This window comes from Rhizobium viscosum, assembly GCF_014873945.1.
Taxonomy (GTDB): domain Bacteria; phylum Pseudomonadota; class Alphaproteobacteria; order Rhizobiales; family Rhizobiaceae; genus Rhizobium; species Rhizobium viscosum.
In genome coordinates this window covers 2,509,930-2,567,600 of record NZ_JADBEC010000001.1, presented here as the reverse complement: position 1 = coordinate 2,567,600, position 57,671 = coordinate 2,509,930, and the positions used below count along the sequence as shown (strand labels likewise).

General features: G+C 60.2%; 48 protein-coding genes and 1 tRNA gene (1 of these 49 running past the window's edge). 31 read left to right on the top strand and 18 right to left on the bottom strand.

Translation table 11 applies throughout. The annotated features are described in order from the left end of the window. Nucleotides 1-6 precede the first annotated feature (6 nt). The 9 genes from H4W29_RS12585 (at nt 7) to H4W29_RS12545 (ending at nt 8,589) form a co-directional block, all read left to right on the top strand. A complete protein-coding gene (locus H4W29_RS12585; protein WP_192729204.1) occupies nt 7-879 on the top strand; it encodes a heme-dependent oxidative N-demethylase family protein in 873 nt (290 codons plus the stop codon). Between the two features lie 131 nt (nt 880-1,010). Beyond that, on the top strand, nt 1,011-2,456 hold the full coding sequence (locus H4W29_RS12580) for a homospermidine synthase (RefSeq protein ID WP_192729203.1): 1,446 nt from the start codon (nt 1,011-1,013) through the stop codon (nt 2,454-2,456). 172 nt (nt 2,457-2,628) lie between these two features. Next, the gene (gene omp10, locus H4W29_RS12575; protein WP_192729202.1) at nt 2,629-2,997 is read left to right on the top strand and encodes an outer membrane lipoprotein Omp10; all 369 of its coding nucleotides are present in this window, start codon (nt 2,629-2,631) and stop codon (nt 2,995-2,997) included. A gap of 30 nt (nt 2,998-3,027) precedes the next feature. Next, nucleotides 3,028-3,348 (top strand): hypothetical protein, encoded by a 321-nt coding sequence (locus H4W29_RS12570; protein WP_192729201.1) that lies wholly within the window; start codon nt 3,028-3,030, stop codon nt 3,346-3,348. 177 nt (nt 3,349-3,525) lie between these two features. Beyond that, nucleotides 3,526-5,445: a bifunctional metallophosphatase/5'-nucleotidase gene (locus tag H4W29_RS12565; protein ID WP_192729200.1), complete on the top strand. Its 1,920-nt coding sequence runs from the start codon at nt 3,526-3,528 to the stop codon at nt 5,443-5,445. A gap of 126 nt (nt 5,446-5,571) precedes the next feature. After that, nucleotides 5,572-6,603, top strand: a complete 1,032-nt coding sequence (gene hemH / locus H4W29_RS12560) for a ferrochelatase (protein WP_192729199.1) — start codon at nt 5,572-5,574, stop codon at nt 6,601-6,603. 67 nt (nt 6,604-6,670) lie between these two features. Then, nucleotides 6,671-7,012 carry a hypothetical protein gene (locus H4W29_RS12555; protein WP_192729198.1) on the top strand — a complete coding sequence of 114 codons (342 nt, stop codon included), beginning with the start codon at nt 6,671-6,673 and terminating at the stop codon, nt 7,010-7,012. 83 nt (nt 7,013-7,095) lie between these two features. Then, on the top strand, nt 7,096-8,130 hold the full coding sequence (locus H4W29_RS12550; RefSeq protein ID WP_192729197.1) for an SPFH domain-containing protein: 1,035 nt from the start codon (nt 7,096-7,098) through the stop codon (nt 8,128-8,130). Nucleotides 8,131-8,133: 3 nt separating this feature from the next. Next, entirely contained in the window at nt 8,134-8,589 is a 456-nt protein-coding gene (locus tag H4W29_RS12545; protein WP_192729196.1) for an NfeD family protein, read from the top strand. Here H4W29_RS12545 and H4W29_RS12540 read toward each other — a convergent pair whose 3' ends face one another. Further along, entirely contained in the window at nt 8,590-9,585 is a 996-nt protein-coding gene (locus H4W29_RS12540) for a KpsF/GutQ family sugar-phosphate isomerase (RefSeq protein ID WP_192729195.1), read from the bottom strand. It lies immediately after the preceding gene. 143 nt (nt 9,586-9,728) lie between these two features. Between H4W29_RS12540 and H4W29_RS12535 the strand changes: the two genes are divergently transcribed. Further along, complete coding sequence (locus H4W29_RS12535; RefSeq protein ID WP_192729194.1) at nt 9,729-11,261, top strand: outer membrane beta-barrel protein; 1,533 nt, start codon at nt 9,729-9,731, stop codon at nt 11,259-11,261. Between the two features lie 6 nt (nt 11,262-11,267). On the opposite strand, the gene galU is transcribed toward H4W29_RS12535, so the two are convergent. Continuing rightward, nucleotides 11,268-12,155, bottom strand: a complete 888-nt coding sequence (gene galU, locus H4W29_RS12530) for a UTP--glucose-1-phosphate uridylyltransferase GalU (protein ID WP_192729193.1) — start codon at nt 12,153-12,155, stop codon at nt 11,268-11,270. Nucleotides 12,156-12,359: 204 nt separating this feature from the next. Between galU and H4W29_RS12525 the strand changes: the two genes are divergently transcribed. Both H4W29_RS12525 and H4W29_RS12520 read left to right on the top strand, forming a co-directional pair. After that, nucleotides 12,360-13,583 (top strand): lytic murein transglycosylase, encoded by a 1,224-nt coding sequence (locus H4W29_RS12525; RefSeq protein ID WP_192729192.1) that lies wholly within the window; start codon nt 12,360-12,362, stop codon nt 13,581-13,583. 193 nt (nt 13,584-13,776) lie between these two features. After that, a complete protein-coding gene (locus H4W29_RS12520; RefSeq protein ID WP_192729191.1) occupies nt 13,777-14,988 on the top strand; it encodes an SGNH/GDSL hydrolase family protein in 1,212 nt (403 codons plus the stop codon). A 280-nt stretch (nt 14,989-15,268) separates the two neighbouring features. Here the strand turns inward: H4W29_RS12520 and H4W29_RS12515 are convergent, their stop codons facing one another. The 3 genes from H4W29_RS12515 to H4W29_RS12505 all read right to left on the bottom strand — a co-directional run bounded on the left by H4W29_RS12515 (nt 15,269) and on the right by H4W29_RS12505 (nt 22,218). After that, nucleotides 15,269-16,723: a glutamate synthase subunit beta gene (locus H4W29_RS12515; RefSeq protein ID WP_192730725.1), complete on the bottom strand. Its 1,455-nt coding sequence runs from the start codon at nt 16,721-16,723 to the stop codon at nt 15,269-15,271. Between the two features lie 222 nt (nt 16,724-16,945). Continuing rightward, entirely contained in the window at nt 16,946-21,670 is a 4,725-nt protein-coding gene (gene gltB, locus H4W29_RS12510; RefSeq protein WP_192729190.1) for a glutamate synthase large subunit, read from the bottom strand. A gap of 353 nt (nt 21,671-22,023) precedes the next feature. After that, the gene (locus tag H4W29_RS12505) at nt 22,024-22,218 is read right to left on the bottom strand and encodes a hypothetical protein (RefSeq protein WP_192729189.1); all 195 of its coding nucleotides are present in this window, start codon (nt 22,216-22,218) and stop codon (nt 22,024-22,026) included. Here H4W29_RS12505 and H4W29_RS12500 point away from each other — a divergent pair. Beyond that, nucleotides 22,217-23,269 carry a threonine aldolase family protein gene (locus tag H4W29_RS12500; RefSeq protein ID WP_192729188.1) on the top strand — a complete coding sequence of 351 codons (1,053 nt, stop codon included), beginning with the start codon at nt 22,217-22,219 and terminating at the stop codon, nt 23,267-23,269. The two genes, H4W29_RS12505 and H4W29_RS12500, sit on opposite strands and share 2 nt — an antisense overlap. 134 nt (nt 23,270-23,403) lie before the next feature. Beyond that, nucleotides 23,404-23,832: a BA14K family protein gene (locus H4W29_RS12495; protein ID WP_192729187.1), complete on the top strand. Its 429-nt coding sequence runs from the start codon at nt 23,404-23,406 to the stop codon at nt 23,830-23,832. Nucleotides 23,833-23,892: 60 nt separating this feature from the next. Here H4W29_RS12495 and H4W29_RS12490 read toward each other — a convergent pair whose 3' ends face one another. Beyond that, nucleotides 23,893-24,747: a LysR family transcriptional regulator gene (locus tag H4W29_RS12490; protein WP_192729186.1), complete on the bottom strand. Its 855-nt coding sequence runs from the start codon at nt 24,745-24,747 to the stop codon at nt 23,893-23,895. Nucleotides 24,748-24,842: 95 nt separating this feature from the next. On the opposite strand from H4W29_RS12490, the gene H4W29_RS12485 reads away from it, so the two are divergent. After that, nucleotides 24,843-25,847 carry a bile acid:sodium symporter family protein gene (locus H4W29_RS12485; RefSeq protein ID WP_192729185.1) on the top strand — a complete coding sequence of 335 codons (1,005 nt, stop codon included), beginning with the start codon at nt 24,843-24,845 and terminating at the stop codon, nt 25,845-25,847. Between the two features lie 71 nt (nt 25,848-25,918). On the opposite strand, the gene H4W29_RS12480 is transcribed toward H4W29_RS12485, so the two are convergent. Next, nucleotides 25,919-26,389, bottom strand: a complete 471-nt coding sequence (locus H4W29_RS12480; RefSeq protein WP_192729184.1) for an Hsp20 family protein — start codon at nt 26,387-26,389, stop codon at nt 25,919-25,921. Nucleotides 26,390-26,900: 511 nt separating this feature from the next. Here H4W29_RS12480 and H4W29_RS12475 point away from each other — a divergent pair. Continuing rightward, nucleotides 26,901-27,872: an alpha/beta fold hydrolase gene (locus H4W29_RS12475; RefSeq protein WP_192729183.1), complete on the top strand. Its 972-nt coding sequence runs from the start codon at nt 26,901-26,903 to the stop codon at nt 27,870-27,872. A gap of 3 nt (nt 27,873-27,875) precedes the next feature. Here the strand turns inward: H4W29_RS12475 and hisN are convergent, their stop codons facing one another. Beyond that, entirely contained in the window at nt 27,876-28,649 is a 774-nt protein-coding gene (gene hisN / locus H4W29_RS12470; protein WP_192729182.1) for a histidinol-phosphatase, read from the bottom strand. Nucleotides 28,650-28,899: 250 nt separating this feature from the next. Next, nucleotides 28,900-29,781 (bottom strand): N-formylglutamate amidohydrolase, encoded by an 882-nt coding sequence (locus H4W29_RS12465; RefSeq protein WP_007822810.1) that lies wholly within the window; start codon nt 29,779-29,781, stop codon nt 28,900-28,902. Between the two features lie 190 nt (nt 29,782-29,971). Between H4W29_RS12465 and cpdR1 the strand changes: the two genes are divergently transcribed. The 3 genes from cpdR1 to H4W29_RS12450 all read left to right on the top strand — a co-directional run bounded on the left by cpdR1 (nt 29,972) and on the right by H4W29_RS12450 (nt 31,217). Then, complete coding sequence (cpdR1, locus tag H4W29_RS12460) at nt 29,972-30,334, top strand: response regulator CpdR1 (protein WP_003542883.1); 363 nt, start codon at nt 29,972-29,974, stop codon at nt 30,332-30,334. Nucleotides 30,335-30,418: 84 nt separating this feature from the next. Next, a tRNA-Val gene (locus tag H4W29_RS12455) sits at nt 30,419-30,493 on the top strand. 226 nt (nt 30,494-30,719) lie between these two features. Further along, nucleotides 30,720-31,217, top strand: coding sequence for a hypothetical protein (locus H4W29_RS12450; RefSeq protein ID WP_192729181.1), 498 nt, complete (start codon nt 30,720-30,722; stop codon nt 31,215-31,217). 14 nt (nt 31,218-31,231) lie between these two features. Here the strand turns inward: H4W29_RS12450 and H4W29_RS12445 are convergent, their stop codons facing one another. The 3 genes from H4W29_RS12445 to H4W29_RS12435 all read right to left on the bottom strand — a co-directional run bounded on the left by H4W29_RS12445 (nt 31,232) and on the right by H4W29_RS12435 (nt 32,560). Beyond that, on the bottom strand, nt 31,232-31,948 hold the full coding sequence (locus H4W29_RS12445) for a hypothetical protein (protein ID WP_192729180.1): 717 nt from the start codon (nt 31,946-31,948) through the stop codon (nt 31,232-31,234). 157 nt (nt 31,949-32,105) lie between these two features. Beyond that, entirely contained in the window at nt 32,106-32,282 is a 177-nt protein-coding gene (locus H4W29_RS12440) for a hypothetical protein (protein WP_192729179.1), read from the bottom strand. A 38-nt stretch (nt 32,283-32,320) separates the two neighbouring features. Continuing rightward, entirely contained in the window at nt 32,321-32,560 is a 240-nt protein-coding gene (locus H4W29_RS12435) for a hypothetical protein (protein WP_192729178.1), read from the bottom strand. A 372-nt stretch (nt 32,561-32,932) separates the two neighbouring features. Here H4W29_RS12435 and H4W29_RS12430 point away from each other — a divergent pair, with 372 nt between their 5' ends. Continuing rightward, nucleotides 32,933-34,027 (top strand): DUF475 domain-containing protein, encoded by a 1,095-nt coding sequence (locus H4W29_RS12430; protein ID WP_192729177.1) that lies wholly within the window; start codon nt 32,933-32,935, stop codon nt 34,025-34,027. Between the two features lie 108 nt (nt 34,028-34,135). Here the strand turns inward: H4W29_RS12430 and H4W29_RS12425 are convergent, their stop codons facing one another. From H4W29_RS12425 to H4W29_RS12410, 4 genes are all read right to left on the bottom strand, one after another. Further along, the gene (locus H4W29_RS12425) at nt 34,136-34,306 is read right to left on the bottom strand and encodes a hypothetical protein (RefSeq protein WP_183829544.1); all 171 of its coding nucleotides are present in this window, start codon (nt 34,304-34,306) and stop codon (nt 34,136-34,138) included. Nucleotides 34,307-34,592: 286 nt separating this feature from the next. After that, nucleotides 34,593-36,110: a tripartite tricarboxylate transporter permease gene (locus tag H4W29_RS12420; protein WP_192729176.1), complete on the bottom strand. Its 1,518-nt coding sequence runs from the start codon at nt 36,108-36,110 to the stop codon at nt 34,593-34,595. A gap of 92 nt (nt 36,111-36,202) precedes the next feature. After that, nucleotides 36,203-36,694: a tripartite tricarboxylate transporter TctB family protein gene (locus tag H4W29_RS12415; protein ID WP_192729175.1), complete on the bottom strand. Its 492-nt coding sequence runs from the start codon at nt 36,692-36,694 to the stop codon at nt 36,203-36,205. Next, nucleotides 36,691-37,635: a Bug family tripartite tricarboxylate transporter substrate binding protein gene (locus H4W29_RS12410; RefSeq protein ID WP_192729174.1), complete on the bottom strand. Its 945-nt coding sequence runs from the start codon at nt 37,633-37,635 to the stop codon at nt 36,691-36,693. The genes H4W29_RS12415 and H4W29_RS12410 overlap by 4 nt, the downstream gene beginning before the upstream one ends. A gap of 529 nt (nt 37,636-38,164) precedes the next feature. Here H4W29_RS12410 and H4W29_RS12405 point away from each other — a divergent pair. Then, nucleotides 38,165-38,998: a class I SAM-dependent methyltransferase gene (locus tag H4W29_RS12405; protein WP_192729173.1), complete on the top strand. Its 834-nt coding sequence runs from the start codon at nt 38,165-38,167 to the stop codon at nt 38,996-38,998. A gap of 119 nt (nt 38,999-39,117) precedes the next feature. Here H4W29_RS12405 and H4W29_RS12400 read toward each other — a convergent pair whose 3' ends face one another. Together H4W29_RS12400 and H4W29_RS12395 are read right to left on the bottom strand one after the other, a co-directional pair. Continuing rightward, nucleotides 39,118-40,182 (bottom strand): ABC transporter substrate-binding protein, encoded by a 1,065-nt coding sequence (locus H4W29_RS12400; RefSeq protein ID WP_192729172.1) that lies wholly within the window; start codon nt 40,180-40,182, stop codon nt 39,118-39,120. 68 nt (nt 40,183-40,250) lie between these two features. Continuing rightward, nucleotides 40,251-40,778: a GNAT family N-acetyltransferase gene (locus tag H4W29_RS12395; RefSeq protein ID WP_246517168.1), complete on the bottom strand. Its 528-nt coding sequence runs from the start codon at nt 40,776-40,778 to the stop codon at nt 40,251-40,253. A 249-nt stretch (nt 40,779-41,027) separates the two neighbouring features. Here H4W29_RS12395 and H4W29_RS12390 point away from each other — a divergent pair, with 249 nt between their 5' ends. The 10 genes from H4W29_RS12390 to glgA all read left to right on the top strand — a co-directional run. Continuing rightward, complete coding sequence (locus H4W29_RS12390) at nt 41,028-41,705, top strand: response regulator (RefSeq protein ID WP_192729171.1); 678 nt, start codon at nt 41,028-41,030, stop codon at nt 41,703-41,705. Next, complete coding sequence (locus H4W29_RS12385) at nt 41,702-43,084, top strand: sensor histidine kinase (protein WP_192729170.1); 1,383 nt, start codon at nt 41,702-41,704, stop codon at nt 43,082-43,084. Before H4W29_RS12390 ends, H4W29_RS12385 begins: the two co-directional genes overlap by 4 nt. A 108-nt stretch (nt 43,085-43,192) precedes the next feature. Beyond that, a complete protein-coding gene (locus H4W29_RS12380) occupies nt 43,193-46,519 on the top strand; it encodes a transglutaminase family protein (RefSeq protein ID WP_192729169.1) in 3,327 nt (1,108 codons plus the stop codon). A 14-nt stretch (nt 46,520-46,533) separates the two neighbouring features. Continuing rightward, nucleotides 46,534-48,951 carry a circularly permuted type 2 ATP-grasp protein gene (locus H4W29_RS12375; protein ID WP_192729168.1) on the top strand — a complete coding sequence of 806 codons (2,418 nt, stop codon included), beginning with the start codon at nt 46,534-46,536 and terminating at the stop codon, nt 48,949-48,951. Then, nucleotides 48,948-49,835: a transglutaminase family protein gene (locus H4W29_RS12370; protein ID WP_192729167.1), complete on the top strand. Its 888-nt coding sequence runs from the start codon at nt 48,948-48,950 to the stop codon at nt 49,833-49,835. The genes H4W29_RS12375 and H4W29_RS12370 overlap by 4 nt, the downstream gene beginning before the upstream one ends. A 117-nt stretch (nt 49,836-49,952) precedes the next feature. Beyond that, nucleotides 49,953-51,158 carry a pilus assembly protein gene (locus tag H4W29_RS12365; RefSeq protein ID WP_192730723.1) on the top strand — a complete coding sequence of 402 codons (1,206 nt, stop codon included), beginning with the start codon at nt 49,953-49,955 and terminating at the stop codon, nt 51,156-51,158. A 276-nt stretch (nt 51,159-51,434) separates the two neighbouring features. Continuing rightward, nucleotides 51,435-53,894: a glycogen/starch/alpha-glucan phosphorylase gene (locus H4W29_RS12360; protein WP_192729166.1), complete on the top strand. Its 2,460-nt coding sequence runs from the start codon at nt 51,435-51,437 to the stop codon at nt 53,892-53,894. After that, complete coding sequence (gene glgB / locus H4W29_RS12355) at nt 53,894-56,101, top strand: 1,4-alpha-glucan branching protein GlgB (protein WP_192729165.1); 2,208 nt, start codon at nt 53,894-53,896, stop codon at nt 56,099-56,101. Before H4W29_RS12360 ends, glgB begins: the two co-directional genes overlap by 1 nt. Nucleotides 56,102-56,120: 19 nt before the next feature. Continuing rightward, the gene (glgC, locus tag H4W29_RS12350) at nt 56,121-57,383 is read left to right on the top strand and encodes a glucose-1-phosphate adenylyltransferase (RefSeq protein WP_192729164.1); all 1,263 of its coding nucleotides are present in this window, start codon (nt 56,121-56,123) and stop codon (nt 57,381-57,383) included. Nucleotides 57,384-57,386: 3 nt separating this feature from the next. Next, nucleotides 57,387-57,671, top strand: partial view of a glycogen synthase GlgA gene (glgA, locus tag H4W29_RS12345; protein ID WP_192729163.1) — the 5' portion only. Its footprint extends 1,158 nt past the window's final position; the window shows 285 of its 1,443 coding nt (coding positions 1-285); its start codon is at nt 57,387-57,389; its stop codon lies off the right edge, out of view.

Genomic DNA, 57,671 nt, shown 5'->3' with positions numbered 1-57,671 from the left:
GCGGCGATGAAACATCCGACCTACACGCCCCCCACCTATACACCCTATGACGGCTCGGCTCGGCCCTTCACGATCGGTCTGATGCCGTTCGATCCCGCTCGCTGGATCGAACCCGACGACGATCTCAACCGCTACCTCGAGGAAAAGGCGCGGCTGGCGGTCGAGCGCCTCGATGACATCTTCGTTGCAGAGGATGGGACGGAAGCAGCCCAGCAGGAGGCACTGGATGTTCTCCTCGCTCACCTTGCCGATCGGCATCCGGCGATGCTCCGGCGGGATACTTCCGATCTGCCGCCTCTCTTCAAGGCCGGTTCACTCATCCAGGATGATCTCGTTCTGATGCGCCGCAAGGCCGATGGCTGGCATCTCGTTGCCGCCCATGTCGCCTTTCCCTCCTCGTGGTCGCTACATGAGAAATTCGGTCGGCCGATGCACGAGATCCATGCGGATGTGCCGGGCTTCGGCGAAGGCACGCGCAATGCCACACTGATTGCCCGCATCTTCGACGGCCTGCAGAGCGCCCAGCCGGTCGAGCGGCTGAACTGGTCGGTCAACACCACTGATGATCTCTTCCTTCCCATCTCGAAACATCGCCGGCCGCCTTACGCCGAGGCCTTCACGCTTGATGAGCGTTTCGTCCGCGTCGAGCGCCAGACCCTTCGCAAGCTGCCTGTCTCGGGCGACATTCTCTTCACCATCCGCATCTATACCGATCCGGTCGCCGCCATTGCCCGGCATCCGCAGGCGCGGAAACTCGCAGCCAGCTTTGCCGATCAACTGGAAGCGCTCGACGACCAGCAGACCGCCTACAAAGGGCTGACCCTGCAGCGGACGGAACTCGTGCGGAAATTGCGGGCACTTTGCAGCCCCGATATTTAACCTTTGCAGGGGAACACTCTTTATTGTGACGCCATTTTGTGATTAGAGCCGGTCACTTCGCGAGCTTCGCGGCATTTTCACATGAATTCTTTAGGCTGAAGGCCTTCCTTCCCTTCCAACAGGAGAAAAGAATGACGGAACAGAACTATCCGGTATATGGCGAAATTACCGGTCCGATCGTCATGATCGGCTTTGGCTCCATCGGCCGCGGCACGCTGCCCCTGATCGAGCGCCACTTCAAGTTCGACAAGAGCCGGATGGTTGTCATCGACCCGCGCACGGACGATGCCCACATTCTGGAAAAGCACGGCGTCAAGCACATCCAGGCGCATGTGACGAAGGACAACTACAAGGAGCTGCTGAAGCCGCTCCTGACCGAAGGCGAAGGCCAGGGCTTCTGCGTCAACCTCTCCGTCGACACCTCGTCGCTCGACATCATCAAGCTCTGCCGCAAGCTTGACGTGCTCTATATCGATACCGTCGTCGAGCCCTGGCTCGGCTTCTATTTCGACAAGGACATGAAGAACGAGGAACGCACCAACTACGCTCTGCGTGAAACCGTTCGCAAGGAAAAGGCCAAAAACCCCGGCGGCACCACTGCCGTTTCCACCTGCGGCGCAAATCCGGGCATGGTCTCCTGGTTCGTCAAGCAGGGGCTCCTGAACCTTGCCCGCGATATGGGCCTCAAGTTCGATGAGCCGGGCCAGGACGACCGCGAAGAATGGGCAAAGCTCATGAAGAAGGTCGGCGTCAAGGGCATCCACATCGCCGAGCGTGACACGCAGCGCACCATCCACCCGAAGCCGCTCAACGTCTTTTGGAACACTTGGTCCGTTGAAGGCTTCATCTCCGAAGGCCTGCAGCCGGCAGAACTCGGCTGGGGCACCCACGAAAACTGGATGCCGAAGAACGCCAAGAAGCACAAGAAAGGCTCCAAGGCCGCCATCTTCCTGGAACAGCCCGGCGCCAACACCCGCGTGCGCACCTGGTGCCCGACGCCCGGCCCGCAATACGGCTTCCTCGTCACCCACAACGAGTCGATCTCGATCGCCGACTTCTTCACGGTGAAGGACAAGGACGGCGACGTCACCTATCGCCCGACCTGCCACTATGCCTACCATCCTGCCAACGACGCAGTTCTCTCGCTGCATGAGATGTTCGGCAACGGCGGCAAGGCGCAGCCGGTCCTGCACGTTCTCGACGAAAACGAACTTGTCGACGGTATCGACGAGCTCGGCGTACTGCTCTACGGCCACGACAAGAATGCCTACTGGTACGGTTCGCGCCTGTCGCTGGAAGAAACCCGCCGCATCGCCCCCTACCAGAACGCAACCGGCCTGCAGGTAACCTCTGCCGTTCTCGCCGGCATGGTCTGGGCTCTTGAAAACCCGAAGGCCGGCATCGTCGAAGCCGACGAGATGGATTACAAGCGCTGCCTCGAAGTGCAGTTGCCCTATCTCGGCCCGGTCGAAGGCCACTACACCGACTGGACCCCGCTCGATGGCCGTCCGGGCCTGTTCCCGGAAGACATCGACACCAAGGATCCGTGGCAGTTCAAGAACATCCTCGTTCGCTGAGCCCTGCCTTAATGCTCTCGAAGATGCCCGCTGTCAGGCGGGCATTTTTGTAACGCCTGCTGTCTAAATGCTGGCCGACGTCCGTCGAAGGCTTGCCTTCGTGGAAGGCCCGCGCCATGTTTTGCGCGAACTTCGCGAATAGTTTCCGCCTAGATTCGCCGGGAGAAGCCTTATGAAAATCAGAACTGGTCTCGTTCTTGCGGTTGCATCGGCAGCTCTTGCCGCCTGCGTTTCCTCCGGCCCGCGCCCCCTTCCCACTGCATCGGCACCCGCTCGTGCCGGTGTCGAAGGAACCTGGGCCGATCCGAACGGCATCGTCTCCACCTTCCAGTCCGGCACTTTCACGACGCGCACGACCGACAGCAACCAGCTTCTGGCCTCCGGCACCTATACCAATACCTCGCCGACGCTGGTGGAAATCAACATGACCTCGCTGGTTCGCAACACCCAGTCGAAGGTCAACTGCGCACTCGTTTCGACAAGCCAGCTGAACTGCACCTCGGATGCCGGCGCACAGTTCGTCCTGACTCGCCGTAGCTGAAAAGAACAGATGGGGTGAAGGCTAAGCACCATGCGGGTTTTCGCTGGTTACCTCGCCCTGTTGCTCGCAACACCCCTTGCCGCACTTGCGGTCATTTTACCGGCTAATGTCTATCGTGCCCAAGGTATCGCCGCCCCCGATTGCGACGGGCCGCTGCAGGTGCTGATCTTCGCCGTGCCGGCAGTCCTGATCTACGGCGCAGGCGCAGTCCTTGCCTATCGGGCCGGCCGGCGCTTTCACCGCATCGTTTCCCTGCTTTGCTTGATCATTGCGCTCGCCACAGTTCCGAATATTGCGGAGGCCATGCACGAACTCCACCAAAACGCCGCCGCCGGAGAATGTGTGGGATAACCCGTCGGCTTTTTTGCCCGGTTCCCCCTTGGAAAGCGGCCCTCCTGGCCCAGCTTTCCCTTGCGGCGGTGCATCGTCTGATGGAACATCCGCATGCCGGGAAACCGCACCGGCTGACCATGGAAGGGACTGGCGAGGATCAGGGGGATCTTCGCCCTTTTAATCAGGAGAACAGGGATGACGAAGTCTTTCAGCTTCGGTCTTTTGACCGCGTCCATGCTGGCGCTAAGCACAGGCGCTGCTTTCGCGGATTACGAACTCAATATTCTTCATATCAACGATTTCCATTCACGCATTGAATCGATCAACAAGTTCGACTCCACCTGCTCGGCCGAGGAGGAAGGCAAGAATGAATGCTTCGGCGGCGCCGCCCGCCTGAAGACCGCCATCGACCAGCGCCGTGAGGCTCTAACGGGCAAGAACGTGCTGCTGCTCAACGCCGGCGACAACTTCCAGGGCTCGCTGTTCTACACGACCTACAAGGGCGCGGCTGAAGCCGAAATGCTGAACCTCATGAAGTTCGATGCCATGACGGTCGGCAATCACGAATTCGACGACAGCGAGGATGGGCTCGCAACCTTCCTCGACAAGGTGCAATTCCCCGTCGTCACCGCCAACGTCAAGGCAAGTGCTGCCTCCAAGCTTGGCGATCGCGTCAAGCCTTCTCTCGTGCTTGATGTCAGCGGCCAGAAGATCGGTATCGTCGGTGCCGTCACCAATGACACGCCCGAACTCTCCTCGCCCGGCCCGAACGTGACGATCGCCGATGACGTCAAGAGCATCACGGCAGAGGTCGAGAAACTGAAGGGCGAAGGCGTCAACAAGATCATTGCGCTCACCCATGTCGGCTATCCGCGCGACCTCGCCATGATCGCCAAGATCCCTGATGTCGACGTGGTCGTCGGCGGCCACTCGCACAGCCTGCTGTCGAACACCGATCCGAAAGCCGAAGGTCCCTACCCGACAATGGTCGACAATCCCGGCGGCTATAAAGTGCCGGTGGTGCAGGCAGCCTCCTACAGCAAGTACCTCGGCGATCTCGTCGTGAATTTCGACGATAACGGTGTCGTCAAGGAGGCCAAGGGCGATCCCATCCTGATCGATTCCTCTTTCACACCCGATTCTGCAGTCGCAGCGCGTATTGCCGAATTGGCAAAGCCGATAGAGGATCTCCGCAAGAAGGTGATCGGCTCCTCCGAAGGCCCGATCGAAGGCGACCGCAAGGTCTGCCGCGTCAAGGAATGCTCGATGGGCAATCTGGTAGCTGATGCCATACTTGACCGTAGCAAGAACCAGGGCGTCACCATTGCCATCCAGAACGGCGGCGGCCTGCGTGCCTCCATCGATGGCGGCGACGTCACCCAGGGCGAAGTCATCACCGTACTGCCCTTCCAGAATACGCTCGCAACCTTCCAGCTGACCGGTGCCGATATCGTCAAGGCGCTCGAAAACGGCGTCAGCCAGATCGACCAGGGGGCCGGCCGTTTCCCGCAGGTCGCCGGTCTGAAATTCACATTCGACCAGTCGAAGCCGGTCGGCAGCCGCGTCAGCGATGTGCAGGTCAAGGACGGCGACAATTTCGTGCCGATCGACAACGCCAAGACCTATAGCGTCGCCACCAACAACTTCATGCGCGCCGGCGGCGATGGCTATGTCGCCTTCAAGGACGGCCAGAATGCCTATGACTACGGTCCGGACCTGGCCGACGTGACAGCCGAATATATTGCCGCACACTCGCCCTATAAGCCTTATACGGACGGCCGCATCACTGAAATTGCGCAGGCGGCACCTGCTCCCTCCGCAGAGCAGGCTCCTGCAGCCCCTGCCCCCGCGGCCCCGGCTCCATCTGCCGAACCGACCCCGGCGCCTGCAGCACCGACCCCCGCCGCTCCCGCTCCGGCAGTTGAACCTGCCCCGGCAGCCTCTACACCGGCCACGCCCTCGACCCACGTCATCGTTGCCGGCGATACCTTCTGGGATCTCGCCAAGACCTTCTACGGCGAGGGTGCCGAGTGGCGCAAACTGTCGGAAGCCAATGGCAACCCCAACCCCCACCATCTGCGGATCGGCGAGGAAATCCAGGTTCCAGCCAAGTAAGACGATTTGTCCCGATCATCAGAGCCGGTCCGGGGTTCCCCGGGCCGGCTTTTCTTCTTATAGGGTGAACCGTGATCGGCAGGCTGCGTATGAGCCGGCGAGACACGAAAGCGCGTTGGGGCCAGAATGACAGATACTACACTCCGCCCGGCGGACCATCCCGCCGTCAAATTCGGCAAGGTCGGCGTCCTGCTGGTCAATCTCGGCACGCCTGACGGCACCGATTACACGTCCATGCGACGCTATCTGCGCGAATTCCTGACCGATAAGCGCGTCATCGAATGGTCGCCCTGGAAGTGGTATCCGATCCTGTTCGGCATCGTCCTCAACACGCGCCCGCAGAAGGTGGGCAAGGCCTATGAGACGATCTGGAACAAGGATCTGAACGAGAGCTGGCTGCGCACCTATACCCGCAACCAATCGGATTTCATGGCCGAACGGCTGAAGGATCTGCCAAACGTCAAGGTCGACTGGGCAATGCGCTATGGTACGCCGTCGATTCCCTCGCGCATCGAAGCGCTGAAGGATGAAGGCTGCGACCGCATTCTGCTCTTCCCGCTCTATCCGCAATATGCGGCAGCTACCACTGCGACCGTCAACGACAAGGCCTTCCAGAAACTGCTCACCATGCGCTGGCAGCCGGCATTGCGCACGGTGCCGGACTATCACGACGACGAGACCTATATCGAAGCGCTCGCCAAATCCGTCGAGCAGCACCTTGCCACCCTCGACTGGAAGCCCGAGATACTGCTCGCCTCCTTCCACGGCATTCCGCTCTCCTATTTCCAACAGGGCGATCCCTATTACTGCCAGTGTCAGAAGACCGGACGCCTGCTGCGCGAGCGCCTGGGGCTCACGAAGGAAAACTTCATGGTTACCTTCCAGTCCCGCTTCGGGCCGGAAGAATGGTTGCAGCCCTATACCGACAAGACCGTCGAGAAGTTGGCGCAGGACGGCGTCAAGCGCATTGCCGTCATGAATCCCGGCTTCGTTTCCGACTGTCTGGAGACGCTCGAAGAGATTGCCGAACAGGCTGCCCATTCTTTCAAGCACAATGGCGGCGAGCAGTTCGCGCATATTCCCTGCCTGAACGATGGTGAAGACGGCATGCAGGTGCTGGAAAAAGTCGTGCGCCGCGAGCTGCTCGGCTGGGCATGATCGACGCGGCGCCAGATTTTCTGGCGCCCGCAATAGCTAAAAGCGCCCTGTGCCCCAGATCTAGAGAATGATCGCAATCGCGCCAGAGGCGCGGCTGCGGCCCGCAGGTTCGCGGCCTGCTGCTTTATTGATCTGGACGTATTTTATGACTTCGGGTTTCAGAAAATTGCTTGTCCTTGCCTGCTTGGTCGTTATCGCAGTTGGCGGTTATCTCGCGTGGGAGCGCTATCAGCGCGTCTATGCCAACGCCCCTCCCAAAGGCATCGTCGGTCAGGTCGCATGTCAGCTTCGCCTCCGCGATGTCAAAACCAGCAATCTGAAGCCGGACGATCAGCCGTTCCTCACCAAATGCCTGATGGGCGGCTACATCACAAAGAGCGACCTCGATGATGCAGGCCTATCACCCTGATTTGACAGGCGCGGCCGTCATTCCTTCCTTGCAAAGAACGTGCTAACTCACCACGTCAGATAGGTGGGCTTAGGGAGGAATACATGCTGCTGAGCGGCTTCGATATCGTCGTGATCGTATTGGTGGTTTTTGTCATCCTGGTGCTCTTTGCGGGCATCAAGACGGTTCCTCAGGGCTACCGTTATACGATCGAGCGTTTCGGCCGCTATACGCGCACGCTGGAACCTGGCCTCAACCTGATCACCCCTTTCATCGAACGCGTCGGCGCCAGGATGAACGTGATGGAGCAGGTGCTGAACGTGCCGACCCAAGAGGTGATTACCAAGGACAATGCCTCGGTCTCGGCCGATGCCGTATCCTTCTACCAGGTGCTGAATGCCGCTCAGGCCGCCTATCAGGTCTCCAACTTGGAAAATGCTATCCTGAACCTCACCATGACCAACATTCGCTCCGTCATGGGCTCTATGGATCTCGATGAGTTGCTCTCCAATCGCGATGCGATCAACGACCGGCTGCTGCGCGTCGTGGACGAGGCCGTGCAGCCTTGGGGCATCAAGGTCACCCGCGTCGAGATCAAGGATATCCAGCCGCCGCGCGACCTCGTCGACGCGATGGCCCGCCAGATGAAGGCCGAGCGCGAGAAGCGTGCCCAGGTGCTGGAAGCAGAAGGTTCGCGCAACGCGCAGATCCTGAGAGCCGAAGGCGCCAAGCAGTCCGCCATCCTTCAGGCCGAAGGCCAGCGCGAAGCCGCCTTCCGCAACGCCGAAGCCCGCGAACGCTTGGCCGAAGCCGAAGCCAAGGCGACGAAGATGGTCTCGGAAGCGATCGCCGCCGGCGACATCCACGCAATCAACTATTTCGTTGCCCAGAAATACACCGATGCCCTTGCTTCGATCGGCTCGGCGCCCAATTCCAAGATCGTTATGATGCCGATGGAAGCGTCTTCCATTCTCGGCTCGCTTGGCGGCATCGGCGCGATTGCCCGGGAAGTCTTTGGGGAAGGCAACAATCCGCCGTCTCCGCCACCTCCGCCGCGTCCGCGGGCAGATCCGGCACGCTCCACGCCGTTGGTCGGCCGGGCTCCGGCCAATCCATTCAATCCCAATCCGGAGCGATAAGCCATGCTGGCGAAGATCGTCGGCGAACTTGGGCCATGGAGCTGGTGGGTGGCAGGCCTCGTGCTGCTTGCCGCCGAGATGATCGTGCCCGGCTTCTTCCTGGTTTGGATCGGGCTTGCCGCGCTTGCCGTCGGTGTTCTGTCACTGCTCTTCTGGGACGCCGCCTTCTGGGTCTGGGAACTTCAAGCGATCCTCTTCGCCATTCTCGCGGTCGTCGCCACGCTTATCGGCCGGCGACTGACACTGCGCAACGCCACAACGGATGAGCCGTTCCTCAATCAGCGAGGCGCGAGCCTCGTTGGCCGTACTGCGACACTGCGCGAGCCGATCCGCGAAGGCCGCGGCCGTATTCGTCTCGATGACACGACGTGGCAGGTCATGGGGCCGGATCTTCCGGCGGGAACGCAGGTCAAAGTGGTTTCGAGCAACGGCCGCGACCTGACCGTCGAACCGACCTGATCAGGCCACACCAATCCGCAAGAGATCGTGAAAGTGAACGAGCCCGACTGGGCGCTGCTCGTCATCGATAACGATAAGCGCGCCGATCTTGTATTGCTCGAGCAGCGCCAGCGCTGCAGTTGCCAGTACCGTCGGCCTGACCGTCTTCGGCGCGCGCGTCATGATGTCGTCGACTGTCAATTCCGCGAGATTGAGGCTGAGGTTACGGGACATGTCACCATCGGTGACGATGCCGCAAAGCCGACCCTCCGCATCCAGCACGCCGACGCAGCCGAAATGCTTGTGTGACAGTACCTTGATCGCGTCAGGCACGGACGTGCCCTTCGCGACCAGCGGCAGGCGGTCGCCAGTATGCATGATGTCGGCAACATGCATCAGGCTCGCACCCAGCTTGCCACCAGGATGGAAAACATGGAAATCCGTCGCCGTGAAGCCACGCGCATCCAGAAGTGAGATCGCCAGCGCATCACCGAGCGCAAGCTGCATCATCGTCGACGTGGTTGGTGCCAGCCCGTTGGGACAGGCCTCTTCCTCATTGGGGATCAGCAGCGCGATATCCGCAGCCGTCGCCAGTGAGGACTGCGGGCTGCAGGTCATGGCAATCAGCGGAATGGAAAAACGCCGTGTGTAGGAAATGATGCTCTTCAGTTCCGCGCTCTCGCCACCCTTGGAGATCGCAAGCACGACATCGTCGCCGGCGATCATGCCGAGATCGCCGTGATTGGCTTCCGCCGCATGCACGAAAAAGGCTGGCGTGCCGGTCGAAGCGAAGGTGGCGGCGATCTTCGTGCCGATATGGCCGCTCTTGCCGACGCCGGTCACGATCACGCGGCCGGTATTCTCTCCGATCATCTCGATCGCACGGGTAAAGGGCCCGGCAAGCCCGTCATCGAAAGCGCGTTCCAGCGCCTCGAGGGCGCGTCTTTCGATGCTGACGGTGCGCTTGCCCGACTCCAGCACACTGTTTTCGACGAGTTTTACCGCTCTCCTGATCATGGCAATGCGTTAGACCTTTTCACTTTACCTGTCCACCCGACAATGTTTCCCATGTGTGAACGCGCGGCCTGCGCGGCAACGAATGGTTAACCACAAGGCTTTACGCTTGGGTAAGACTTCGAAGCATTTCAGGCGCGGATTGAATGGGCCAGGGACAACAGACGAGCAGTGTGACGCCGCTCCGCGCCATGAGCCGTGCCGTCTCCATCACGGCTATCGGCCTGTTGGTCGCGCCCAATGCTTTCGCGCAGCAGACGACGTCTCAACAGGCATCGGCGAGCCCGGTAAATTCCCGCACGACAGCCACACAGGGCGCAGCCACGAACAATTCGGCGCCGGATTTCGGCGACACGGGCGATACCGCGACTACTCCTGCCAATAATGTGCGGGATCGGGATTCGGACACAGCTACTGCTCCCACCCCGACACCGCGGCCCGACGACGAGATTACCGGCTCGATCCTCGACGAGGATATGCGCAGGCTGAACACCCGCGAACCGCGCCTGGACGAGACACCGGCACGCAAGGTGCCGGAAAGTATCTCGACCGAGCAGACGCCCGGCATCCCCCTCGGCAGCTTTGTACTGCGCCCGAGCGTCACTCAAACGATCAACACCGAGACCACGAAGGACGGTGGCACGAAAAAGAGCCGCGGCTTCCTCGAAACCGATATGGGCGCGACGCTGACTTCCGACTGGAGCCGGCATCAATTAACCGTCACCTCCGAGGGCGCCTGGCAGAAGAACATCAGCGGCGAGGGTGAAGAACAGCCATCCTTCAAGATCAATGGCGATCTGCGGTTGGACCTGATGCATGACACCGTCGCTCACATCACCGGCGGCTATAATTTCTACCGCGAGGATACGGACGATCCGGATGCGATCACCAACGCCGATCAGCAATCCGATGTGCAGGAATTTACGGGCGGCGCGTCTATCGAGCACGACTTCGGCATCTTGCGTGGAACCGCCGCCGTTGCGCTTTCCCGCTCGATCTATTCCGATGCCGAGCTCTCGAACGGCACGACAGTCTCCATGAGTGACCGCAACCAGACGACAGGAACGGTGCGAGGCCGCATCGGCTATGAACTCTCGCCGGCACTCATTCCCTTCATCGAAGCGTCAGTTGGCAAGACCAATTATGATGAACGCACCGATTCCTCAGGTTATCAGCGTTCGGGGGACAGCTACGGCGCCAAGGGCGGCGTTCAGGTCGACATGGGCGAAAAGCTCAAAGGCGAGGTCGCGGTCGGTTATGCGACGGCGGATTTCGATGATGACAGGCTGAAATCGATCGATACGGCAACACTCGATGCCAGCCTGCTCTGGTCGCCGATCCGCGGGACGAATGTCAATATCAACCTTCAAACCAGCATCCAGCCTTCGACCGCAGCGGGCGAAAGCGGCTATGTCTCGCATCAGTTGACAACAACGGTCGATCATCAGTTGCGCGATAATCTGGTAACGACTGTTATCGGCGGCGTGACGCTGCGCGATTATCCGAGCGGCAGTACGATAAGCGACGAGACGGTTTACACCGCCTCGACAGGTCTTGTCTGGAACATCAACCGCTACCTCGACTTCACCAGCACGCTTGGCTACGAGCTGACGACACGCAAGGAAGGCGACGACTCGCAGAAATGGCGAGCCGGCGTAGGTCTCAAGGTGAAGCGCTGATGAACTTTATTTCAGGCGGGCGAGCAAGCTCTTGAAGCCGTCTTCGACTGTCGGGCGAATGTCCGCACGCTCGAGAGCGAAGGCAACATTGGCGAGGATGAAACCATCCTTGGCACCGCAGTCGTAAGTCTCACCCTTGAAGTGGTAGCCTGCGAAATCCTGTTCCTTCAGCAGCTTCAGCATGCCGTCGGTGAGCTGGATTTCGTTGCCGGCGCCACGTTCCTGGGTTTCCAGGATCTTGAAGATTTCCGGCTGCAGGATGTAGCGGCCGTTGATGAAGAAATTGGACGGCGCCGTGCCCTTGGCCGGCTTTTCGACCATGCCGGTGATGCGGAAACCTTCGCCGATGGCGTCGCCAACGCCGACGATACCGTACTTGTGAGCCTGGTCGGGAGCGCACTCTTCAACGGCAATGATGTTGCCGCCGCTGTGCTCATAAAGTTCGATCATGCCCTTCATGCAACCCTTTTGATCCTTCATGATCATGTCGGGAAGAAGAAGTGCGAAAGGTTCGTCGCCGACGATCTCGCGGGCACACCAGACGGCGTGGCCGAGGCCGAGCGGCTCCTGCTGACGGGTAAAGCTCACCGTGCCTGCCTTGGGAAGCTGCTGCTGCAGCAGGGTGATCTCCGCCTTCTTGGCGCGCTCCTTGAGCGTCTGCTCAAGTTCGAAATGAATATCGAAGTAATCTTCGATGACATGCTTGTTACGGCCAGTAACAAAAACCAGATGTTCAATGCCTGCTTCAAGTGCTTCGTCGACAACATACTGAATGATTGGTTTATCGACGACAGTCAGCATTTCCTTTGGAACCGCTTTAGTGGCTGGAAGGAACCGCGTTCCCAGACCTGCGACTGGAAATACTGCCTTACGAACTTTCTTATTCAGAGCCACACCGGCCTCCTGTTTTGACTATACCGCTTTTAACGAAACGCTACATCGATTTGAACTAGTATAGAATTGCTACCGTTTTGCAAATGGTGACTGGACCGGCCGGGCATGGTAAAGAATTTGTTGACTCCGTTCCTGTAATTTCGGCGTAGGACGGACATGACGTACCGCCCAGGCTAAAACTGAAGATGACGGATACGACTGCCGATGACCCAGAAATATATAAACTCCCTTCGTGGTCTTGCTCTCGCCCTCGTTGTCGCCACCGCGACCGGACTGGCCCCCAATAACGCAAAAGCGGATGCCCGGTTCCAGAAATGGATCGCGGACTTCTACCAAACTGCCGCCCAGAGTGGCATCAGTAAGGCAACCTATCAGAAAGCCTTTTCTGGGGTAAGCGAACCTGATCCCACCGTGCTGGAAAAGGCAACCTATCAGCCTGAATTCACATCTAAAATCTGGGATTACATCGATTCCCGCGTCAATCCCTACACTGTGGAAATCGGTCGCAAGATGGCCGCCAAGCATGCCAAGACGCTGGATGTAATCCAGCGCCACTTCGGCGTCGACAAATCGATTCTGCTCGCCATCTGGTCGATGGAATCAAATTACGGAGCAGTTCTCGCTAAGGATGAGCGCCTTCATTATGTGCCGCGCGCATTGGCGACGCTTGCCTATGCCGATCCCAAGCGTGCGAAGTTTGCCAAGAAGCAGTTGATCGCAGCGCTGAAGATCCTGCAGAACGGTGACGTGCCCGCCAAGGAAATGACCGGCTCCTGGGCCGGCGCCATGGGCCACACCCAATTCATTCCGACAAGCTATCTTCTCTATGCAGTGGACGCTGACGGCAATGGCCATCGCGACATCTGGAATTCCGTGCCCGACGCGCTGGCGACCTCGGCCAATCTCCTCATGAAGAATGGCTGGGACGCTGGCAGAACCTGGGGCTACGAGGTCGCAGTACCCGCATCTGTCGCCCAGCAGGTCGGCAAGACGCGCACGCTCGCCCAGTGGGCTGCCCTCGGTCTGAAACGTCCGAACGGCAAGCCTTTCAAGGATGGCAATACCCGCGCCATGCTGAAGATGCCGGCAGGTAGCGATGGTCCGGGCTTCCTGATGACGGCGAACTTCTTCACCATCAAGAACTACAATGCCTCCGACAGCTATGCGCTAGCCGTCGGCCTGCTTGCAGATCAGATTGCCGGCTTTGGCGGCATGCAGCAGCGCTGGCCGCGTCCGGAAGGTGCGCTCGACATCACCGAGAAGTTCGAATTGCAGACACGCCTGAAGACGCTCGGCTATTATAGCGGCGATGTCGACGGCAATTTCGGCTCCGGCTCCAAGGCAGCCATCGCCGCCGTTCAGGAACGCTTCGGCATGCAGCCGGATGGTGAGCCTTCACTTTCGCTTCTCGACGCGCTGCGCCGTTAGCGCGCCGCGCAATCATTCAGACGCACAAAGGACGCCCTAACTCCTTGAATCTATGCATCGTGCTTTCTGAAAATCGATTCCGATTTTCGAGCCGATACTGTAGAAGCGGGGAAAGCCTGACCTAAATAATATCGATGGTGTGGACGGAAAGCAGCTGCCTATGCAAGATGCCCGGCAGATGCGGAACTGCCCGATGACGAGACAAATTGACCGGACCCGATGGATTCGTGGGCTTGCGCTTGCCGCAGCCACGCTTTCCCTTTGCCTTGGTTCGATGCTGCCGGCCGACTATGCCGAGGCGCAGGAGCTTCGCTATCAACGCCGCTCCATCCTCGATTTCTTTCTCGGCCGCCGTTACATAGACGAGAATCCGCAGCCCGAAATGCGCGGCCAACCGCGGCGACAACAGCAGCAACGCAGGCGCCCTACCGCGCAGAAGGCCGTGACGCCAATGCGCACGGCGCCCGTCGCACCCACTGAACCCGTGGTTCAGAAGCTGGACAACGCCCAGAAAATCCTTGTTGTCGGCGACTTTCTCGCCGGCGGCCTGGGCGACGGCCTCACTGCCGCCTTTGAAACCTCGCCCGGTGTCGTGGTCGAGGCCCGCAGCAATGTCTCATCCGGCCTCGTGCGCGACGACTATTACAATTGGCCCGGCGAACTGCCAAAGATGATCGACGAGCTGAAGCCGGCAATGGTCGTCGTCATGATCGGCGCCAATGATCGCCAGCAGATGGTGACCGACGCAGGTAAGGAAAAATTCCGGACCGATGGCTGGTTTACCGAGTATCAGCGCCGCGTGATGGCCTTCGGCAAAGAGATTACGAGCCGTAAGATTCCGTTGCTCTGGGTCGGACTTCCCGCCTTCGAATCCGATTCGATGACGGCCGATGCCGTTCAGATGAACCAGCTCTACCGCAACCAGATGGAAAGCATCGGTGGCGAATTCGTCGACATCTGGGACGGCTTCGTGGACGAGAATGGCAAGTTCATCGTCACCGGCTCCGATGTCAACGGCCAGCAGGTGCGCCTACGCACCACTGACGGCATCAACCTGACCCAGGCCGGCCGCCGTAAACTTGCCTTCTATGTGGAAAAGCCGGCGCGCCGCCTTCTCGGCACTCAGGCAAGCCCCGATCTGGTGCGCCTCGATCCCGGAAACCTGCCGGCGCTGACGCTGCCCACCAATCCTGTGGAGCATACACAGCCGATCAGCTTGTCCGACCCGAACCTCGATGGTGGAGCAGAACTGCTCGGCGCCGGCAAGACGCCGCCGGTGACGCTCACGAAATCGCCGCGCGATCTCTTGGTCGAACAGGGCGAAATGGCACCTGCGCCCGCGGGTCGTATAGACGACTACCGCATGCCGACGCTGAAGACGACGGCGGAAGTCTCCGTAAAATAGGAAAGGGCCGTTGAACGGCCCCTATTGATATTCGGGACTTACTTGGCTGCCGCCTGTGTCCCTTGCGCCGTAGTCAACAGTGAAACGCCTCACGACTGGGCGGGCGGGAACATGTCCAGCCAGTCGCCGCAGGCCGGATCGGCCTGCATACGCAGGAAAACTGAAGCTCGGGAATTGCATGAAGCTTGCCGGAAGCCGCGGCGCGTCAACCGGTCGCATCACGAAAAACTCCACCGGAATACGGCGGAGTTTTATTGCTCGACGAATTATTCGAAGAGGATCAGCGCGGCAGGACGGTGGAGCCCATCAGCGCCTCGTCGATCGCGCGTGCAGCCTGACGACCTTCGCGGATCGCCCAGACCACCAGCGACTGGCCGCGGCGCACGTCGCCCGCCGTCCAGAGCTTGTCGATCGAAGTCTTGTAGTCACGGTCGTCGGCAACGACGTTGGTCGATCCGCGCTTGTCGACATTGAGCGTCAGCCTGCCGTCGAGTTCCTTCAGCACGCTGTCGTTGAACGGGCCGCTGAAACCGATGGCGATGAAGGCAAGATCGGCCTTGATGACGAATTCCGTTCCCGGAACAGGGCGACGGCGTTCATCGACTTCGCAGCACTTCACGCCCGTCAGCACACCATCTTCGCCAACGAATTCGAGCGTGGCGACCTGGAATTCGCGGATCGCGCCTTCGGCCTGCGAAGAGGAGGTACGCATCTTCGTGGCCCAGAATGGCCAGACGGCGAGCTTGTCTTCCTTCTCCGGCGGCTGCGGACGAATGTCGAGCTGGGTCACCTTGACCGCGCCCTGACGGAAGGCTGTGCCGACGCAGTCCGACGCCGTGTCACCGCCGCCAACGACGACGACATGCTTGGCGCCGGCCAGGATCGGATCGGACGGCCAACCGGTGCTATCGATATTCTCACGGCCGACACGCTTGTTCTGCTGAACCAGATACGGCATCGCATCATGAACACCGGCAAGATCGGTGCCTGGAATGCCGGCTGCACGTGGCGTCTCGGAGCCGCCGCAGTAAAGCACGGCATCGTAATCCGCGAGCAACTGCTCGACCTTGACGTCGACGCCAACATTGACGCCGCAATGGAACGTCACGCCCTCGCCCTTCATCTGCTCGACGCGGCGATCGATGAAGTTCTTTTCCATCTTGAAGTCCGGAATGCCATAACGCAGCAGACCGCCCGGCTTCGTCTCACGCTCATAGAGATGAACGTCATGACCGGCGCGGCCGAGCTGCTGGGCCGCTGCCATGCCGGCAGGGCCGGAGCCGATGATCGCAACCTTCTTGCCGGTATGGATCGTCGCCGGCTGCGGACGGATGAAGCCGAGCTCGTAAGCCTTGTCGGCAATCGCCTGCTCGACCGTCTTGATGGCAACCGGTGCATCTTCGAGGTTCAGCGTGCAGGCTTCCTCGCAAGGCGCCGGGCAGACGCGGCCGGTGAATTCCGGGAAGTTGTTGGTCGAATGCAGGTTCTGGATCGCCGCTTCCCAGTTGTTGTTGTAGACGAGGTCGTTCCAATCCGGAATCTGGTTATGAACAGGGCAGCCGGTCGGGCCGTGGCAATAGGGGATGCCACAGTCCATGCAGCGCGCTGCCTGTTTCTGCACTTCCGGGTCCGACATCGGGATCGTGAATTCGCGGAAATGACGGATGCGATCCGACGCCGGCTGATACTTCGCTACCTGCCGGTCGATTTCCAGAAAACCTGTAACCTTACCCATATTTTCGTCCCTTACCCTCATGACCGCCTCGCCCGCGGCCAGTTGTCTGTTCAGCCTCAACCGCGGAGGCAGGTTGTTTCTTTTGACCGTCATCAGAACATATCCCCTGTCGCCATCTACGCGGTTGCGCAAGCTTCAGGCTTGCGGCTGATCCTCGTTGAGTCATTGAGATATTTCAGTCATCCGCCACACGCTTCCGGCCTGGCGGATTGTTCGGTTCAATTATTCGGCAGCGATGCCCATCCGGCTGCGCTCCATTTCCTCAAGTGCACGACGGTATTCGACCGGCATGACCTTGCGGAATTTCGGGCGGTATTCGGCCCAGTGCTCAAGGATTTCCTTGGCGCGGGTGGAGCCCGTGTAGTGCAGATGGTTGGAGATCAGCTGGTAGAGGCGCTCCTCGTCGTGGCGGGTCATGTCACCGGAGACGTCGACCCGCCCCTTGTGCATGAGGTCGCCGCCGTGATGGTGCAGCTTCTCCAGCATGTCGTCCTCTTCCGGAACCGGCTCAAGCTCGACCATGGCCATATTGCAGCGGCTGGCGAAATCGCCGGCCTCGTCGAGAACATAGGCCACGCCGCCGGACATGCCGGCCGCGAAGTTGCGGCCCGTTCCGCCGAGCACGACGACCACGCCGCCCGTCATATATTCGCAGCCGTGGTCGCCCACGCCTTCGACAATGGCGATCGCACCGGAGTTGCGAACTGCGAAACGCTCGCCCGCGACACCGCGGAAGTAGCATTCGCCCTCGGTCGCACCGTAAAGAACGGTGTTGCCGACGATGATCGAATTCTCCGCGACGATCCTCGAGTTTTCCGGCGGACGGATAATGATCTTGCCGCCCGAGAGCCCCTTGCCGACATAGTCGTTACCGTCACCGATCAGGTTGAAGGTGACGCCGCGTGCCAGGAACGCACCGAAACTCTGGCCGGCCGTGCCCTTCAGGGTGACGTTGATCGTATCTTCCTTCAGGCCGCGATGGTTATAACGCTTGGCCACCTCGCCCGAGAGCATCGCACCGGCCGAACGGTCGACGTTCTTGATGTCGACCTCGAAGGCGACCGGCGTCTTCGATGCCAGCGCCGGCTCGGCCGCCGCGATCATCTTGCGATCGAGAATGTCGTCGATCGGGTGCTTCTGACGCGTCGTCCAGTAGGTCTCCTCCTTCGGTGCATCGACCTTGTGGAAGATCTTAGCGAAGTCGAGCCCCTTGGCCTTCCAGTGCGCCAGCATCTCGTCCTTCTCGAGCAGCTCCGAAGCGCCGATGATCTCATCGAGCGTGGTGAAGCCGAGGGAGGCCAGAATTTCGCGCACTTCGTTGGCGACGAAGAAGAAGTAGTTGATGACGTGCTCGGGCGTGCCCTTGAAGCGCTTGCGCAGGACGGGATCCTGCGTCGCCACGCCGACCGGACAGGTGTTCAGGTGGCACTTGCGCATCATGATACAGCCGGCCGCAATCAGCGGAGCCGTCGCAAAACCGAACTCGTCGGCACCGAGCAGCGCGCCGATGACGACGTCGCGACCGGTCTTCAGACCACCGTCGACCTGCAGGGCGACACGCGAGCGCAGCCCATTCAGCACCAGCGTCTGCTGGGTTTCGGCAAGGCCGATTTCCCAAGGGCTGCCGGCATGCTTCAGTGAGGTGAGTGGCGATGCGCCCGTACCACCGTCGAAACCGGCAACCGTGATATGGTCGGCGCGCGCCTTGGCGACACCGGCGGCAACCGTGCCGACGCCGACTTCCGAGACGAGCTTGACCGAGACATCCGAGGTCGGGTTGACATTCTTCAGGTCGTAGATCAGCTGCGCCAGATCTTCGATCGAATAGATGTCATGGTGCGGCGGCGGCGAAATCAGGCCGACGCCCGGCGTCGAATGACGGGTCTTGGCAACCACCGCATCGACCTTGTGGCCGGGCAGCTGGCCGCCTTCACCGGGCTTGGCGCCCTGCGCGACTTTGATCTGCAGCACGTCGGCATTGACCAGATATTCCGTCGTCACGCCGAAACGGCCGGACGCGATCTGCTTGATCGCCGAGCGCTCGGGGTTCGACGAACCATTCGGCAGCGGCATGTAACGGTCGCTTTCTTCACCGCCCTCGCCGGTGTTCGACTTGCCGCCGATCCGGTTCATGGCGATTGCCAGCGTCGTATGCGCCTCGCGGCTGATCGAGCCGAAGGACATGGCGCCCGTGGAGAAGCGCTTGACGATATCGACCGCCGGTTCGACGCTGTCGACCGGCACCGGCTTGCGGCCGAGTGCCTCGGCACTCTTGATCTTGAAGAGGCCGCGGATCGTGTTCATGCGCAGTGCCGAGGTGTTCACCATCTCGGAGAATTCGCGGTAGCGATCCTCGGCATTGCCGCGCACCGCATGCTGCAGGGCAGCCACGGCATCCGGCGTCCAGGCATGGCTTTCGCCGCGCATGCGATAGGCATATTCGCCGCCAATATCGAGATTGCTTGCCAGCAGCGGATCGCGGCCGAAAGCAGACTTGTGGCGAACGACCGTCTCGCTAGCGATTTCCTCCAGACCAACGCCTTCGATGGTCGTCGCAGTGCCGAAGAAATACTTGTCGACGAATTCCGACTGGAGGCCGATCGCATCGAAGATCTGCGCGCCGCAATAGGACTGATAGGTCGAGATGCCCATCTTGGACATGACCTTCAGGATGCCCTTACCGACAGCCTTGATATAGCGATACACGACTTCGCTGGCGTCGACTTCCTTCGGGAATTCACCCTTGGCATGCATGTCGAGCAAGGTGTCGAAGGCGAGATAGGGGTTGATCGCTTCGGCGCCATAGCCGGCGAGCAGGCAGAAATGGTGCACTTCGCGCGGCTCGCCGGTTTCGACGACGAGACCGACCGAGGTGCGCAGCCCCTTGCGGATCAGGTGATGATGCACGGCAGCGGTCGCCAGCAGCGCCGGGATCGCGATGCGATCAGGGCCGATCTGGCGGTCGGAGAGCACGATGATGTTGTAGCCGCCCTTGACTGCCGCTTCCGCGCGCTCGCAGAGACGGTCGAGCATCTCAGGCATGCCTTCGGCGCCGCGCTCGACGTCATAGGTGAAGTCGAGCGTCTTGGTGTCGAAACGGTCTTCCGTGTGACCGATCGAGCGGATCTTCTCGAGATCGCCATTGGTCAGGATCGGCTGGCGTACTTCGAGGCGCTTGGCATTCGCCATGCCTTCGTGGTCGAGAATGTTCGGACGCGGACCGATGAAGGAAACAAGGCTCATGACGAGCTCTTCGCGGATTGGGTCGATCGGCGGGTTCGTCACCTGCGCGAAGTTCTGCTTGAAATAGGTGTAAAGCAGCTTCGACTTCTCGGACATGGCCGAGATCGGCGTATCCGTGCCCATCGAGCCGATCGCTTCCTGACCCGTCGTCGCCATCGGCGACATCAGGATCTTCGTGTCCTCGGTCGTGTAGCCGAAGGCCTGCTGGCGATCGAGCAGTGAGACGTCGCGGCGAAGCGCGCGCGGCTCGACCGGCTTCAGATCTTCAAGAATGAGCTGCGTGCGGTTGAGCCAGCTGCGATAGGGATGCGCGTTCGCAAGCTGTGCCTTCACCTCGTCGTCGGAGATGATACGGCCTTCTTCCATATCGATCAGCAGCATCTTGCCTGGCTGCAGGCGCCACTTCTGGATGATGCTCTCTTCGGCAACCGGCAGCGTGCCGGCTTCGGAGGCCAGGATGACGCGGTCGTCATCAGTGACGAGATAGCGTGCCGGACGCAGGCCGTTACGGTCGAGCGTCGCACCGATCTGCTTGCCATCGGTGAAGGCAACGGCAGCCGGTCCGTCCCACGGCTCCATGAGAGCAGCATGATATTCGTAGAATGCCTTGCGCTCCGGCGACATGGACTGGTTGCCGGCCCATGCCTCGGGGATCAGCATCATGACGGCATGCGAGAGCGAATAGCCGCCGCGCAGGAGGAATTCGAGCGCGTTATCAAAACAGGCAGTATCCGACTGGCCTTCGTAGGAAATCGGCCAAAGCTTGGAAATGTCCTCACCGAAGAGCGGGGAGGAAACCGAAGCCTGGCGCGCCGCCATCCAGTTGACGTTGCCGCGCAGCGTGTTGATTTCGCCGTTATGGGCGACCATTCGGTACGGATGCGCGAGCTTCCAGGATGGGAAGGTGTTGGTCGAGAATCGCTGGTGCACGAGGGCGACCGCGCTTTCGAAGCGCGGGTCCGCCAGGTCCTTATAGTAGGCGCCAACCTGGTAGGCCAGGAACATGCCCTTGTAGACGACGGTCGTGCTGGAGAGCGACACCGGATAGAAGTGGCTCTCCTCACCGTCGAACTCATCATAGATCCGGTTGGAGATGACCTTGCGAAGCGTGAAGAGGCGGCGCTCGAATTCGTCGTTCGTCGCAGCATCCTTGCCGGCGCCGATGAAGACCTGCACGTGATGCGGTTCGGTCGCGGCAATCGCCGGCGCCTTTGACAGAGATGAATTGTCGACCGGCACGTCACGGAAGCCGATGAAGACCTGGCCTTCTTCGGCGATGACGTCCTTGATCACCTTCTTGAAATGTTCGATCTGCTTTTCGTCGCGCGGCATGAAGATATGGCCGACGCCATATTCGCCGGCCTTCGGCAGGGTAATGCCCTGCTTGGCCATCTCCTCGCGGAAGAAGCGGTCAGGGATCTGCACGAGAATGCCGGCACCATCGCCCATCAGCGGATCGGCGCCGACGGCACCGCGATGCGTCAGGTTTTCGAGAATGAAAAGGCCGTCCTTGACGATCTGATGGGACTTCTGCCCCTTCATATGCGCAACAAAGCCAACACCGCAGGCGTCGTGCTCATTGCGCGGATCATAAAGCCCCTGTTTCTTCGGAAGACCGGAGGCAGATTTACGCGTATTGGCCGTTGCGCGCACGTCTGTTGCTGCGAACTGGTCAATATGCGTGGATGGCGTCATCTTCGTCATCGTCTTTCCTCCTGTCGAAGCCCCGCGAGGCCGCGGGCGGCTTTTCGTCGCGCACCGCACCTTAAAGATAGGTCCGGCGCGTGACAGCGCTGTTGCATTATGAAGATCCGGTCGCAGACATCTGCTTTCAGGGAAAGCAAACCGTCGCGTTCCGCGCCTGCCATTCGCTTCCGCGCGCCGCCACATGGAAGGCTCGGCGCTCGAAAGAACTATAGCGTGAAAGCCGGTCTGTTCCAGGGCTTTCGGCGCCTCTTCGGCCGTGAAGACCAAAATAGGACAGCAACCCTGTCCTAATTCACCAGTTCTATGCCAGAAACAATTCCACTCCGCAAGAGCGGCCTATTAAAAAAACGTCAATTTGCGACGGAAGATTGCCAAATCAACCAAAATGGAGACATAAAATTACACTGCACTTTATCATTTTGTTTATTGATTGCGCAGTTCAATTTTTGTGATGCATCCGGGTTTCCGCCCTTGATCCCGTGAAGCTTTGGCGTAGTGTCCATTCCCGAAACTGCCATCCCATCATTTTCAGTGGTTTTCTCCATGATTTTTGCTTCCGACAACTGGGCTGGCGCCCATAAATCCATTGCCGAACGCCTGCTCGCCGAATCCACCGGTTTTGCCGCCGCTTACGGCAACAGCGATCTCGACAGACGCGTGGAAGCCCGCTTTTCCGAGATCTTCGAGCGCGAGGTTTCCGTCTTCTTCGTTGCGACCGGCACCGCTGCCAACTCCCTGGCGCTGGCGAGCGTCCAGCGCCCTGGCGGGATCACCTTCTGCCATCAGGAAGCCCATGTGATCGAGGATGAATGCGGCGCGCCCGAATTCTTCTCCGGCTCAGCCCGCCTCATGGCCGTCAATGGCGAAGCCGGCAAGATCGATCCGACCAAGCTCTCGGCAAAGATCGCGCACTTCCCCGAAGATGCCCTTCGTCATGGCCGCGCCACCGCTGTGACCATCACCCAATCCACCGAAATCGGTACCGTCTATTCGCTGCCGGAAATCGGCGAGATTTCCACGATCGCCAGGAAGCGAGGACTACCCCTGCACATGGACGGCGCGCGCTTTGCCAATGCGCTCGTTGCATTGAATGCAACACCTGCCGAAATGACCTGGAAGCGCGGCGTCGATATGCTCTCCTTCGGCGGCACGAAGAATGGTTGCTGGTGTGCGGAAGCGATCGTTTTCTTCAATCCGGAACAGGCGAAGGAAATGCATTTCATCCGCAAGCGCGCCGCCCAGCACTTCTCCAAGTCGCGTTTCATCTCCGCCCAGTTCGACGCCTATTTCGAAAACGGCCTCTGGCTTGATCTTGCCCGACACTCCAACGGCATGGCCGACGGTTTGCGCGCCGGCATCGGCGCCAGCAATTCGGCTCGGCTCGCCTGGCCGACCGCGTCAAACGAAGTTTTCGCGGTCATTCAGAAATCAGCCGCAAAGACGGCTGAGGAAAAAGGCGCAAAATTCTACGAGTGGCCGATCCCGGCCGGCATGCCAGACCTCGTTTCGGAGGGAGAAACGCTCGTCCGTCTCGTCACCAGCTTTGCAACGACCGAAGCCGATGTCGACGGCTTCCTGAAGTGCCTAGCGGCGTGATTTTGCAAATGCCGGAACGCTCGTTCGAAAGAGCCCGTGCTCCGGCCAAGCCGGAACAAAGTCCGCTTCTTTAGCATTTCTCCCTTAATTCATAGGCGGTCAGTGTCACCCCGTTCCTATGAAGAGGTGAAGAAATGAAGAAGTTGGCAATCATCGTCCTGACCGTCGCGACGACTTTTACAGGCATCGCACCGGCACAGGCGTTTCCCACAATCGCAAGGCCTGATGTGCCGCAGGCCTCAAACGTCGAGCAGGTTCAGTATTATCGCCGGCACTGGAATCGCTATCGGTATGATGATGACAGGTGGCGCTATCGTGATTACGACGACGGGTGGCGCTATCGCCGATATCACAGACACAACAACGCCGGCGCCATCATCGGCGGCCTTGCTGCAGGAGCCATCATCGGCGGCATCATCAGCGCGCAGCGCCAGCCGCGCTATTATTACGCCGGCGGCAGTTATCACACCCGCTGGTGCTATTCGCGCTATCGCTCTTATCGCGCCTACGACAATACCTATCAGCCCTATTATGGTCCGCGCCGCCAATGCGTTTCGCCGTAGAGTTCTGATTTCGAAAACGAAAATCCCGCCTTCGCCGGCGGGATTTTTAATTGAAGGTATTCACGCAGACCGCAACCCCCTGACCTTCTTCAGAATATCATCCGAAAGTGCTGCCACGAGCGCCTGATCGGCACCCTTTCGCGGCACCAGTACAAACTCGACATCCTCCAGCACTGGCAGCCTGGCCGGCGCGATTTCCTTCAAGCCCGAGGGCGCCATACTGCGCGGCTGTACGAGCACTCCCATGCCGGCGCGTGCCGCGGCCGTCAGCCCGCTCAAACTGCCGCAGGTGCAGACGATGCGCCAGGCCACGCCATGCCGACCGAGCGCTTCCAGCGCAATGGCGCGTGTCACACTCGGCGGCGGGAAAGCAATCAAGGGCAGTGGGCCGGATGCGAGCACATGCTCCGGATCGCGCGCCAGCCACACCAGCGGCTCCCGGTAGACGAGCTTTCCGTGCTCATCACCGAGCCTCCGTTTGGCAAGCACGAGGTCGATCGCTCCCGCATCCTGCATTTCGTAGAGCACGCCGGAAAGCGCCACCGTCAGCTCCAGATCGACAGATGGATGCGATCGCACGAAATCTTCCAGCACCGCCGGCAGCTGGCTCGTCACGAAATCCTCGGAAACGCCGAGCCGCAGGCGTCCGCGCAGGCTGCCTCCCTTGAACAGCGATTGCACCTGCCCCTCGATCGACAGCATCGCCCGCGCATGCGACAGCAAGGTCTCGCCATCACCGGTCAGCACGACCTTGTGCGTGTCGCGCTCGAGCAATCGGCGCCCGAGCGACGTTTCCAGCCTTTGGATATGCTGGCTGACCGTAGACTGCCCGAGGCCTAGTCTCTCGGCAGCCAGCGTGAAGCTGCCCATCTGCTCGACGGTGACGAAACTGCGTAGCTGCGAGAGGTCCAGCATGAGTGTAATCCAGATTTGTGATAGCTGTTATTCCTTGCATCCTGGATCATAATGAGCGACAAAACAATGACTCATTTTAATTCAGCGAGACCACCATGCGCCGCTTCTTACCCGATACATTCACGATCCTGCTCGTCTGTACCGTCATCCTCGCCTCGATCTTCCCGGCGAGCGGTACCTTTGCCGGCTGGTTCGGTGTGGCGACTGATTTCGCCATTGCGCTGCTGTTCTTCCTGCACGGCGCACGCCTCTCGCGTGATGTCGTCATCGCCGGCCTGCTGCACTGGCGCTTGCACCTGGTGATCCTGCTGACCACTTTCGGCCTCTTCCCGATCCTCGGTCTGGCGATAGGCTTCATTCCGGATTCGATCCTGCCGCAGCCGCTTTATCTCGGCATCCTCTTCCTCTGCGTGCTACCGTCGACCGTGCAATCCTCGATCGCCTTCACCTCGATGGCGGGTGGTAACGTGCCGGCAGCGATCTGCTCCGCGTCGGCTTCCAATATTTTCGGCATGTTCCTGACGCCGCTGCTCGTCGGCCTGCTCTTTTCGGTCGGCGGCCATGGCGGCTTTTCCTTCGATGCGCTCGAACAGATCCTGCTCCAGCTTCTCGCCCCCTTCGTCGTCGGCCAGATCCTGCAGCCCTGGATCGGCGAATGGATCCGCTCCAAGAAGAAGATCCTGATGCCGGTCGACCGTGGCTCCATCCTGATGGTCGTCTACCTGGCTTTCTCGACAGCCGTCGTCGAGGGCCTGTGGCACACCTTCTCGATCGGCGACATCGCCGCCGTCATCATTGCCGACATGCTGTTGCTGGCGCTCGTTCTCGTTATCACCATGTTTGGCAGCCGCTGGCTCGGCTTCAGCAGGGCCGACGAGATCACCATCACCTTCTGCGGCTCGAAGAAGAGCCTCGCAAGCGGCGTTCCGATGGCAAATGTCATCTTTGCCGGCCAGTCGATCGGCGCAATCGTCCTGCCGCTGATGCTCTTCCATCAGATCCAGTTGATGGTCTGCGCCGTCATCGCCCAGAAATATGCGGCCGCCGCAGCCCGCCGGGCCACAGAAAAGCAGCTTGAAGAAGCCGCAAGCCCGGCCTGATCGAATAAAATGACCGCAAACTAAAACGGCGCCCGCGAGGGCGCCGTTTCGGTCTGATCCGTCAAAGCGGATTAGTTGTTGACGACCTGTGCTTCGATCGCCTTCGGAGCCTCGACCGGCTCAGCGGCAATAGCGATCTTGCGGGGCTTGAGAGCCTCCGGGATGCTGCGCAGAAGGTCGATGTGCAGGAGGCCGTTCTTCAGCGAAGCGGCGGTCACTTCGACATGGTCGGCAAGCTGGAAGCGGCGCTCGAAGGCGCGCTTTGCGATGCCGCGATACAGGAACTCGCTGCCATCGGCGTTTTCGTCGCGCTTTTCGCCTTTCACGATGAGCGCGTGGGCATGCGATTCGATGGAGAGTTCCGTTTCATCGAAGCCGGCAACGGCCATGGTGATACGGTAGGTGTTCTCACCGGTCCGCTCGATGTTGTACGGCGGATAGCTCGGAACCTGCTCCGGCTGAGAGAGGCTGTCGAGCATGGTAAAGAGACGGTCGAAACCGACGGTGGAACGATAAAGGGGAGAGAAGTCTACGTGACGCATGATGTCCTCCTAGGGAAGCGACGTGTTGCGATATCATGCCCCTGAAACCCCGTTCTTGGCGGCTTCGGGACGGTTGCGCGGACCCTTCTGGCGTCCGCAAAGTTCAGATGGGTATGGCTTTCTGAGACTTCAAGCCCCTTTTCAAAGCACCCGAGATGGCTGCGTGAACCCCGCATGAACGGCAGGTTCGGCGAAGGTTCAGGCGCCGCTGTCTAGAGATAGAGGCATCGGGTGACACTGGCCCGAAGGCTGAAGTGTATCGTCCCTTCTTCTTCAGCCTAAATTTCGGCCGGCCAAGAGCTCCCTCAGCTCCGCCGGCCACTTTTCTTCAGGCGTAAAGCTCTGCAAGTCGATCCTGCGGCTAGGCGTGTCTCAGCTTTTGCCAATCTTATCGTATAGAAAAATCTCAATGTATTAAACATTGCTTATATTAAGCGGCAATTTCGCCATTGATTTTCCCGATCCCTGCGGTATCCCCTAGTATATCTCTTATGCGAAGAAACACTGCGCTATGGAACAGGTTCTTTACTCGACTCCAGACAATCCGGCGCCGGAGAACCGCGCTGAAGGTTTTTTCGAGACACATGACGGCCATAGGTTGCGTTACGCCGTCTTCCGATCGCAGACACCCATCGCCCATGGAACGGTGGTCCTCCTGCATGGGCGCAGCGAATATATTGAGAAGTATTTCGAGACGATCCGCGACCTCACTGCCAAGGGGCTCTGGGTCGCGACCTACGACCTGCGCGGCCAGGGCGGCTCGCCCCGGCTGATCAAGAAGCGCAACCATGGCCATATCCGTCGCTTTTCCGATTACGAGCGCGATCTCGATACCTTCCTTGAAAAGATCGTGCTCCCGGATACCCGCCTGCCCTTCTATATGCTTGCACATTCCACAGGCGCGCTGATTGCTCTTTCCGCCGCACCCTATCTCTCGACGCGTATCGAGCGCATGGTGCTTTCTGCCCCTTTCCTCGGCCTCATAGGCCAGTCAGCTTCGCAGGGTGTCATCCGCTCGCTTTCGACAGCGCTATGCGCCGTCGGTCTCGGCGGTTTGCCGCTCGGCAAGATGAAGGAGTTGCAATTCCTTGATAATCCGCTCACATCGGACGAAACGCGCTTCGAGCGTAACGCGGCTATAGCAAAAGCCCACCCGGAGCTTGCGCTAGGAGCGCCGACCGCGCGCTGGATGCACGAATGCATGAAGGCGATCGACCGGGTGACCCGGCCCTATCATCTCTTTTCGATCACTATCCCCTCTGTTGTCATCGCACCGACACGCGACGGCCTGGTGCCCTATACAGCGCAAGAACGGCTTTCACGCTATTTCCGCGCCGGCCAACTCGTGCCGATCAATGGCGCCCGACACGAGATATTCCAGGAAAGAGATATGTACCGCGCCGCAGCGCTGGCCGCCTTCCACGCCTTCATTCCAGGCAGCGATGCTGAAGCGACCGAAGATGTGGCGGCAATTGGCGTGTGAGCCTCAGCGCTGCAGAATCTTGATCGCCTCTTCGTACACCGCCCTGCTGCCGGCCGCGATAATGGAGCCGCCGTTTTCCGGCCGTCCACCGTCCCAGGTGGTCATGATTCCGCCGGCGCCCTCGATGACAGGGATGATCCCGCCGACATCATAGGGTTTGAGGCTGTTCTCGATGACGAGATCGACATGGCCTGCCGCTAGCAGCGCATAGGCGTAACAGTCGCAGCCATAACGGAAGAGCCGCACCTGACTTTCGATCTCGCGATATTTCTCCATCTCGTCGCCGACGAAGAGATGTGGCGATGTGGTGAAAAGGATGGCGTTGGAAAGAGCGCCGCAATCACGCACCTGCAGCCGGCGTTCGCCCTCAGGTCCGCTATAGGTCGAACCGTTTTCGTCGCCGAAGTAACGTTCGCCGGTGAAAGGCTGCTCGATCATGCCGGCAACCGCCCGACCATTTTTCTGCAGGCCGATCAGTGTCCCCCAGACCGGAACGCCCGAGATGAATGCGCGCGTGCCATCGATCGGATCGATCACCCACACATGCTCGCGATCAAGGCCGACATTGCCATGCTCTTCGCCCAGAATGCCGTGGTCGGGAAAATGCGCTTCGATCAGCGCGCGGATGGCAGTTTCCGCCGCCCTGTCGCCTTCAGTGACCGGGTCGAAGCCGGACGACAGTTTGTTGGTGACATTGATGCCCGAGCGAAAACGCGGCAGGGTTTCCGCCTTGGCAGCTTCGGCAAGACGGTTGAAGAACGAACGGTCAGGAAGCATGGAGAAATCCGTATAGCTGGCGGGAAATGGCGTTTTTCATAGCGAAAAAGCGGCGGATTGCAAACACAACAGGCAATCTCCGATTGGCTGCCTAAATATTTTGCATCGCAATATAATGCTTGACAATTGTGCAATGCAGCAGTAATTTCTTACTACAGTCTTCTGACTGTAAATACCCTCCTTGGGTGTTTCCTCCCTAGACTTAGCCGCGCTCACAAAGCGCGGTTTTTTTTGATCTGAAGGCAGAAAATTACTCGGCCGCGAGCGCCCGGTCGCCGGAGAATTTCTCGACATAGTCGGCCATCTGCCGCATGAACGACGTGACGGCGGTTGCAACGATGTCGAAATCGGGCCGCTTTTCCAGCGTGACTTCATCGACGTAGATTGATCGGTTAACTTCGATCTGCAGCGCGTGCAGCCCGCGTGACGGCCGACCGTAATGTTCGGTGATGAAGCCACCTGCATAGGGCTTATTGCGGATCGCCGCAAAACCCATTTCCTCGAGGATGCCGATTGCCGTCCGCGAAAGCTCTGCCGAAGCGCTGGTGCCGTAACGGTCGCCGATGATGAAATCGGGCCGCGCATTGCTGCCGGCAACGCGCACGTTGCCCGGCATGGAATGGCAGTCGATCAGGACGCCGAAGCCAAACTGTACATGCGTGCGCGCAATCAGCCGCCGCAACGTCGAGTGATAGGGCTTATAGACGCTCTCGACACGTTCCAGCCCTTCCTGAACGGGCAGCCGACGCGCATAGATTTCCATATTCTCGGCCACGATGCGCGGAATGGTGCCGAGCCCGCCGGCAACCCTGAGCGAGTTGATATTCGCATAGGGAGGCAACAGCCCATCGAACATGCGTGGATCGAGCTCATAGGGCTCGCGATTGACGTCCAGATAGGCGCGCGGGAAATTCGCAAGCAGCAGTGGCGCGCCGAGGTCCACGGCCGCGCCAAACAGCTCATCGACATAGTGGTCTTCGGAGCGGCGTATCGAGATACCTTCCAGCCGCGACTGCGCGATGAATTCCGGTGGATAAATACGGCCGCTGTGAGGGGAGTTGTAGACGAAGGGGATGGTCTGCGACACGGGCTCATGCACTTCAAAAAGCTCGTATTCGCGTATTTCCGGCACTTTCTGCCCTCTTTACCATGTCACCAAGTGGCTGTGACGGCCATGTTGCCAGTTGCCTGCCCTTAAGTCCATACTACATAGAAGGGATGGCGGTCGCGGCTAGGGCGATTTCACCGGTTGTTTACCGGGCGAAGTTTAGTGTAGACGGCTGGTATCCCATAAAAACATCAGTGATCAGCGGTCCGGATTAATGACTCAGAAGATACTTCTCGCCGAAGACGACAATGACATGCGCCGCTTCCTCGTGAAGGCGCTCGAAAAGGCCGGATACAAGGTCCTTTCCTACGACAACGGCGCCAGCGCTTATGACCGCCTGCGTGAGGAGCCCTTCTCGCTGCTGCTGACCGATATCGTCATGCCGGAAATGGATGGCATCGAGTTGGCGCGTCGTGCAACCGAACTCGATCCTGACCTGAAGGTCATGTTCATCACCGGTTTCGCAGCCGTTGCACTGAACCCTGATTCGAAGGCTCCAAAGGACGCAAAGGTCCTTTCCAAGCCTTTCCACCTGCGTGATCTCGTCGATGAGGTCAACAAGATGCTTGCCGCGTAAGGCTTCCTGGCGGCTCGTCACAAAACTTCAAAAAAGCCTATTGACGGCTCCGAAGGTTTTGTGATCTATGCGCCGACATCGGATGGGCGTGTAGCTCAGCGGGAGAGCACTACGTTGACATCGTAGGGGTCACAGGTTCAATCCCTGTCACGCCCACCATCCTAATTCGCTGAAAAGCAAAGGCCTTTCGAGAAATCGAAAGGCCTTTTTAGTTTCCCCGTTTTAAGTTGCCGGCTTCACGTTCCATACCAAGCCACCTGCGCCGGCTCTTCTCAAACCATATCCGAAGGGATCGAAACCAAATTCGGACACAGAGCCATGCCATGCGCGATAATGGAGCCCGAGGCGTTGATTCGCCTCGTCAGAACATGGGGTTCGAATCGAAATGAAATTATCCGCGCTTGCCGTCGCCGCCTTCTCCACCCTCGCTTTTGCAGCTGCGGCGCAGGCCGATGACAATTTTCCGGGTGCGCCCGGCGTCATCGCCCTTGGCGGCAAGTGCCAGAAGCTGGTCGTTGCCAAGTTCGATGCCACGAAGGGCTGCAAGGGAGAGTTGGCAAGCGTGACGCTTGTCAACGGCACAGTGACCTTCATCTTCACCTCTGATGGTAAGCTGCTGGGCTTCCAAGGCGATGGGAAGAGCATCAAGCCCGCATCTAACGGCAATGCGCGCCTGCCACTCAGTCTCGTCACGACGGGTGTCGGCAACAAGATGACGGGCGAGGTAAAGGTCGCCGGCTTCTGCACCTTCGGCAATCCCTATGCAGGCAAACCAACCGTCATCGAATGCACGGCCGAAAGCAAGGATTCGGCTTTCACGGGCAGTTTCCGCACCAGCGGCAAAGCGCCGGTACAAAAGACACCGGAAAAAAATAAGAAATAGTCAGGCTGGCTGCCTCAGGTGCACCAGGAGCCGCCGGCAGCGCCAGGCTTCCTGGCCAGACCCTCGTTGACCAGACGCGTGCCGAAGGAACGCCCGTCGCGCGAAACGACGCGAGGCGCACCTCGGTCATCCGACTTGCCGGCAGCGTTCATATTGAACGGACCGGCATTGAGGAGCGCCAGCAGCCGCGACTTGGCAGCAAAGGCAATCTTGCGTTCGTCTTCGCAGCGCGCGCGATCGACATCAGGGCTGACCATATCGGCAATGACGATCTTCTCGCCCTTGTACCAGAAGGTGCCGGCGTCGCCGACGCAATTGATATGCTCGCCCTGCCCGCAATAACCGAAAGCCGCTTTGGCATTTTCCAAAGAGGACGGGGAAGCCGGAGAAATGGAAGCCGGAACGATCTTTGCCGCCGGCACTGGAGCCGAGGGAATCGCTGCAGGTGGTACTGGATCGTTCGTCTGCCGAGGCTTGGCGGCAGGAGTTGCAACGGCAACTTGCTTCGGTGCTTCCCTGGATGCCTGAGGCTTGGCTTCAGCCGCCTCGCGGATGACTGCAGCAGGGGCCTTGCCAAGCATCGGGCGGATGCTCTTCCAATTGTCGTAGGCGGCAATGGCGCCCACCGCCGCGATGCCGATCACCATCCAGGGCATCGCGCCTCCGGAGGACGCGCTGCTCTTCCTTTTTGCCGGCGCCTTTCGGCGGCCGCGTGTTGCTGTCTTGGCCATCGATCCGATTCCCTTGAACGGGCCGGATTATCGCCGCCCAATCCTTTCGGAAAGGTTGGCAAGGCATGTCCGTGGATCGCTTTCCCAGATCAGAACTCGTCGGAAAAGAAAACGCCCGGCGCATAGCCGGGCGTCTCGTTCAAACTCCGCCCTGTGTTCAGCAGCCTTGCGCCGCCGAAGGTGCAGCGGCGGGCTTTGCCGTTTGCCCACTCGGCTGCACGGATGGCGTCTCGCGCTTGCCTATATCGATCCGGCGTTCGGCCGCATCGCGCACGACCTGCCATTCATATTCGTGCCGGATGAAGATATCCCGTGGCACAAGATTGATCGTCATTCGTATTTCACCTGTCTTGTCGGTTGCGGAACTGGTTTTCAGCGGACGGGCTTTGCGACGTTGGCATCGTCGCTCTTGATATCAAGCCCGCCCTTTGAAAGGTCGCTGCCGGTCACATGCGCCGGCACGTGAATGTCGTGGATGACACCTGGCGTCAGCGTCAGGTCGACATGGTGCGGAGGCAGAACCTGCGCCTTCTGCATGCGGTTGGGTTTCGCCCGCTTCATGCGGTCCGAGGCTTCCGTGCGCCTGTCGGGAACATGGGTCGAATTATGCATCGTCGCCCTCCTTCAAGAGTATCTGAGATGTTTTCATCGGCTCAGCTAGGTTTTAACGGGTGAGGGTCCGCATGGTTCCAAAGAAATCGGTAGCCCTGCCCGATCGCGCGTCTTGACTGACGCAGCAACTTCACTACCTAGTGAGGCACCCGCCGCCTCATCCAGACATCGGCTGCGGGGGAACCTGGTGCCGGGCCCCTCTGGCGAGAGTTTTTACGGCGCTCTCGTGATGTCGGTACCGCCTGCAAATTAGCCGGCGGATTTTTCATCGATGAAAAAGCTCACCATGCCAATCGCGCATGCCCATTGCGGTATGCGTTTTTCTGCTTTTACCCTATCCTTCGAACCGGTTTGCGGCTGTGGGGTGCGGCCATGAACCAGCCTCAGTCCCACAAGTCCTCGCTCGGCTATTTCCGCTGGGCCTTCATCGTCACGGCGCTCGGCCTCGCGCTCGGCGCCTTTCTCGGCTGGCAGTCGACCGGCACGCTGGGTGGCATGGCCACCGTCTTCTTCATCTGCACAGTGCTTGCCGTGTTGGAGATCTCGCTTTCCTTCGACAACGCCATCGTGAATGCCAATAAGCTGAAAGAAATGACCCCTGTCTGGCAGCATCGCTTCCTGACCTGGGGCATCGTCATTGCCGTCTTCGGCATGCGCATCGTCTTCCCGCTGGCAATCGTCGCGATCGCGGCAAAGATCGGTCCATGGGAGGCGCTCGTGCTTGCGGCACGTGAACCGGCCGAATATGCCCGCATCATGAACGATGCGCATCTGCCGATCGCAGCTTTCGGCGGCACCTTCCTGATGATGGTCGGCCTCACCTACTTCTTCAACCATGAGAAGGAAGTCCACTGGATCGGTTCACTGGAGCGGCTGATGGCCCGTTCGGCCACGATCAAAGGCATCGAGATCGCCTTCGTGCTTCTGTTGATCCTGCTTTTCTCCTATCTCCTCGAAGGGGAGGATGCGACCACTTTCGTCTATTGCGCCATCTATGGTCTCGTGACCTTCCTGGTGGTGGAAGTCATCGGCGGTCTCCTCGATGCATCTCAGCGCGCAATGAGCGAGGCGGCAAAGGGTGGCCTCGGCGCCTTCATTTACCTGGAGGTGCTCGATGCCAGCTTCTCCTTCGACGGCGTCATCGGCGCCTTCGCACTGACGCAGAACCTCTTCATCATCGCCATCGGCCTTGGCATCGGCGCCATGTATGTACGCTCCATGACGATCATGCTGGTGGAAAAGGGAACGCTCGCTGAATACCGCTATCTGGAACATGGCGCCTTCTACGCCATCCTGATCCTCTCGGTGATCATGTATGTGCAGACCATGGTGCACATTCCCGAGGTCATTACCGGCCTTGGTGGTGCTGCCCTGATCGGTATCTCGCTCTGGTCCTCGATCCGCTACAACAGGCAGGAGCGGCAGAAGGAAGCGCATGTTCCCGAGCGGGAGCGCCTGCACGCCTGACAATCAAAAAGTCGCAGCAGTCTGGCACTGCGGCTCGTATATCCAAAAAACAAAGCCCGCGACCAACGGTTGCGGGCTCATTCATTCAAAATATGGGTCGGATACTTCTTACCGGATGACACGGCCGAAGCTTACCGGATCGATACCGAGTTCCTGCAGGTCACGGGCGCGCGGCTTGCGACCGCCTTCGACAGCGGCGCTGACTGCATTGGCGGCACCGAGCGCTGCAAAGGCGCGTGCCAGGAAACCATTGTGGATAGACTTTCTGATAGCGGACATCTTCTTTTCCTCTCGCTCTTTGATTGACCCCTCCTAGATGGGAAAATCTACATGCACCTACAACGCGCAGGAAATCACCGCAGCTATGCAAAAAGCGCATATTTCTTTTGCCGGCGAAAGAAAATCGCTTGAGGGAAACCGCAGAATGTCGAATTTTAACATTTAAATTCAATAGCCTGAAAAGACCGCCGTTCAGTCTCGAATACGAAAATGACAAATGCCAAAGAAAAGGCCGGCCGTGTCGCCACGGCCGGCCTGAATTGGGGGTCAGGATCGTCTTTTTGTTTTAGTCTTCATTTGCCGCCAGCTGAGACAGGACCTGGCCGCGGCCACGCAATCTCAGGATCAGCGGAATGAGGAAGGCGGCCGCCGCGACGATCAGCAGGCCGCAGGCGATCGGTGACATGACGAGCGTCGTCACGTCGCCCTGGCTTATCGACAAGGCACGGCGAAGCTGCTGTTCGGCCAACGGCCCGAGGATGAGGCCAACGACTGCAGGTGCGATCGGATAGCCAAAGATCCGCATAACATAACCGAGCAGGCCGAAAGCGAGCAGCATGCCAAGCTCGAAAACCGACGGATTGGCGCCGATCGTACCGAGCGTGGCAAACAGCAGGATGCCGGCATAGAGCCACGGCTTTGGAACCGTCAGCAGGCGAACCCAGAGGCCGATCATCGGCAGGTTCAGCACCAGAAGCATCGCATTGGCGATAAGCAGGCTGGCGATGAGACCCCAAACGAGCTGCGGATTGGTTGCAAACAGCAGCGGACCCGGCTGCAGGCCGTATTGCTGGAAGCCGGCGAGCATGATTGCCGCCGTCGCAGACGTCGGCAGGCCGAGCGTCAGCAGTGGCACCAGCGTGCCGGCGGCCGATGCATTGTTGGCGGCTTCAGGGCCGGCGACGCCTTCGATAGCGCCTTGTCCGAATTCCTCGGGGTTCTTCGAGAGGCGCTTTTCCGTAGCGTAGGAGAGGAATGTGCCGATTTCCGCGCCACCGGCCGGCATGGCACCGATCGGGAAGCCGATGATCGTGCCACGCAGCCATGGCTTCCAGGAACGTGCCCAGTCCTGGGCGTTCATCCAAAGCGAGCCACGCACCGCTTCCACCTTGTCCTCACCGCGGTTGCCCTGAGCGGCGATATAAAGCGTCTCTCCGATCGCGAACATCGCCACGGCAAGCGTCGTCACCTCGATACCATCAAGCAGGTCCGGAATGCCGAAGGAAAGGCGCGCCTGGCCCGTCTGCTGGTCGATGCCGACCATAGCGAGGGCAAAGCCGATAAAGAGCGAGGTGAGACCGCGCAGCGCCGAATCCCCGAAGGCTGAGGAAACGGTAACGAAAGCGAGCACCATCAGCGCGAAATATTCGCGTGGGCCGAAGACCAGGGCGAGCTTCACGATATAGGGCGCGACGAAGGCAAGTCCGAGCGTGGCAATGAGACCGGCGACGAAGGAGCCGATGGCCGCTGTCGCCAGCGCCGGGCCGCCACGCCCTGCCCGCGCCATCTTGTTGCCCTCGAGCGCCGTGACGATCGACGAGCTTTCACCCGGCGTGTTCAGGAGGATCGACGTAGTCGAGCCGCCATACATGCCGCCATAATAGATACCGGCGAACATGATGAGCGAGCCGCCCGGATCGAGCTTGTAGGTGGCAGGCAGGAGCAGCGCGACAGTCAGCGCCGGGCCGATGCCAGGCAGCACGCCGACGGCGGTGCCGAGGGTCACGCCGATGAGGGCATAAAGCAGGTTGATCGGCTGCGCAGCAACCAGAATGCCCTGCCAGAGGAATTCGAATGTGCTCATGGTTTTGTCCCAAGCGGCGGCTCCTGAAGGGGCGCAGGACCGTCCGCGCAAAAGCTAGAGAACTGAGAGCGCCCGGCGCGAGGCAAGCGCTCTCAGAAGAACAGGTGTTCGAGCGGGCCAGCCGGCAGCGAAAGCTGCAGAAGCTGCGAGAAGATCGTCCAGACAATGAAGCTCATGATGATGCCGATCGGCAGCGAGAACCAGATCTGGCGCTTGCCGAAACCGCGCGCGGTCAGCGCAAAGAGCACACCGGTGGCAATCGAGAAGCCAGCAATGCGCAGAAGCAGCATTTGCCCGGCAAGGCCCGCGACAATCCAGATGACCGGAGCCACCTCCTGATGTTCGCGTTCCGGAAAATCGCCGCGCCAGGCTTCGATCACCGTCCAGATGCCAAGACAGAAGAGGCCGAGAGCAACGACCCGTGGCACCGTCGACGGACCAATGCGGTCATATTGCGCAATCGTCTTCAGATGCGAGGCGTCCCAGAACACCACGGCAGCGACGGCGATGAGGAAGACGGCAATGACTAGAGCCGCCCAATCTGGGCGGCGCTTCGTTGCCGATGAGGTATCGGCCTCGCTCATTGAACGAGACCGATATCTTTGAGAATGCCTTCGGTAGCCGAGACATCCTTTTCGAGCTGTGCCTTGAACTCGTCACCTGCGAGGTAGGTGTCGGCCCAGCCCTTGGTCTTCAGGGTTTCCTGCCAGGCGGCAGACTTGTGCAGCTTGTCGAAGTCGGATGCGATCGAGGCGACTTCTTCATCGGTCAGGCCGGGAGCGGCAGCGACCATGCGCCAGTTCTGGATGGAAACGTCGGTGCCGGCTTCCTTGAAGGTCGGCGCGTCGACGCCGGCGATGCGGGCATCGCTGGAAACACCGAGTAGACGCAGCGTACCGGCTTTGACCTGCGATTCGAACTCGCTGTAGCTCGAAATGCCGGCCGTGACCTGGCCGCCGAGGATAGCAGCAAGTGCTTCGCCGCCGCCCGAGAAGGCAACATAGTTGATCTTGGTCGGATCGACGCCGGAAGCCTTGGCGATCAGACCGACCGTAATGTGGTCCGTGCCGCCGGCAGAACCGCCGCCCCAGGAAACGGCGCCGGGATCAGCCTTCAGCTTAGTGACGAGATCGGCGAGCGTCTTGATGTCGGACGCGGTCGGAACGACGATGGCTTCGTACTCGCCGGTCAGGCGGGCGATCGGGGTAACGTCCTTCAGCGTGACGACCGACTTGTTGGTCAGCAGTGCACCCACCATGACGTAGCCGCCGACGATGAGAGCGTTCGGATTGCCGGCGCTCTGGCTGCTGAACTGGGCAAGGCCGATAGAGCCGCCAGCACCCGGTACGTTCTGAACCTGAACGCTCTTGGAGATGCCTTCGTGCTGCAGCACCGTCTGCAGCGAGCGGGCTGTCTGGTCCCAGCCGCCGCCCGGCGCTGCCGGGGCGATGATGGTGTAATCGGCCGCGTAGGCCGGCAGTGCGATAGCTGCTGCCAAAAGGGTTGCGATGAAAGTATGCTTCACGATGTGTCCTCCGTGCTGCGGCTGAGCGAACCGCCAGTGCTATTTTTGAAAATGAGGAGAGATCACCGATCGGTGGACGCAATTGTCCTGATAGCGAGCGGAAGTCCTCCCGGAATTCTTCAACTCTCCGCCTCCACGGAGAAGAAGTAGCCCAAGCCATCATATGAAGCTGTCATTTAGCTGACATTGACCGGATATCCAGTGCAGCAGGACACTTTTTTGCCGCAATTCGGCTACCTGCCCCGCGAAAGGCGGCTGCGGCAGCACCAAGGCGGGTACATGACTAATACATTGTCCGTACTGGACGCCGGTAAGGACATGACGGATACTTCGGTGCGGAGGGCGATCCGATGGCAAATGGCGGACTGAACACCTAGGCCGATTGCCATCCCGAGGTGCGATCCGCCTGCGAGCCGACCTGAGACACTTCAAGAAGCCGGTCGAACGCTTCGCTCAAACCTGAATTAGGCGAAACCGGCGAGCGATCGCGGCAATGGCCCATCCTCGCCGACATGAGGGGAGACATGCCATGCAAACCACAGGAGATGCCACGGCTCAGCCCGCACCGGATCTCGCCGCGCTGAAGTCGCGTCAACAAGTGGCCTGGGCATCGGGCGATTATTCCGTCATCGGCGCCCGGCTGCAGATCGTCGGCGAAAACCTTTGCGAAGCCTTGGATCTGAGGTCCGGCGAAAAGGTTCTCGATATCGCCGCCGGCAACGGCAATGCCACGCTTGCCGCCGCCAGACGCTGGGCTGAGGTGACCTCGACCGATTACGTGCCGGAACTTCTGGAGCGCGGGCGCGAGCGGGCGATGGCAAACGGTTTAGCGGTGGAGTTCCAGCAGGCCGACGCGGAAGCCTTGCCCTTCAAGGATGCGAGCTTCGATGTCGTCATCTCCACCTTCGGCGTCATGTTCACGCCGGATCAGGACAAGGCGGCAAAGGAAATGCTGCGCGTCTGCCGGCCGGGCGGGCGTATCGGCATGGCCAACTGGACCCCGGAGAGCTTCATCGGCCAGGTCTTCAAGACGATAGGCAAGCATATCCCGCCTATGCCAGGCGTCAGGTCGCCGGCGCTTTGGGGCACGAAGGCAAGGCTGGAAGAAATGTTCGGCGCCCAGGCCAGCATCGAGGCAACGCCGCGCATGTATAATTTCCGCTACCGCTCACCCGCCCATTGGCTGGAAGTGTTCCGCACCTGGTACGGCCCTGTCCACAAGGCCTTCGAAGCTCTGCCACAGCCGGGCAAGGTAGCCCTTGAGGAGGATTTCTTTGCGCTCATCGCCAGCTTCAACCGCGCCAAGGATGGCACGATGGTCGTGCCGGCTGAATATCTGGAAGTGGTGATCCACAAAGGCTGATTGCAGCTGCTGTCGCGGGATCGATGCGGAAGGGCGGGGGTTCACCAGAGGTAGACCTCGCCCTTTATGCTTTTCGACTTGGAATTCGCCGCTGAACTGCGGCATTGGCGAGCGAGGTTTTACTGCGTCCGCAGCACCTCGTTCCAGTGCGCAATCAGCCGCGCGCGTTTCACCTGGTCGAGATAGACCATGAGACCCGGGCTGACCGGCACCGGACGCAACTGTGCGCCGAGCAGTTCCTGCAATGTATTGGCGGTATTCTCACCTGCCACTTCCGGGCTGACGGCCGGGATCTGTAATTCGCGGGCCATGATCGTCTGGCCCTCCTTCGACATGAAGAAAGCGAGGTAGCGCCGCCCGAGTTCCGGCTCGGCGGCAGCCTGCGGCACCAGGCCGATGCGCGACATCACGACTGTATAGTCCTTCGGCAGCACGATCCCGACGTCAGGATGACGCGAGGCCCAATCGGCCGCATAGGAGCCGAGGATATTGTAGCCAAGCACGAAGCGCCCGTCGGCCACCCGCTCGAGGATCGCCGAACTCGTGGAATAGAGTTTCACGCCGGCGGCACCCATCGCCCCGATCACTGACCAGATATCGCCGAACTGTTCCTGATCGCGGGCCATGAACAAAAAGCCCACACCGGAGCGTTCGATGTCATAGGTCCCGATCCGCCCGTAGACCTCGTTGCCCTTACGCTTCAGGTAATCGACGAATTCCGCCCGCGAGCTCGGCACCGGTTCATGAACAAAGCTCGGCTTGTGATAGACGAAGACGGCCGGTTCGAAGGTCAGCGCATAGGCGGTGTTGCGCCAGTTCGCCCATTTCGGCCACTGGGCGCTCATCGGCAGGTTGCTCACCTGCGCGTAGCCGTCGTTCGAAAGCTTCACCTGAAGGTCCATCGCAGAGGAGAAGGCGAAGTCCGCCGTTTTGTGACCGGCATCCGTCTCCTTGACAATGCGGTCGTAAATATCCCCCGTCAGCATGTCCTCGTATTTGACTGCCACATCGGGATTGGCTTCCTGGAAGCCACCGATCATCGGCTGCGCCAAGGGTTCGTCGAGCGAGGAATAGACTGTCAGCACCGGCGCATCGGTATTGCCCGACTTCGCCGGATAGAAGACCTGATCCGCGGCCGCAAGACCGGGCACCAGACATAGAAACAGAATGAAAAGGCTCCTCATCGCGCAAGAATGCCTGAGCCATACAGGCCAGACAAGGGTCGGCTTCCAGTAGTGGCCATAGTTGGACCTCAAAGCTCGCGCTCGAAGAACATCAGGATCGGCTTCAGATCATCAGGGATATCGTAGTAGGCATCTCGCTCGCGAAAACCCAGGCGACGGTATAGCTTCTGCGCAGCGACCTGCCGATGGCCGGTATCGAGCCGCATCATCCGGTAGCCATCCTTCTTGGCCTGTGCGAGGGACGCTTCGCAGAGTGCCTGCGCCGCGCCGCTTCCGCGTGCTGCATCGGAAACGAAGAGCCGCTTCATCTCCGATATGCCCGGCGCGATCTCGTGCTGCATCACGCAACCGACAATCTCTCCATCCAGCCGCGCCAGGAACATTGCCCCTTGTGGTCTTGCGTGGATCTTCGGCAAATCGGCGAGCATCGCCTCGAATTTTTCCGGATTGTAGTAAAGTTCTATCTGTGCCCGCTCGTCCGGATAGTTGTCATAAAGCCATCGTCGGAAGGCGCGACTGAGATGCCGAACGGCATTGATCTCTTCAGGGCTTTCCGCAAGTGCGACCGACAGGTTCCCCATCTGCAAAGCCTCCATCTAGCTTCCCCTTCCCGTTATCATGATGGACCGCGCCCCGCCATCGGCATCTCGGCGCGGATCGAACTGGCCCCTGGCGTCGTGGCGGTCGGCCCCACAACATGCGCGGGGCCACCACTCCCCTCGTCCGAATGGCGCCGAGGGAGCGAATTTCGCCCTGCCACCCTCCATTCACCAATTCCCAGAATCGCTGTGACATCGGGCCGCCATCCCTGATAAACTCTCCGAAAAATTCAGGGGAAACATCCGTTGCGCATCCTGCTTACCGAAGACAATATCGCGCTGGCCGACGGCCTGTCGGCGATCTTGCGCGGTACCGGCCATGCGGTGGATGTCGTCCACGACGGAGCTTCGGCCAATGCCGTGATCGCGGCAGAGAATTTCGATCTCGTCATCCTCGATCTGAACCTGCCGGAAATGGACGGGCTCGATGTGCTGCGTGCCATGCGCGCCCGCGGCAGCCGCGCGGCCGTGCTCATCCTGACGGCCCGCGGCTCGCCGGAAGAACGCGTGAAGGGGCTGGATCTCGGCGCCGACGACTATCTCATCAAGCCCTTCGACATTGCCGAATTCGAGGCGCGCGTCCGCGTGCTTCTTCGCCGCCAGGCGGGATTGCACTCCTCGACCGTCAGCTTCGGATCAATCTCGCTCGACCTCAATTCTCGCGCCTTTTCGGCCGGTGCCACGCCGCTCGATATTCCCGCCCGCGAACTCGGCCTGCTCGAAATCCTCTTCATGCGTGCCGGCAAGGTCGTCGCCAAGGAAGCGATCATGCAGTCGCTGACCGCTTTCGACGACGACATTTCCTCCAACGCCATCGAGCAATATGTCAGCCGCCTCAGGAAGAGGCTTTCGCCACATGGCCTGACGGTCAAGACCGCCCGCGGCATCGGCTATTATCTCGACAAGCTGCCCGAGGCCTCATGACAGCTGCCTATTCGCTCCGGCGCCGGCTGCTTTTCTGGCTGCTTGTCTCGACCGCCGTCATCGGCACGCTGGCGCTTGCCGATACCTGGCGCGAGGCCGTGCAGACCTCGAATATCGTTTCCGACCGCGTGCTCGCCGGCTCGGCACTGGCGATTGCCGAACGCGTCGTCGTCGCCGAAGACGGCACGCTCGAGGTTGATATTCCCTATGTCGCGCTGGAAATGCTGACCTCGGCGGCACAGGACCGCGTCTTCTACCGTGTCGACGGCCCGCCCGGCACGTTCATTACCGGCTATCAGGCGCTTCCGGTATTAAAGGAAACGCAAGGCGATACCGCTGCCTTCGCCGACGACATCTTCCGTGGCGAGCCGATCCGTGTCGCGACCTTGGGACGCTCCGCCTCGACCGGCATCCGCTCCGTGCCGTTCGTCGTTACCGTTGCCGAAACGACCATCGCCCGCCGTCAGCTCGCTCAAGCGATCCTCGTCCGCTCCGCCTTGCGCCTCGCGGTAATGATTACCGGTGCTGCCGTCATCGTCTGGATCTCCGTGACGGTGGCGCTGCGGCCACTCTACAAGCTCGGCGATGCCATCGGCGAGCGCAGCCCCGACGACCTGCACCCCATCGAACAATCCGTGCCGAGCGAGGTGCAGCCGCTTGTCGATACCGTCAACTCCTTCATGGTGCGCCTGCAATCGGCCCTTGATGCGCTACGCAATTTCACCGGCAATGCCAGCCATCAGCTCCGCACCCCGCTTGCCATCATCCGCACCCAGCTCGCCCTCTCCGCCCGCGCCGGCTCTCTGGATGAAGCGCAGCATGCCGCCATCAAAGGCGATCAGGCCGTCGCCCATGCCGAGCGCATCCTAGCCCAGCTTCTGCTGATGGCCAAGATCGATGCCGCGACCGCCAAGGAAGCACTGACGGTCTCGGCCATCGACCTCACCGCCATAGCCCAGGAGATTACCGGCGAGCAGATCCCGCGTGCTGCCGAAGCCGGCATCGATCTCGGCTTCGAGGGCGAAGGCGCTGCCATGATCCGCGCCGAACCGCTGCTGATCGGCGAAATGCTGCGCAATCTCGCGGGCAATGCCATCGCCTATGCCGGTAGGGGCGCAGAAGTAACCGTGCGTATCCTTGAAGATGCCGAAACGGTGCGCCTGGAAGTCGAGGATAGTGGCCCGGGCATTCCACCCGAAAAGCTCGAAGCCGTCAGAAAGCGTTTCTCCCGCGGTAATGATTCCGGTGCGCCCGGCGCCGGCCTCGGCCTGCCGATCGTCGAGGAAATTGCCAATCTTTTCAATGCGAGGCTTGTCCTCATTCCGGGCCGTGGCGGTAAGGGTCTAAAGGCATCAGTGACGTTCAACAGGGCCGCCTGAAAGCCGTCACCGCGTCAACCTTTCCGCCTTGCATTCTTTCGCTGCATTGCACACACTGACTTTGGGAACAGCTAAGCCGATCAACGGCACGCGGACAAAAAGAGCAATATGTCGATCAAAGCCAGCATCTATCATCTGACCCATTATCAATATGACAAACCGGTCCGTCTCGGCCCACAGATCATCCGCCTGAAGCCGGCCTCGCATTCGAAGACGCGGGTCTTGAGCCATTCTTTGAAGGTCACGCCATCCAACCACTTCGTGAACCTGCAGCAGGACCCGTACGGCAATTATCTCGCCCGCTTCGTCTTTCCCGAGCCGGTGACCGAATTCAAGATCGAGGTCGATCTCGTTGCCGACATGACGGTCTACAATCCCTTTGACTTCTTCGTCGAGGAGGAAGCGACGAAGTGGCCCTTCAACTACCCGGAATCCCTCCGTGAAGATCTCTCGATCTACATGATGCCGGAGCCGGCCGGCCCGCGCCTGAAGGCGCTGCTGCCGACGCTCGACTGGTCCCCCGATCAGCCGACGGTGGACATGATCGTCGGTCTCAATGCCCGTCTGCAGCGGCAGATCGGTTATGTCATCCGCATGGAAGCCGGCGTCCAGACGCCGGAGGAGACGCTGGAAACCGCCAAGGGCTCCTGCCGCGACACGAGCTGGCTGCTCGTGCAAATTCTGCGCCATCTCGGCCTCGCCGCCCGCTTCGTCTCCGGCTATCTCATCCAGTTGGCGCCAGACCTGAAGGCGCTTGATGGCCCCTCGGGTACCGAGGTGGATTTCACTGATCTGCATGCCTGGGCGGAAGTCTACCTGCCCGGCGCCGGTTGGGTCGGTCTCGATCCGACCTCTGGCTTGCTGACCGGCGAAAGCCACATTCCGCTCGCCGCCACACCGCATTTCAGCAATGCCGCCCCGATCTCCGGCGGTTATTTCGGCGAGGCCGAAACCGAATTCGCCTTCGACATGAAGGTTTCCCGCGTCGCCGAGCATCCGCGCATCACTAAACCCTTTTCTGATGAGAGTTGGGACGAGCTGAACCAACTCGGTGAAAAGGTCGACCGCGTTCTCGAAGCCGAGGATGTGCGGCTGACGATGGGTGGCGAGCCGACTTTCGTCTCGATCGACGATTTCCAATCCGAGGAGTGGAACACCGCGGCCGTCGGCCCGACCAAACGTGAAAAGGCCGACAGCCTGATCCGCAGGCTACAGGAGCGCTTCGCGCCCGGCGGCTTCCTGCATTACGGCCAGGGTAAATGGTATCCCGGCGAAAGCCTGCCGCGCTGGACCTTTTCTCTCTACTGGCGCCGTGACGGCAAGCCGATCTGGCAGAACCTCGATCTGATCGCCGCCGAAGGCAAGGATACCGGCGTCAAGGCCGAGGATGCCGAAAAGCTCCTGACGGCGATCGCCAGGGAATTGGCAATCAGGCCCGATATGGTGCAGCCGGCCTATGAGGATCCTGCAGACTGGATCATCAAGGAAGGCAGCCTTCCCGAAAACGTCGATCCGTCGAATTCAAAGCTGAAGGACCCCGAGGAGCGCAGCCGCATTGCCCGCGTCTTCGCCCGCGGCCTCACTGTGCCAACCGGCTATGTCCTTCCCGTTCAGGTATGGAATGCCAAGGCCGCCGCAAGCCGGACCTGGGTCAGCGAAAAATGGCGCACGCGCCGCGGAAAGATCTTTCTTGTTCCAGGGGACAGCCCGATCGGCTATCGCCTGCCACTCGGCACGCTGCCCTATGTCCCGCCGGCGCGCTACCCTTATATCCACCCCGCAGACCCGTCGATACCGCGCCCGCAGTTGCCTGACGTCTTCGTACCCACCGGCCGCGCCATGCCGGAAGCATCGTTCCAGACGGACGAAAGCCACGCCGTCCGTGTCGAACAGACCCTTGGCGACATAGGCGGTGCCGTCCGCACTGCCTTGTCGGTCGAACCGCGCGAAGGCAGGCTCTGCGTCTTCATGCCGCCGGTCGAGCGCGTCGAGGATTATCTGGAACTGATCGCCGCTGCCGAAAACGCCGCCGCCGAACTCAAGCTTCCCGTTCACATCGAAGGTTACCCGCCGCCGCAGGACGAGCGCATCAATGTCATCCGCGTCGCCCCCGATCCGGGCGTCATCGAAGTCAACATCCATCCAGCCTCCAACTGGCAGGATTGCGTCGACATCACCACGGCGATCTACGAGGAAGCGCGGGCCACCCGGCTCGGCGCTGACAAGTTCATGATCGATGGTCGTCACACCGGCACCGGCGGCGGCAACCACGTCGTCGTCGGCGCCGCCAATCCAAACAACAGCCCCTTCCTGCGCCGCCCGGACCTGCTGAAAAGCATCATTCTCCACTGGCAACGCCATCCCTCGCTCTCCTACCTCTTTTCCGGCATGTTCATCGGGCCGACCAGCCAGGCGCCGCGCATTGACGAGGCCCGCCACGACACACTCTATGAACTGGAGATCGCCATGGCGCAGGTCGGAGCGCCGGGTCGCGGCCAACTGCCGCTGCCCTGGCTCGTCGACCGACTGTTCCGAAATCTTTTGACCGATGTCACCGGCAACACCCACCGCGCCGAGATCTGTATCGACAAGCTGTTCTCGCCGGATGGCCCGACTGGACGGCTCGGCCTCATCGAGTTCCGCGGCTTTGAGATGCCGCCAAACGCACGTATGTCCCTTGCCCAGCAATTGCTGGTGCGTGCGCTGATCGCCCGCTTTTGGACGAACCCCGCCGACGGCAAGTTCGTCCGCTGGGGTACGACCCTGCACGACCGTTTCATGCTGCCGCATTTCGTCTGGACCGATTTTCTCGACGTGCTCGCGGACCTGCGCGAAAACGGCTTCGACCTCAGCCCCGAATGGTTCAAGGCGCAGCTCGAATTCCGCTTCCCCTTCTGCGGAGAGGTCGAATACGAGGGCTCGAAGCTGGAACTGCGCCAGGCGCTGGAGCCCTGGCACGTCATGGGCGAGGAAGGCGCGCCGGGCGGCACCGTCCGCTACGTCGACAGCTCCGTCGAGCGGCTTCAGGTTCGGCTCGAAACGAACAACGCCTCGCGCTACATCGTCACCTGCAACGGCCGAATCGTACCGCTGACGCCGACGGGCACATCCGGCGTGTCCGTCGCGGGCGTGCGTTTCAAGGCCTGGCAGCCGGCTTCCGGCCTGCACCCTGTGCTGCCGGTGAATACGCCTTTGACTTTTGATATTTATGATACATGGTCGAAACGATCGATCGGCGGCTGCATCTATCACGTTGCCCATCCGGGTGGTCGGAATTATGAAACCTTCCCGGTCAACGGCAACGAAGCGGAAGCGCGGCGGCTTGCCCGTTTCGAACCGTGGGGACATACGGCGGGTGGTTATATTCCGCGCGCCGAAACGGTTTCGCCTGAATTCCCGCTCACGCTGGATCTGAGGCGGCCCGCTGGAATTTGAAGAAACTGGGTCTGATGGGCAAGAAGCCTGCACTGGAACTGAGGGACGAAATCGAAGAACGCGCCGGCGCGGATGCGGTCTTCGACTATGAGCCCTTGCCCGGCATCGCCGACGAGATGGTGGACAATAACGGCACCATCCGCCCGGTCTGGCAGCGCTTCCTCGCTCATCTGAACATCATGCCGGAAAAGGATCTGGCCGAGCGTTTCGCCCGCGCCGACCGCTATCTGCGCGACGCCGGCGTCTTTTACCGGGCTTACGGCGCCAAGGGCAGCGGCGAGCGCGCCTGGCCGCTCTCCCACATTCCGGTGCTGATCGACGAGCGTGAATGGCAGGCTCTTTCGGCAGGCCTGGTGCAGCGCGCCGATCTCCTCGAAGCGATGGTTGCCGATATCTACGGCGACAACAAGCTCGTCGAGGAGGGCACCGTTCCGCCCGCCCTCATCGCTGCCAATCCGGAATTCCAGCGACCGCTGGTTGGCGTAAAACCGGCAACCGGGCACTATCTGCATTTCTGCGCCTTCGAGATCGGCCGTGGCCCTGACGGTAATTGGTGGGTACTTGCCGACCGCACGCAGGCCCCCTCTGGTGCGGGCTTTGCACTGGAAAACCGCGTGGCAACCACGCGTGCCTTTTCCGATATCTACGCCGAAACGCCGGTTCACCGCCTCGCTTCCTTCTTCGGCGCCTTCCGCGACGCGCTGCAGACGATGAAACATTCGGGCGACGACCGCATCGCGGTTCTGACCCCCGGCCCGGCAAACGAAACCTATTACGAACACGCCTATATTGCCCGCTATCTCGGCTTCATGCTGCTGGAAGGCGAGGATCTGACCGTCGTCAACGGCCGCGTCATGGTGCGCACGGTCGCCGGTCTGAAGCCGATCGGCGTGCTGTGGCGGCGTCTCGATTCTGCCTATGCCGATCCGCTCGAGCTGAACCAGAACTCGCATATCGGCACGCCCGGCCTTGTGGAGTCGCTGCGCGCCGAAACCGTCACCATCGTCAATGCACTTGGCACCGGCGTTTTGGAAACGCGTGCCCTGCTCGCCTTCATGCCCGCCGTCTGTCGCTCGCTGCTGGGTGAGGATCTTCGTCTGCCGTCCATCGCCACATGGTGGTGCGGCCAGAAGGACGAGCGTGACCATGTGGCTGCCAATATCGAAAAGATGGTGATCGGCCCGGCCTATTCCCGCGCGCCCTTCTTCGATGACAACGGCGAATCCGTCCTCGGCTCGTCGCTCCGCGCCACCGCGAAGAACTCTATTGCAGACTGGCTGACAAGCGACGGTGCAAAGCTCGTCGGTCAGGAAGTCGTCACTCTCTCGACCACGCCCGCCTGGGTCAACGGCAAGCTGACGCCACGGCCGATGTCGCTGCGCGTGTTCGCCGCCCGTACCGCCAACGGCTGGCAGATCATGCCCGGCGGCTTTGCCCGTATCGGCTCGGGAGACGATGTCGCCGCCATCGCCATGCAATCCGGTGGCGCGGCGGCCGATGTCTGGATCGTCAGCGACAGGCCGGTCGAGCGCCACACTCTTCTGCCCGCCGAAGGCAGCTTCACCCGCAACATGCCGGGCAGCCTGCCGAGCCGCGCGGCCGACAACCTCTTCTGGCTGGGCCGCTATATCGAACGCGCCGAAGGGGCACTGCGCATCCTGCGTGCCTGGCATGCGCGTTACGCCGAGGCTGCCGACCCGAACCAGCCGCTGCTTGCCGACGTCACCGATTATCTTGCCGCCGTCGACATCGATCCCGCCGAGCCGGTGCCGGAATCGCTGCTGCGCAACATCGACAGCGCCGTCTATTCGGCGAGCAATATCCGCGACCGCTTCTCGCCGGATGGCTGGCTGGCGCTGAACGATCTCGCCAAGACCGCCCGCCGCTTCCACTCGACTATCACCGCCGGTGACGATGCCAGCCACGCGATGACCATCCTGCTGCGCAAGCTCGCGGGCTTTGCCGGTCTCGTGCATGAAAACATGTACCGCTTCACCGGATGGCGCTTCCTCTCGCTTGGCCGATACATTGAGCGCGGCCTGCATATGACGCGGCTGCTCGGCCATATGTCCGGCCCGGAAGCGCCCGATGGCGCGCTCGACATGCTGCTCGAAATCGGCGACAGCGTCATGACCCACCGCCGCCGCTACAACGTCAACACGGCGCGGCTGACGGTCACCGATCTGCTGGCGCTCGATCCGCTCAATCCGCGCTCGATCCTCTTCCAGATGAACGAGATCCATCGCGAGGTCGAAGAACTTCCGAACGCATTCATGAACGGCCAGATGTCGCCCTTCTATCGCGAGGCGATGCGCCTGCATTCAGGCCTCGCCGTCATGACGCCGGAGACGATGAGCGGCGACGTCTATCACCGGCTGGAGCGCGAGCTGGAGCACCTCTCCGACCTCTTGGCGCAGACCTATCTCGGATGACGGCGGTGCTTTACGATCTCACCCTGCATATGGGCTATGCCTACGACACGCCTGCGTCCGGCGCACGCCATATCATGCGCCTCATGCCGCTCTCGCTGGCGAACCGCCAGCGGCTTGTTGCGGGCACGATCAGCATTTTGCCGCAGCCGGACGAACAGTCGCATTTCGTCGATTTCTTCCAGCATCCGGCAACGTCGTTCCTGTTGCGCTCGCCGCATGAGACACTCGATATCCGCATGCAGGCCCGCGTGCAGGTCGAAAGCCAGGTCATGTCAGCGGACTTCTCGCCGTTACTGGCCGACCTGCCGGAGGAAGTCGCCGGAATCTGGTCGCTCGATTCTGAATCGCCCCACCATTTCCTTGGCGACAGTCCGCGCCTGACGGAAACCAAGGCGATCAGCGAATATGCAAAGACCTGTGTCCAGCCGTCGCTGACGGTCATGCAGATCGCCTATGCGCTTTGCGCCCGCATCAACAAGGATTTCACCTACGATCCGGAAGCGACGACCGTCGACACGACGCCGCTGGAGTCCTTCAAACTGAGGCGCGGCGTCTGCCAGGACTTCACCCATGTCATGATCCTCGCGCTGCGCAGCCTCGGCATTCCCGCCGGTTACGTTTCCGGCTTCCTGCGCACCATCCCGCCGCCGGGCAAGGAACGGCTGGAAGGGGCTGACGCCATGCATGCCTGGGTCCGCGTCTGGTGCGGCGAAACGGCCGGCTGGATCGAGCTCGATCCGACCAACAATATCCCTGCCGGAACCGACCATATCGTCGTCGCATACGGCCGCGACTACGCCGATGTCGCTCCCGTCATCGGTGTACTCAAGAGTTACGGCAGCCAGCGTTCTGTGCAGGCAGTGGACGTAGTTCCGCTCAAATAATCCCGAAATTGGAAAAAACAGCCAGTTGCCTGCAATTTTAGAGACTGGCTTTAGCGCCCATTAAAGTCATCTGGTCCATCAAGAGCCCAATAGCGCTCCTTTGAACCGGTGGACATGATGAACACCCTGCATTCGCTTCTTGATCGGCTGCGGCGCGACCGTGGCGGCAATTTCGGTATCATGACGGCCATTTTGCTGCCTGTGCTTATTGGCGCCGCAGGTATCTCCATTCAGGTAACAGACATGTTGCTTTCGCAGCGACAGCTGCAGGAAGCGGCCGACGCGGCCGCGCTCGCAACCGCCACCGCGCTTGCAAACAAGACTATTCAGCCCGCCGACGCCCAGGCCTTTGCCCGCGATTTCGTCGCCGGCCAGATGGCTAACTATCTTCAGGACACGGATCCGTCGACGACCGATATCAAGAACAGTACCGCGGTGAACGTCTCGACTACGACCTCCGGCAAGTCTGTCTCGTATCAAGTCACCGTAGCGCCGAACTACACGATCAACGTAAACCCGATGATGCGCGTGATCGGCTTCAAAACGCAGAACATCGCCGCATCAGGTACAACCGTCAGCGGCCATTCGGAAACCCAAGGCTCAGTCTCCATGTATCTCGTCCTCGACCGTTCCGGCTCCATGGCTGAATATACTACGACGGTCAACGCCTCGGAACCAACCAGGGACGAGACGGAGGATTGCAGCTACTACGACAGCAATGCCCGCAAGTGGGTTAGCAAGACCTGCACAAACACCGTTGCAAACTACTACACCAAGATCGAGGCGCTGAAGCTTGCTGTCTCCAGCCTGGCAGGCCAGCTCACTACCGCCGACCCCGATAATACCTATGTTCGCACCGGCGCCGTCTCCTACAATGACTCGATGCAGACGCCCCAGGCGCTCAACTGGGGCACAGCCAAGGTTGTGAAATATGTCAACGCACTGACTGCAACGAGCGGGACGGACTCCGGCGCAGCCTTCAAGAAGGCATATGACAGCCTGATAGATGCAAAGGAAGACAAGGCTCATCAGGATGAGACCGGTCAGACGCCAACCAAATACATTGTCTTCATGACCGACGGCGACAACAATGCCACCTCGGCAGACACTGAAACCAAGAAATGGTGCGATGCTGCCCGCGACAAGAAGATTCAGGTCTATACGATCGCCTTCATGGCGCCGGCTCGCGGAAAAGCTTTGCTGAATTACTGCGCAACGACCTCAGCTCACTACTTCGCGGCAGAGAACATGACCGCCCTTCTGAATGCTTTTAAGTCGATCGGCGCCAAAGCAGCGAGCCAGGTAACACGCCTGACCAATTAAAAAACCTCAGTTTTTCATCGCAGCAAAAAGCCGCTCCGGAACAAACGGCGCGGCTTTTTGTTTAAACTTAATTCGGCCCACCAGATCGGGAAAACCGATTGAAATCAAGTCCCTTGGGCCTGTCGAATATGAAGGTTCCGCAAATTTTTCGTTTGCCCAATTCCTTTGTTGCAAGTGCGTGATAACGGTGCATAAACTGCCCTGTCCGTGCAAGCGACAAATCGATTGAATCAGGCGTAAGATACTGTAACAAAATCAAAATTGGCGAGACCTGACATGAATACTGTTTCGAAGCCGATCATCCCCTCACCAGCTCCGCGCAGTTCCCGGCCAGAAATCCTCGCTGAGGAAATCATCGAGCGTCTGACCTACCGCATCGGCAAGGATGCCAAAGTCGCCAAGCCGCATGACTGGCTGACGGCGACCATTCTCGTGGTGCGTGACCGCATCATCGACAAGTGGATGGAGTCCACCCGCAAGGTTTATGAAACAGGCGCCAAGCGCGTCTACTACATGTCTCTCGAATTCCTGATCGGCCGCCTGATGCGCGATGCCGTGTCCAACCTCAACCTGATGGAAGAGGTTCGGGATGCGCTCGCTTCGCTCGGCGTCGATATCAACGTCATTGCCGGCCTCGAACCGGATGCCGCCCTCGGCAACGGCGGTCTCGGTCGTCTCGCGGCCTGTTTCATGGAGTCGATGGCAACTGTCGATGTCCCGGCTTATGGCTACGGCATTCGTTACGTCCACGGCCTCTTCCGCCAGCAGATGGCGGATGGCTGGCAGGTCGAGTTGCCGGAAAACTGGCTTGCGCACGGCAACCCCTGGGAATTCGAGCGCCGCGAAAGCGCCTACGAAATCGGCTTCGGCGGCTCGATCGAGGTCATCAACAGCCATGACGAGCAGCCACGATACGTGTGGAAGCCCGCCGAGCGCGTCATTGCCGCCGCTTTCGATACTCCTGTCGTTGGCTGGCGCGGCAAGCGCGTCAACACGCTTCGCCTCTGGTCCGCACAGCCGATCGACCCGATCCTGCTGGACGCGTTCAACGCCGGCGACCATATCGGCGCGCTGCGCGAGAGCAACAGAGCTGAAAGCCTGACCCGCGTTCTCTATCCGGCAGACGCAACGCCTGCCGGTCAGGAACTGCGCCTGCGCCAGGAATATTTCTTCTCGTCGGCCTCTTTGCAGGATATCCTGCGCCGTCACCTGCAGCAATATGACGACTTCACCTCCCTGCCGGACAAGGTGGCGATCCAGCTCAACGATACCCATCCGGCCGTTTCGGTCGCCGAACTGACGCGCCTGCTCTGCGATGTGCACGGCATGGATTTCGAACAGGCGTGGGATATTACTCGCCGCACCTTCTCTTACACCAACCACACGCTTCTTCCCGAAGCGCTGGAAAGCTGGCCGGTTCCGCTCTTCGAGCGCCTGCTGCCGCGCCACATGCAGATCATCTATGCGATCAACGCCAAGATCCTGATCGAGGCGCGCAGGACCCGCAATTTCTCCGACACGGAAATCCGGTCGATCTCGCTGATCGATGAAAGCGGCGACCGCCGCGTGCGCATGGGCAACCTCGCCTTCGTCGGCTCGCACTCGATCAACGGTGTTTCGGCGCTGCACACTGACCTGATGAAGGTCACGGTCTTTGCGGACCTGCACAAGCTCTATCCTGATCGCATCAACAACAAGACCAACGGCATCACCCCCCGCCGCTGGCTGCAGCAGTGCAACCCCGGCCTGACCAGCCTGGTGCGTGAAGCGATCGGCGATGAATTCCTTGACGACGCCGAAAAGCTGCGTGCACTCGACAAATTTGCCACGGACCCGAGCTTCCAACAGAAGTTCGCGGCCGTGAAGCGCGCCAACAAGGTGGCACTTTCCAATCTCGTCGCCAGCCGCATGGGCGTGAAGCTCGATCCGTCGGCCATGTTCGACATCCAGATCAAGCGCATCCACGAATATAAGCGCCAGCTCCTTAATATCGTCGAAGCCGTTGCGCTCTACGATCAGATCCGCTCGCACCCGGAACTGGACTGGGTGCCGCGTGTAAAACTTTTCGCCGGCAAGGCGGCGCCGAGCTATTATAACGCCAAGCTCATCATCAAGCTCATCAACGATGTCGCACGCACTATCAACAACGACCCGTCGGTCCGCGGCCTGCTGAAGGTCGTTTTCGTGCCGAACTACAATGTCTCGCTTGCGGAAGTCATGGTCCCGGCCGCCGACCTTTCCGAGCAGATCTCGACGGCCGGCATGGAAGCATCGGGCACCGGCAACATGAAGTTCGGCCTGAACGGCGCACTGACGATCGGCACGCTCGACGGCGCTAATGTCGAAATGCGCGACAATGTCGGCGAGGACAATATCGTCATCTTCGGCTTGCAGGCCGATGAAGTCGCCAAGATCCGCAGCGAGGGCCACAATCCCCGTGCGATCATCGAGGGTTCGCGTGAGCTGTCGCAGGCGCTTGCCGCGATCAGCTCGGGCGTCTTCTCTCCAGACGACCGCAACCGCTACACTGGCCTCATCGACGGCATCTATTCCCACGACTGGTTCATGGTCGCCGGCGATTTCGACGCCTATGCTGCCGCCCAGCGTGAGGTCGACCAGATCTGGACCAACCAGTCCTCCTGGTATGAGAAGACGATCAACAATACGGCGCGGATGGGTTGGTTCTCGTCCGACCGCACGATCCGGCAATATGCAGACGAGATCTGGAGAGCTTGATGAAGCCGCCGAAAGCTGCCCCTGAAGTGAAGCTTCCCTGGGAAATTTCGGCAGACGAAATCGCGGCAATCCTCAGTGGCTCGCATGCCAATCCCTTTGCCGTCCTGGGCGTGCACCAGGCCGGCGGGACCTTCATCACCAGGTGTTTCCTTCCAGGCGCCGAGGCAGTCACGGCAATGACGCTGGATGGAACACCGATTGGCGAGCTTCAGCCGCTCCATCCGGACGGTCTTTTCGGCGGCGAGGTCTCCGTTACGAAACTGCAGCCGGTTCGCTATCGCGCCCGGCGCGCCGACGCCGAATGGGCGGTGACGGATCCCTATAGTTTCGGCCCTGTGCTCGGCCCAATGGACGATTATTACGCCAGGCAGGGATCGCATCTGCGGCTCTTCGACAAGATGGGCGCCCATCGCATCAAGCACGAAGGCGCGACCGGCATCCATTTCGCCGTCTGGGCGCCGAATGCTCAGCGCGTTTCCGTCGTCGGCGATTTCAATAACTGGGACGGACGGCGTCATGTCATGCGTTTCCGTTCCGACAGCGGCATCTGGGAAATCTTCGCTCCCGACGTGCCGCTCGGTGTTCCCTACAAATTCGAGATCCGCGGCCATGACGGCGTGCTGCTGCCGTTGAAGGCTGATCCCTTCGCTCGCCGCAGCGAACTGCGCCCAAAAACGGCCTCCGTGACGGCTGCCGAACTGCTGCAGGACTGGCAGGACGAGGAGCATCTGAAACACTGGCGCGAAGCCGACAAGCGTCGGCAACCGATCAGTATATATGAGGTGCATGCGGGCTCCTGGCAGCGTCGACAGGACGGCTCCATGCTGTCCTGGGACGAGCTCGCCTCAAGCCTCATCCCTTACTGCGTCGATATGGGCTTCACCCATATCGAATTCCTGCCGATCACCGAACACCCCTATGATCCCTCCTGGGGCTACCAGACGACCGGGCTCTACGCGCCAACCGCTCGCTTCGGTGAGCCGGAAGGTTTCGCCCGTTTCGTCAATGGCTGCCACAAGGTTGGCATCGGCGTCATTCTCGACTGGGTGCCCGCACATTTCCCGACAGACGAACATGGTCTCGGCTGGTTCGACGGCACCGCGCTTTACGAGCACGAAGACCCGCGCAAGGGTTTTCACCCGGACTGGAACACGGCGATCTACAATTTCGGCCGCACCGAAGTCGTATCCTACCTCGTCAACAACGCGCTCTACTGGGCCGAGAAATTCCATCTCGACGGCCTGCGCGTCGATGCGGTCGCATCGATGCTCTACCTCGACTATTCGCGCAAGCACGGCGAATGGATCCCGAACGAGTATGGCGGCAATGAAAACCTGGAAGCCGTCCGCTTCCTGCAGAACCTCAACACCCGCATCTATGGTGAACATCCCGGCGTCATGACCATCGCCGAGGAGTCGACCTCCTGGCCGAAAGTTTCCCAGCCGGTCCATGAAGGCGGCCTTGGCTTCGGCTTCAAGTGGAACATGGGCTTCATGCACGACACGCTGAGCTACATGAGCCGCGAACCGGTGCATCGCAAGCATCATCACAATGAGCTGACCTTCGGGCTTCTCTACGCCTATTCGGAAAACTTTGTCCTGCCGCTGTCTCATGACGAAGTCGTGCACGGCAAGGGTTCGCTGATTGCCAAGATGCCGGGTGACGATTGGCAGAAATTCGCCAATCTGCGTGCCTATTACGCCTTCATGTGGGGCTATCCGGGCAAGAAGCTGCTCTTCATGGGCCAGGAATTTGCCCAATGGGCAGAATGGAGTGAAAACAAGTCGCTCGACTGGAATCTGCTCCAATACCGCATGCACGAAGGCATGCGCCGCCTGGTGCGCGACCTCAACTTCACCTACCGCAGCAAGGCGGCGCTCCATGCGCGCGACTGCGAAGGCGACGGCTTCGAATGGCTGATCGCAGATGATTACGAGAACTCGGTCTTCGCCTGGCTGCGCAAGGCGCCCGGCCAGAAGCCGATCGTCGTCATCAGCAACTTTACGCCTGTCTATCGCGAGAACTACTCGATCCGGCTGCCTTCGCCGGGGCGCTGGCGGGAAATCCTCAATACCGATGCCGATATCTATGGCGGCAGCGGAAAAGGCAATGGCGGGCGCGTGCAGGCCGTCGATGCCGGCGGCGAGATAAGCTGCTCGATAACCCTGCCGCCGCTGGCGACGATCATGCTTGAACCCGAGAATTAGTGACTGGTGGGAGGAGAAAATGGTAGAAAAACGTATTCAGCCACTTGCCCGCGATGCAATGGCCTATGTTCTTGCCGGCGGCAGGGGAAGCCGCCTTAAGGAACTGACCGACCGACGCGCCAAACCGGCCGTCTATTTCGGCGGCAAGGCGCGCATCATCGACTTCGCATTGTCCAATGCCTTGAATTCCGGCATCCGCCGTATCGGCGTCGCCACCCAGTACAAGGCGCATTCGCTGATCCGCCATATGCAGCGCGGCTGGAACTTCTTCCGTCCGGAACGGAACGAGAGCTTCGACATTCTGCCCGCATCACAGCGCGTCTCCGAAACGCAGTGGTATGAAGGCACCGCCGACGCCGTCTATCAGAATATCGATATCATCGAGGATTACGGCGTCGAATACATGGTCATCCTCGCCGGCGACCATGTCTACAAGATGGACTACGAATACATGCTCCAGCAGCATGTTGATTCCGGCGCGGACGTGACGATCGGCTGCCTGGAAGTGCCGCGCATGGAAGCGGTCGGTTTCGGCGTCATGCATGTCAACGAGAAGGACGAGATCTTCGCCTTCATCGAAAAGCCGGCCGATCCGCCTGGTATTCCGGACAAGCCGGATTTCGCTCTTGCCTCCATGGGCATCTACGTCTTCCGCACGAAGTTCCTCATCGAGGCACTGCGCCGTGATGCCGCCGATCCGACTTCCAGCCGCGATTTCGGCAAGGATATCATCCCCCATATCGTCGAGCATGGTAAGGCAGTCGCGCACCGTTTCGCCAAGTCCTGCGTGCGTTCGGATTTCGAACACGAGCCTTACTGGCGCGACGTCGGTACGATCGACGCCTACTGGCAGGCCAATATCGACCTGACGGCGATCGTCCCTGCCCTTGATATATACGACAAGTCCTGGCCAATCTGGACCTATGCCGAGATCACGCCACCGGCGAAATTCGTCCATGATGACGAAGATCGCCGCGGTTCGGCAACATCATCCGTCGTTGCCGGCGACTGCATCATCTCGGGTGCAAGCCTCAACCGAAGCCTTCTCTTCACTGGTGTTAGAGCCAACTCCTTCTCCAAGCTCGATGGAGCAGTCATCCTGCCGAACGTAAAAATCGGTCGGCGTGCGCAGCTCAAGGATGTTGTGATCGACCATGGCGTTGTCATCCCCGAAGGTCTTGTGGTCGGCGAAGATCCGGAACTTGACGCGCGGCGCTTCAGACGGACCGAAAGCGGCATTTGCCTGATCACGCAACCGATGATCGACAAGCTGGATATCTGACTTATGAAAGTTCTTTCGGTTTCGTCCGAAGTCTTCCCTTTGATCAAGACAGGGGGCCTTGCCGATGTGGCAGGCGCCCTGCCAATAGCCCTCAAATCCTTCGGCGTTGAAACCAAGACCCTCATGCCCGGATATTCCAGCGTCATGAGGATGCTGCAGAATCCGGTGGTCCGGCTGGAGTTTCCGGATTTGCTCGGCCAGCCGGCAAGAGTGCTGGAGGTGGAGCATCAGGGTCTCGATATCCTCGTGCTCGACGCTCCCGCCTATTACGACCGCCCGGGTGGTCCC

What these genes read in the sequence shown, in the direction of transcription:
- H4W29_RS12585 (WP_192729204.1), top strand. Translation starts at nt 7, where the DNA reads ATGAAACATCCGACCTACACGCCCCCCACCTATACACCCTATGACGGC.
- H4W29_RS12580 (WP_192729203.1), top strand. Translation starts at nt 1,011, where the DNA reads ATGACGGAACAGAACTATCCGGTATATGGCGAAATTACCGGTCCGATC.
- omp10 (WP_192729202.1), top strand. Translation starts at nt 2,629, where the DNA reads ATGAAAATCAGAACTGGTCTCGTTCTTGCGGTTGCATCGGCAGCTCTT.
- H4W29_RS12570 (WP_192729201.1), top strand. Translation starts at nt 3,028, where the DNA reads ATGCGGGTTTTCGCTGGTTACCTCGCCCTGTTGCTCGCAACACCCCTT.
- H4W29_RS12565 (WP_192729200.1), top strand. Translation starts at nt 3,526, where the DNA reads ATGACGAAGTCTTTCAGCTTCGGTCTTTTGACCGCGTCCATGCTGGCG.
- hemH (WP_192729199.1), top strand. Translation starts at nt 5,572, where the DNA reads ATGACAGATACTACACTCCGCCCGGCGGACCATCCCGCCGTCAAATTC.
- H4W29_RS12555 (WP_192729198.1), top strand. Translation starts at nt 6,671, where the DNA reads ATGATCGCAATCGCGCCAGAGGCGCGGCTGCGGCCCGCAGGTTCGCGG.
- H4W29_RS12550 (WP_192729197.1), top strand. Translation starts at nt 7,096, where the DNA reads ATGCTGCTGAGCGGCTTCGATATCGTCGTGATCGTATTGGTGGTTTTT.
- H4W29_RS12545 (WP_192729196.1), top strand. Translation starts at nt 8,134, where the DNA reads ATGCTGGCGAAGATCGTCGGCGAACTTGGGCCATGGAGCTGGTGGGTG.
- H4W29_RS12540 (WP_192729195.1), bottom strand. Translation starts at nt 9,585, where the DNA reads ATGATCAGGAGAGCGGTAAAACTCGTCGAAAACAGTGTGCTGGAGTCG.
- H4W29_RS12535 (WP_192729194.1), top strand. Translation starts at nt 9,729, where the DNA reads ATGGGCCAGGGACAACAGACGAGCAGTGTGACGCCGCTCCGCGCCATG.
- H4W29_RS12525 (WP_192729192.1), top strand. Translation starts at nt 12,360, where the DNA reads ATGACCCAGAAATATATAAACTCCCTTCGTGGTCTTGCTCTCGCCCTC.
- H4W29_RS12520 (WP_192729191.1), top strand. Translation starts at nt 13,777, where the DNA reads ATGACGAGACAAATTGACCGGACCCGATGGATTCGTGGGCTTGCGCTT.
- H4W29_RS12515 (WP_192730725.1), bottom strand. Translation starts at nt 16,723, where the DNA reads ATGGGTAAGGTTACAGGTTTTCTGGAAATCGACCGGCAGGTAGCGAAG.
- gltB (WP_192729190.1), bottom strand. Translation starts at nt 21,670, where the DNA reads ATGACGAAGATGACGCCATCCACGCATATTGACCAGTTCGCAGCAACA.
- H4W29_RS12500 (WP_192729188.1), top strand. Translation starts at nt 22,217, where the DNA reads ATGATTTTTGCTTCCGACAACTGGGCTGGCGCCCATAAATCCATTGCC.
- H4W29_RS12505 (WP_192729189.1), bottom strand. Translation starts at nt 22,218, where the DNA reads ATGGAGAAAACCACTGAAAATGATGGGATGGCAGTTTCGGGAATGGAC.
- H4W29_RS12495 (WP_192729187.1), top strand. Translation starts at nt 23,404, where the DNA reads ATGAAGAAGTTGGCAATCATCGTCCTGACCGTCGCGACGACTTTTACA.
- H4W29_RS12490 (WP_192729186.1), bottom strand. Translation starts at nt 24,747, where the DNA reads ATGCTGGACCTCTCGCAGCTACGCAGTTTCGTCACCGTCGAGCAGATG.
- H4W29_RS12485 (WP_192729185.1), top strand. Translation starts at nt 24,843, where the DNA reads ATGCGCCGCTTCTTACCCGATACATTCACGATCCTGCTCGTCTGTACC.
- H4W29_RS12480 (WP_192729184.1), bottom strand. Translation starts at nt 26,389, where the DNA reads ATGCGTCACGTAGACTTCTCTCCCCTTTATCGTTCCACCGTCGGTTTC.
- H4W29_RS12475 (WP_192729183.1), top strand. Translation starts at nt 26,901, where the DNA reads ATGGAACAGGTTCTTTACTCGACTCCAGACAATCCGGCGCCGGAGAAC.
- hisN (WP_192729182.1), bottom strand. Translation starts at nt 28,649, where the DNA reads ATGCTTCCTGACCGTTCGTTCTTCAACCGTCTTGCCGAAGCTGCCAAG.
- cpdR1 (WP_003542883.1), top strand. Translation starts at nt 29,972, where the DNA reads ATGACTCAGAAGATACTTCTCGCCGAAGACGACAATGACATGCGCCGC.
- H4W29_RS12450 (WP_192729181.1), top strand. Translation starts at nt 30,720, where the DNA reads ATGAAATTATCCGCGCTTGCCGTCGCCGCCTTCTCCACCCTCGCTTTT.
- H4W29_RS12445 (WP_192729180.1), bottom strand. Translation starts at nt 31,948, where the DNA reads ATGGCCAAGACAGCAACACGCGGCCGCCGAAAGGCGCCGGCAAAAAGG.
- H4W29_RS12440 (WP_192729179.1), bottom strand. Translation starts at nt 32,282, where the DNA reads ATGACGATCAATCTTGTGCCACGGGATATCTTCATCCGGCACGAATAT.
- H4W29_RS12435 (WP_192729178.1), bottom strand. Translation starts at nt 32,560, where the DNA reads ATGCATAATTCGACCCATGTTCCCGACAGGCGCACGGAAGCCTCGGAC.
- H4W29_RS12430 (WP_192729177.1), top strand. Translation starts at nt 32,933, where the DNA reads ATGAACCAGCCTCAGTCCCACAAGTCCTCGCTCGGCTATTTCCGCTGG.
- H4W29_RS12425 (WP_183829544.1), bottom strand. Translation starts at nt 34,306, where the DNA reads ATGTCCGCTATCAGAAAGTCTATCCACAATGGTTTCCTGGCACGCGCC.
- H4W29_RS12420 (WP_192729176.1), bottom strand. Translation starts at nt 36,110, where the DNA reads ATGAGCACATTCGAATTCCTCTGGCAGGGCATTCTGGTTGCTGCGCAG.
- H4W29_RS12415 (WP_192729175.1), bottom strand. Translation starts at nt 36,694, where the DNA reads ATGAGCGAGGCCGATACCTCATCGGCAACGAAGCGCCGCCCAGATTGG.
- H4W29_RS12405 (WP_192729173.1), top strand. Translation starts at nt 38,165, where the DNA reads ATGCAAACCACAGGAGATGCCACGGCTCAGCCCGCACCGGATCTCGCC.
- H4W29_RS12400 (WP_192729172.1), bottom strand. Translation starts at nt 40,182, where the DNA reads ATGAGGAGCCTTTTCATTCTGTTTCTATGTCTGGTGCCCGGTCTTGCG.
- H4W29_RS12395 (WP_246517168.1), bottom strand. Translation starts at nt 40,778, where the DNA reads ATGGAGGCTTTGCAGATGGGGAACCTGTCGGTCGCACTTGCGGAAAGC.
- H4W29_RS12385 (WP_192729170.1), top strand. Translation starts at nt 41,702, where the DNA reads ATGACAGCTGCCTATTCGCTCCGGCGCCGGCTGCTTTTCTGGCTGCTT.
- H4W29_RS12380 (WP_192729169.1), top strand. Translation starts at nt 43,193, where the DNA reads ATGTCGATCAAAGCCAGCATCTATCATCTGACCCATTATCAATATGAC.
- H4W29_RS12375 (WP_192729168.1), top strand. Translation starts at nt 46,534, where the DNA reads ATGGGCAAGAAGCCTGCACTGGAACTGAGGGACGAAATCGAAGAACGC.
- H4W29_RS12370 (WP_192729167.1), top strand. Translation starts at nt 48,948, where the DNA reads ATGACGGCGGTGCTTTACGATCTCACCCTGCATATGGGCTATGCCTAC.
- H4W29_RS12365 (WP_192730723.1), top strand. Translation starts at nt 49,953, where the DNA reads ATGAACACCCTGCATTCGCTTCTTGATCGGCTGCGGCGCGACCGTGGC.
- H4W29_RS12360 (WP_192729166.1), top strand. Translation starts at nt 51,435, where the DNA reads ATGAATACTGTTTCGAAGCCGATCATCCCCTCACCAGCTCCGCGCAGT.
- glgB (WP_192729165.1), top strand. Translation starts at nt 53,894, where the DNA reads ATGAAGCCGCCGAAAGCTGCCCCTGAAGTGAAGCTTCCCTGGGAAATT.
- glgC (WP_192729164.1), top strand. Translation starts at nt 56,121, where the DNA reads ATGGTAGAAAAACGTATTCAGCCACTTGCCCGCGATGCAATGGCCTAT.